General features: G+C 40.3%; 49 protein-coding genes (1 of these 49 running past the window's edge). 24 read left to right on the top strand and 25 right to left on the bottom strand.

Annotated elements, in window-relative coordinates; genetic code table 11:
* From MTN95_RS18500 to MTN95_RS18490, 3 genes are all read right to left on the bottom strand, one after another.
* Positions 1–61: the 5' portion of a BglG family transcription antiterminator gene (locus MTN95_RS18500; RefSeq protein WP_248339648.1), read on the bottom strand. The gene continues 2,024 nt to the left of window position 1, outside the view; 61 of the gene's 2,085 nt are visible here — the first part of the coding sequence; the start codon lies at positions 59–61; its stop codon lies beyond the left edge, outside the window.
* 223 nt (positions 62–284) lie between these two features.
* The gene (locus MTN95_RS18495; protein WP_248339647.1) at positions 285–905 is read right to left on the bottom strand and encodes a flavin reductase family protein; all 621 of its coding nucleotides are present in this window, start codon (positions 903–905) and stop codon (positions 285–287) included.
* 163 nt (positions 906–1,068) lie between these two features.
* Complete coding sequence (locus MTN95_RS18490; protein WP_248339646.1) at positions 1,069–1,656, bottom strand: CotG/ExsB N-terminal domain-containing protein; 588 nt, start codon at positions 1,654–1,656, stop codon at positions 1,069–1,071.
* 139 nt (positions 1,657–1,795) lie between these two features.
* On the opposite strand from MTN95_RS18490, the gene cotH reads away from it, so the two are divergent.
* From cotH to MTN95_RS18475, 3 genes are all read left to right on the top strand, one after another.
* A complete protein-coding gene (gene cotH, locus MTN95_RS18485) occupies positions 1,796–2,884 on the top strand; it encodes a spore coat protein CotH (RefSeq protein ID WP_248339644.1) in 1,089 nt (362 codons plus the stop codon).
* Between the two features lie 127 nt (positions 2,885–3,011).
* Positions 3,012–4,265 carry a spore coat protein CotH gene (locus tag MTN95_RS18480; RefSeq protein WP_248339643.1) on the top strand — a complete coding sequence of 418 codons (1,254 nt, stop codon included), beginning with the start codon at positions 3,012–3,014 and terminating at the stop codon, positions 4,263–4,265.
* A 60-nt stretch (positions 4,266–4,325) separates the two neighbouring features.
* Positions 4,326–5,003: a DUF2642 domain-containing protein gene (locus MTN95_RS18475; protein ID WP_227598643.1), complete on the top strand. Its 678-nt coding sequence runs from the start codon at positions 4,326–4,328 to the stop codon at positions 5,001–5,003.
* 65 nt (positions 5,004–5,068) lie between these two features.
* On the opposite strand, the gene MTN95_RS18470 is transcribed toward MTN95_RS18475, so the two are convergent.
* Together MTN95_RS18470 and alsR are read right to left on the bottom strand one after the other, a co-directional pair.
* The gene (locus tag MTN95_RS18470) at positions 5,069–6,397 is read right to left on the bottom strand and encodes an arsenic transporter (RefSeq protein ID WP_105954055.1); all 1,329 of its coding nucleotides are present in this window, start codon (positions 6,395–6,397) and stop codon (positions 5,069–5,071) included.
* 210 nt (positions 6,398–6,607) lie between these two features.
* Complete coding sequence (gene alsR / locus MTN95_RS18465; protein ID WP_024123080.1) at positions 6,608–7,516, bottom strand: acetoin biosynthesis transcriptional regulator AlsR; 909 nt, start codon at positions 7,514–7,516, stop codon at positions 6,608–6,610.
* Between the two features lie 158 nt (positions 7,517–7,674).
* Between alsR and alsS the strand changes: the two genes are divergently transcribed.
* The 3 genes from alsS to MTN95_RS18450 all read left to right on the top strand — a co-directional run bounded on the left by alsS (position 7,675) and on the right by MTN95_RS18450 (position 10,843).
* Positions 7,675–9,387, top strand: a complete 1,713-nt coding sequence (gene alsS, locus MTN95_RS18460) for an acetolactate synthase AlsS (protein WP_059292400.1) — start codon at positions 7,675–7,677, stop codon at positions 9,385–9,387.
* Between the two features lie 62 nt (positions 9,388–9,449).
* Positions 9,450–10,217 (top strand): acetolactate decarboxylase, encoded by a 768-nt coding sequence (gene budA, locus MTN95_RS18455; RefSeq protein WP_227598616.1) that lies wholly within the window; start codon positions 9,450–9,452, stop codon positions 10,215–10,217.
* 98 nt (positions 10,218–10,315) lie between these two features.
* Positions 10,316–10,843: an NAD(P)H-dependent oxidoreductase gene (locus MTN95_RS18450; protein WP_044159591.1), complete on the top strand. Its 528-nt coding sequence runs from the start codon at positions 10,316–10,318 to the stop codon at positions 10,841–10,843.
* A gap of 41 nt (positions 10,844–10,884) precedes the next feature.
* Here the strand turns inward: MTN95_RS18450 and MTN95_RS18445 are convergent, their stop codons facing one another.
* The 8 genes from MTN95_RS18445 to MTN95_RS18410 all read right to left on the bottom strand — a co-directional run bounded on the left by MTN95_RS18445 (position 10,885) and on the right by MTN95_RS18410 (position 17,644).
* Positions 10,885–11,181 (bottom strand): DUF3892 domain-containing protein, encoded by a 297-nt coding sequence (locus MTN95_RS18445; RefSeq protein WP_024123076.1) that lies wholly within the window; start codon positions 11,179–11,181, stop codon positions 10,885–10,887.
* 164 nt (positions 11,182–11,345) lie between these two features.
* Entirely contained in the window at positions 11,346–11,882 is a 537-nt protein-coding gene (locus tag MTN95_RS18440; protein WP_024123075.1) for an SH3 domain-containing protein, read from the bottom strand.
* 111 nt (positions 11,883–11,993) lie between these two features.
* Positions 11,994–12,908 carry a ribose ABC transporter substrate-binding protein RbsB gene (gene rbsB, locus MTN95_RS18435; protein ID WP_248339642.1) on the bottom strand — a complete coding sequence of 305 codons (915 nt, stop codon included), beginning with the start codon at positions 12,906–12,908 and terminating at the stop codon, positions 11,994–11,996.
* An 11-nt stretch (positions 12,909–12,919) separates the two neighbouring features.
* The gene (gene rbsC, locus MTN95_RS18430) at positions 12,920–13,891 is read right to left on the bottom strand and encodes a ribose ABC transporter permease RbsC (protein WP_024123073.1); all 972 of its coding nucleotides are present in this window, start codon (positions 13,889–13,891) and stop codon (positions 12,920–12,922) included.
* A gap of 1 nt (position 13,892) precedes the next feature.
* Positions 13,893–15,374, bottom strand: coding sequence for a sugar ABC transporter ATP-binding protein (locus MTN95_RS18425; protein ID WP_248339641.1), 1,482 nt, complete (start codon positions 15,372–15,374; stop codon positions 13,893–13,895).
* A 14-nt stretch (positions 15,375–15,388) separates the two neighbouring features.
* Positions 15,389–15,784, bottom strand: coding sequence for a D-ribose pyranase (gene rbsD / locus MTN95_RS18420; RefSeq protein WP_248339639.1), 396 nt, complete (start codon positions 15,782–15,784; stop codon positions 15,389–15,391).
* Entirely contained in the window at positions 15,781–16,662 is an 882-nt protein-coding gene (rbsK, locus tag MTN95_RS18415; protein ID WP_248339637.1) for a ribokinase, read from the bottom strand. Before rbsK ends, rbsD begins: the two co-directional genes overlap by 4 nt.
* Positions 16,655–17,644 (bottom strand): LacI family DNA-binding transcriptional regulator, encoded by a 990-nt coding sequence (locus MTN95_RS18410; RefSeq protein WP_105954049.1) that lies wholly within the window; start codon positions 17,642–17,644, stop codon positions 16,655–16,657. The genes rbsK and MTN95_RS18410 overlap by 8 nt, the downstream gene beginning before the upstream one ends.
* A 798-nt stretch (positions 17,645–18,442) precedes the next feature.
* On the opposite strand from MTN95_RS18410, the gene pgsB reads away from it, so the two are divergent.
* The 5 genes from pgsB to MTN95_RS18385 all read left to right on the top strand — a co-directional run bounded on the left by pgsB (position 18,443) and on the right by MTN95_RS18385 (position 22,831).
* The gene (gene pgsB, locus MTN95_RS18405) at positions 18,443–19,624 is read left to right on the top strand and encodes a poly-gamma-glutamate synthase PgsB (protein WP_248339634.1); all 1,182 of its coding nucleotides are present in this window, start codon (positions 18,443–18,445) and stop codon (positions 19,622–19,624) included.
* A gap of 14 nt (positions 19,625–19,638) precedes the next feature.
* Positions 19,639–20,088 carry a poly-gamma-glutamate biosynthesis protein PgsC gene (gene pgsC, locus MTN95_RS18400; protein WP_010332116.1) on the top strand — a complete coding sequence of 150 codons (450 nt, stop codon included), beginning with the start codon at positions 19,639–19,641 and terminating at the stop codon, positions 20,086–20,088.
* Positions 20,089–20,106: 18 nt separating this feature from the next.
* A complete protein-coding gene (gene pgsA, locus MTN95_RS18395; RefSeq protein ID WP_101865001.1) occupies positions 20,107–21,249 on the top strand; it encodes a capsular polyglutamate synthetase PgsA in 1,143 nt (380 codons plus the stop codon).
* A gap of 14 nt (positions 21,250–21,263) precedes the next feature.
* Positions 21,264–21,431 (top strand): extrachromosomal elements maintenance protein EdmS, encoded by a 168-nt coding sequence (gene edmS / locus MTN95_RS18390; protein ID WP_010332114.1) that lies wholly within the window; start codon positions 21,264–21,266, stop codon positions 21,429–21,431.
* Between the two features lie 158 nt (positions 21,432–21,589).
* On the top strand, positions 21,590–22,831 hold the full coding sequence (locus MTN95_RS18385; protein WP_227598620.1) for a C40 family peptidase: 1,242 nt from the start codon (positions 21,590–21,592) through the stop codon (positions 22,829–22,831).
* 35 nt (positions 22,832–22,866) lie between these two features.
* On the opposite strand, the gene MTN95_RS18380 is transcribed toward MTN95_RS18385, so the two are convergent.
* Together MTN95_RS18380 and MTN95_RS18375 are read right to left on the bottom strand one after the other, a co-directional pair.
* Positions 22,867–23,727 carry a Cof-type HAD-IIB family hydrolase gene (locus MTN95_RS18380; RefSeq protein WP_248339630.1) on the bottom strand — a complete coding sequence of 287 codons (861 nt, stop codon included), beginning with the start codon at positions 23,725–23,727 and terminating at the stop codon, positions 22,867–22,869.
* 155 nt (positions 23,728–23,882) lie between these two features.
* Complete coding sequence (locus MTN95_RS18375; protein ID WP_105954047.1) at positions 23,883–24,851, bottom strand: LCP family protein; 969 nt, start codon at positions 24,849–24,851, stop codon at positions 23,883–23,885.
* A gap of 330 nt (positions 24,852–25,181) precedes the next feature.
* On the opposite strand from MTN95_RS18375, the gene MTN95_RS18370 reads away from it, so the two are divergent.
* Entirely contained in the window at positions 25,182–26,555 is a 1,374-nt protein-coding gene (locus tag MTN95_RS18370; RefSeq protein ID WP_248339629.1) for a sugar porter family MFS transporter, read from the top strand.
* Positions 26,556–26,601: 46 nt separating this feature from the next.
* Here MTN95_RS18370 and MTN95_RS18365 read toward each other — a convergent pair whose 3' ends face one another.
* From MTN95_RS18365 to gerBA, 3 genes are read right to left on the bottom strand one after another with little or no spacing between them, the layout of a single operon-like run.
* Complete coding sequence (locus tag MTN95_RS18365) at positions 26,602–27,726, bottom strand: spore germination protein GerBC (RefSeq protein ID WP_248339626.1); 1,125 nt, start codon at positions 27,724–27,726, stop codon at positions 26,602–26,604.
* A complete protein-coding gene (gene gerBB, locus MTN95_RS18360; RefSeq protein WP_248339625.1) occupies positions 27,723–28,829 on the bottom strand; it encodes a spore germination protein GerBB in 1,107 nt (368 codons plus the stop codon). Before gerBB ends, MTN95_RS18365 begins: the two co-directional genes overlap by 4 nt.
* Before the next feature lie 5 nt (positions 28,830–28,834).
* On the bottom strand, positions 28,835–30,286 hold the full coding sequence (gerBA, locus tag MTN95_RS18355; RefSeq protein WP_248339624.1) for a spore germination protein GerBA: 1,452 nt from the start codon (positions 30,284–30,286) through the stop codon (positions 28,835–28,837).
* 267 nt (positions 30,287–30,553) lie between these two features.
* On the opposite strand from gerBA, the gene manA reads away from it, so the two are divergent.
* Both manA and MTN95_RS18345 read left to right on the top strand, forming a co-directional pair.
* Positions 30,554–31,504, top strand: a complete 951-nt coding sequence (gene manA, locus MTN95_RS18350; protein ID WP_248339623.1) for a mannose-6-phosphate isomerase, class I — start codon at positions 30,554–30,556, stop codon at positions 31,502–31,504.
* Between the two features lie 130 nt (positions 31,505–31,634).
* Positions 31,635–34,277, top strand: coding sequence for a glucosaminidase domain-containing protein (locus MTN95_RS18345; RefSeq protein WP_248339621.1), 2,643 nt, complete (start codon positions 31,635–31,637; stop codon positions 34,275–34,277).
* 42 nt (positions 34,278–34,319) lie between these two features.
* On the opposite strand, the gene MTN95_RS18340 is transcribed toward MTN95_RS18345, so the two are convergent.
* From MTN95_RS18340 to MTN95_RS18315, 6 genes are all read right to left on the bottom strand, one after another.
* Positions 34,320–36,179 (bottom strand): CDP-glycerol glycerophosphotransferase family protein, encoded by a 1,860-nt coding sequence (locus MTN95_RS18340; RefSeq protein WP_105954040.1) that lies wholly within the window; start codon positions 36,177–36,179, stop codon positions 34,320–34,322.
* A gap of 18 nt (positions 36,180–36,197) precedes the next feature.
* Positions 36,198–37,367 (bottom strand): CDP-glycerol glycerophosphotransferase family protein, encoded by a 1,170-nt coding sequence (locus tag MTN95_RS18335; protein WP_248339615.1) that lies wholly within the window; start codon positions 37,365–37,367, stop codon positions 36,198–36,200.
* 3 nt (positions 37,368–37,370) lie between these two features.
* Positions 37,371–38,396: a ribitol-5-phosphate dehydrogenase gene (locus MTN95_RS18330; protein WP_059353651.1), complete on the bottom strand. Its 1,026-nt coding sequence runs from the start codon at positions 38,394–38,396 to the stop codon at positions 37,371–37,373.
* Positions 38,393–39,106 carry an IspD/TarI family cytidylyltransferase gene (locus tag MTN95_RS18325; protein ID WP_059353650.1) on the bottom strand — a complete coding sequence of 238 codons (714 nt, stop codon included), beginning with the start codon at positions 39,104–39,106 and terminating at the stop codon, positions 38,393–38,395. Before MTN95_RS18325 ends, MTN95_RS18330 begins: the two co-directional genes overlap by 4 nt.
* An 88-nt stretch (positions 39,107–39,194) precedes the next feature.
* A complete protein-coding gene (locus MTN95_RS18320) occupies positions 39,195–40,352 on the bottom strand; it encodes a CDP-glycerol glycerophosphotransferase family protein (protein WP_202853595.1) in 1,158 nt (385 codons plus the stop codon).
* A gap of 95 nt (positions 40,353–40,447) precedes the next feature.
* Positions 40,448–41,221: a WecB/TagA/CpsF family glycosyltransferase gene (locus tag MTN95_RS18315; RefSeq protein WP_105990867.1), complete on the bottom strand. Its 774-nt coding sequence runs from the start codon at positions 41,219–41,221 to the stop codon at positions 40,448–40,450.
* Positions 41,222–41,739: 518 nt separating this feature from the next.
* Between MTN95_RS18315 and tagD the strand changes: the two genes are divergently transcribed.
* From tagD to tagH, 6 genes are all read left to right on the top strand, one after another.
* A complete protein-coding gene (gene tagD / locus MTN95_RS18310) occupies positions 41,740–42,129 on the top strand; it encodes a glycerol-3-phosphate cytidylyltransferase (protein ID WP_059353647.1) in 390 nt (129 codons plus the stop codon).
* A gap of 95 nt (positions 42,130–42,224) precedes the next feature.
* A complete protein-coding gene (locus MTN95_RS18305) occupies positions 42,225–43,409 on the top strand; it encodes a CDP-glycerol glycerophosphotransferase family protein (protein WP_105954036.1) in 1,185 nt (394 codons plus the stop codon).
* A gap of 25 nt (positions 43,410–43,434) precedes the next feature.
* Complete coding sequence (locus MTN95_RS18300) at positions 43,435–44,775, top strand: glycosyltransferase family 2 protein (protein WP_248339613.1); 1,341 nt, start codon at positions 43,435–43,437, stop codon at positions 44,773–44,775.
* 136 nt (positions 44,776–44,911) lie between these two features.
* Positions 44,912–47,614: a poly(glucosyl N-acetylgalactosamine 1-phosphate) glucosyltransferase gene (locus MTN95_RS18295; protein WP_248339610.1), complete on the top strand. Its 2,703-nt coding sequence runs from the start codon at positions 44,912–44,914 to the stop codon at positions 47,612–47,614.
* 175 nt (positions 47,615–47,789) lie between these two features.
* Complete coding sequence (gene tagG, locus MTN95_RS18290; protein WP_059353643.1) at positions 47,790–48,617, top strand: teichoic acids export ABC transporter permease subunit TagG; 828 nt, start codon at positions 47,790–47,792, stop codon at positions 48,615–48,617.
* Positions 48,618–48,636: 19 nt separating this feature from the next.
* On the top strand, positions 48,637–50,220 hold the full coding sequence (gene tagH, locus MTN95_RS18285) for a teichoic acids export ABC transporter ATP-binding subunit TagH (protein WP_248339608.1): 1,584 nt from the start codon (positions 48,637–48,639) through the stop codon (positions 50,218–50,220).
* Positions 50,221–50,259: 39 nt separating this feature from the next.
* On the opposite strand, the gene galU is transcribed toward tagH, so the two are convergent.
* Positions 50,260–51,138, bottom strand: coding sequence for a UTP--glucose-1-phosphate uridylyltransferase GalU (galU, locus tag MTN95_RS18280; RefSeq protein WP_044159515.1), 879 nt, complete (start codon positions 51,136–51,138; stop codon positions 50,260–50,262).
* 361 nt (positions 51,139–51,499) lie between these two features.
* Between galU and MTN95_RS18275 the strand changes: the two genes are divergently transcribed.
* From MTN95_RS18275 to wecB, 4 genes are all read left to right on the top strand, one after another.
* Entirely contained in the window at positions 51,500–52,873 is a 1,374-nt protein-coding gene (locus MTN95_RS18275) for an alpha-glucosyltransferase N-terminal domain-containing protein (protein WP_312842979.1), read from the top strand.
* A gap of 35 nt (positions 52,874–52,908) precedes the next feature.
* On the top strand, positions 52,909–54,429 hold the full coding sequence (locus MTN95_RS18270) for a glycosyltransferase (protein ID WP_248339579.1): 1,521 nt from the start codon (positions 52,909–52,911) through the stop codon (positions 54,427–54,429).
* A gap of 72 nt (positions 54,430–54,501) precedes the next feature.
* Complete coding sequence (locus MTN95_RS18265; RefSeq protein ID WP_248339576.1) at positions 54,502–56,412, top strand: glycosyltransferase; 1,911 nt, start codon at positions 54,502–54,504, stop codon at positions 56,410–56,412.
* Positions 56,413–56,434: 22 nt separating this feature from the next.
* Positions 56,435–57,577: a non-hydrolyzing UDP-N-acetylglucosamine 2-epimerase gene (gene wecB, locus MTN95_RS18260; protein WP_248339574.1), complete on the top strand. Its 1,143-nt coding sequence runs from the start codon at positions 56,435–56,437 to the stop codon at positions 57,575–57,577.
* Positions 57,578–57,671: the final 94 nt, after the last annotated feature.

Raw genomic sequence — 57,671 nt, 5'->3', positions numbered from 1 at the left:
CATAGCTGGTTGTGTTGAGAACCTGATGAAGAATGGCTGATCTTCTTTGGTCTAAAGGCATGCCCATCAGCTCCTTATGTGCAGGTGATATCAGTCTGCCGTCCTTCTCTTCGTGCGGGCTTATTTCAATTGTAATGGGGGGCATCTGAATTTATAAGACCAAATCAGTGCAAACGATTTGTGCAAATATGATTCCTGCAAACAAAAAAAGCCAGGCACATGCTGCGCCGGCTTTTAAAAAAACAGTGTCTTTTTGACTAGTTTCTTCTATATAAATAGTCCTTTTATGAACTCGGACGAATCAATGTAAATTCTTCACCGAGCTTTGCATAATGGTTTCCGGCTAATCTGGAAGCCGGCTTTAATTCGTCCGTCAAAATATACCCTTTTTCTGCGTCATACACCTTCTCATCGAGGTGAAAACAGACAACTCTGCCAATAAGCAGATCAGCCGTGGTCACACCATGATCATTGTCGAAGGTGATCTGCCGTTCGAGCTTGCATTCAAAACGAATGCGGGCTTCTTGGATGCCGGGCACTGAAACAGCCGTGCTCTCTACAGAATGGAGAGAGGTGCGTGTCATTTCACTTTCGTCCGGCCCTAAACTTGCCGCCGTTTCATTGATGTCTTCAATGATGGCTTCATCACTGACATGGACGACAAATTCACCGTTTTTTATCGCGTTTCTGGCTGTGTCTTTTTGCCGGCCTTCTGATCGGTTAACAGAAATACTGAGTAGCGGAGGATCTGAGCTGACCACGTTATAGAAACTGAAAGGTGCCGCATTAATTGCCCCGCCTGAAGAAAGTGTTGTAACGAATGCGATCGGTCGCGGAATGACGGCTCCTGACAGCAGCTTATACGTCTCTTTGGCACTAAGCTCTTCTGCTTGAAATATATACACAACAACACCGCCTTTATTGTAAGAGTACCATGATTATAACGAAATCCATTCAAGGAAACCAAATGATGCGGGTTGCATATGCTATGTCATGACATATAACTGATATAGGGGAATTAGAAAATAGGCTTCCGTACGTATGCCGGAGCCTATGATGACAGTTTCATTATTTATATTTCTTTTTGACTACCCAGCAATTGCCGTCTTTCCAGAACTCTTTTTTGCTGTCGTAATCATCTTTTTTGCGATGATGATCATTTTTCCAGCGTTTTTTGTGAGAGCGGTACGACTTTTTGTAGCTGCGAGATTTTCTGTGTGAACAGAATGATTTTTTGTAGCTGCGAGATTTTCTGTGCGAACAGAATGATTTTTTGTAGCTGCGAGATTTCTTGTGTGAGCAGTAAGATTTTTTGTAGCTGCGAGATTTCTTGTGTGAGCAGTAGGATTTTTTGTAGCTGCGAGATTTCTTGTGTGAGCAGTAAGATTTTTTATGGCTGCGAGATTTCTTGTGTGAGCAGTAAGATTTTTTATGGCTGCGAGATTTATTGTGTGAACAGTAAGATTTTTTATGGCTGCGAGATTTTTTGTGTGAGCAGTAAGATTTTTTATGGCTGCGAGATTTCTTGTGTGAGCGGTGCGACTTTTTATGACTGCGTTTTTTTCCACGAGGCTCTTGGTATAAATAAGTTTTTAAACCTTCTTTTTTTGCGGATTTCACCGCTTCTTTGATATCAGAATGGGAATAGTGGCCCAATTGAAATCCTCCTTTTTTTAATTGTTTTTAAGGATGAAGATCCTTACTACACACATAGTACGCACGATTGTAAAAAGTGTATAAGTGTTCCGCTGAGATCTCACAAAAATAAAAGCCTAATTTTGAAGGGGGACTACGGATGAAGAATCAATCAAATTTGCCTCTTTATCAGCTGTTTATTCATCCAAAAGACTTACGGGAATTAAAAAAGGATATATGGGACGATGAACCGGTTCCGGCTGTGTTGAAAGTGAATCAGAAAAGATTTGATATCGACATTGCTTATCGCGGATCTCATATTAGGGATTTCAAAAAGAAGTCGTACCATATTTCCTACTATCAGCCGAAAACATTTCGCGGCGCCCGCGAGGTTCACTTGAATGCGGAATATAAAGATCCTTCCATGATAAGAAACAAATTGTCTCTCGATTTTTTCTCAGAGCTGGGGACGCTGTCTCCAAGGGCAGAATTTGTGTTTTTAAAGGTAAATGGAAAGAATGAAGGAGTGTATCTTGAGCTTGAATCCGTGGATGAATATTATTTAAGGAAAAGGAAGCTGGCGGACGGAGCGATTTTTTACGCGGTTGATGATGATGCTAATTTTTCTCTCGTGAGTGATTTGGAGAGGGAAACGAAGAAGTCGCTTGAGCATGGGTATGAAAAGAAGACAGGGACTGAGGAAGATGATTTTTATTTACAGGATATGATCTTTAAAATTAATACTGTCCCTAAAGCCCAATTTAAAACAGAAGTGACAAAGCACGTGAATATCGATAAGTATTTGCGCTGGCTGGCCGGCATTGTGTTCACCTCAAACTATGACGGGTTTGTCCATAATTACGCTTTGTACAGAAGCGGGGAAACCGGATTATTTGAAGTGATTCCTTGGGACTATGATGCCACCTGGGGCAGGGATATCCATGGGGGGCGGATGGCTGCAGATTACGTAAGAATTCAAGGATTTAATACATTGACCGCCCGCATTTTGGATGAACCCGAATTTCGCAAATCCTATAAGCATCTCCTAGAAAAAACGCTCCAATCTCTCTTTACAATTGAATATATGAAACCAAAAATATTGGCGCTTTATGATCAAATCAGGCCGTTTGTCCTGATGGACCCATATAAAAAGAGTGATATTGAACGTTTTGACCGTGAGCCGGAAGTGATTTTTGAGTATATTAAAAATCGTTCACAATACATCAAAAGCAATTTAAGTATTTTGTGAATCCATGATTATAGGTATTCGCTGAAAATCAGACAATTAGGCTATTGAATTAGTTCAAGAAATAACTGTGACACGTATAAATGCAATATATTTATCATCTATGTATAAATGACTAGGAGGGTAATGAATGAGCAAGAGGAGAACAAAAAATTATTCAAATCATGATATATCTTACTATCATTTTTTGCATTCAATGCAAGATAAAATTGTCACTGTATATCGAGGAGGTCCCGAATCTAAAAAAGGAAAATTGGTAGCTGTAAAATCAGATTATATCGCTTTACAAACTGAAAAAAAAACCATTTATTATCAATTGGATCATGTAAAAAGTATTACAGAGGATACCAATAATAGCACAACAACAATTGAGACGGCAGAAATGGCTGATGCTGATGATTTTCACAGCTTAATCGGACAATTAATGAACCAATCCGTTCAATTAAATCAAGGCGGTCCCGAATCTAAAAAAGGAAGTTTGGTGTGGCTAGGAGACGATTACGCTGCGTTAAACACAAGTGAGGATGGAGTAGTTTATTTTAATATTCATCACATCAAAAGCATAAGTAAACATGAGTCCGCTTTAAATAAAGAAGGACATACGCCAAGTGTCTTGGAAGCTGATAACCTAAACGAAGTTTTTAAGAGTTTAACTCATAAATGGGTTTCGATTAATCGAGGAGGACCAGAAGCAATTGAAGGTATCCTCGTAGATAATGCGGATGGTCATTATACTTTAGTGAAAAATCAAGAAGTGCTTCGCATATATCCTTTTCATATCAAGAGCATCAGCTTAGGCCCAAAAGGCTCTTACAAAAAAGGTGATCAAAAGAAAGAACATGATGATAAAGAAGAAAGCAAAAATGATATAGACCAAAAACAAAAACAAGAAAAAGAGGGGGACAGTAATTCGTTAACATCTTCAAAATCACATAGCTCATCAAGTTCGTCCAAATCAAATAAACTGTCACCGAAATCTTCAGATTATCAATCGTCAAAATATGATCGTTCGTCAGATACCAGCAGTTCGTCCAAATCATATCGGTCACCAAGATCTTCAGATTATCAATCGTCAAAATATGATCGTTCATCAGACACCAAAAGTTCGTCCAAATCATATCGGTCACCAAGATCTTCAGATTATCAATCGTCAAAATATGATCATTCATCAGACACCAAAAGTTCGTCCAAATCATATCGGTCATCAAGATCTTCAGATTATCAATCATCAAAATATGATCACTCATCAGACACCAAAAGTTCGTCCAAATCATATCGGTCACCAAGATCTTCAGATTATCATAGCACCGGAAGCCAAAAGGAAGATTATAGCTATGAAACGATTGTCAAAACGATAGACTATCATTGGAAGCGCAAATTTTAATAGATAATGAAGGTGCATCAATAAAGTGATGCCCTTTTTCTCAATTAAAGGGGGAGAATGGTGAAAGGTTTGAATCAATTTCTTGACACAGATGTTGATGTTGTCATTTCAGGAGATACAAGATTTGTTGGCACACTTATAGATATTGGACAGGATATTTTTGTTATATTTAATGGCTGCAATTATCTTTATATTCCCTTGCTGCATCTCCATCAAATGAACAAAGCAATAATAAATACGAATACTGGGAAACCAATTTTAAGAGATCCGGAAGATACAATAATGCAGACGGAACATAATAGTTTTTCTTACAGAAACACATTAAACAATGTGAAAGGCAAATTTATTGAAGTTTATGTAACTGGGGATCGGTCGATACATGGATATGTTACCAGTGTTTTAAATGATTATATTGTATTTTTTTCACCTGTATTTAAAACACTTTTCATATCTATGCATCACTTAAAATGGTTTACCCCTTATTCAACAGAGCAAACGCCGTACACTCTTGACAACTCTCAATTGCCTGTCGTACCTTCCAGTGTTTCACTTGTACGTAATTTTGAGGAGCAGATCAAAAAATATGTTGGCCAATTGGTTATATTTGATATGGGGGAAGTGCCAGAAAAAGTCGGTCTATTAAAAGATGTATCTAATAATATCATTGAGCTTATTAACGCAAGTGGAAAGTCAATCATTTGGAAGTTAAATCATCTAAAGACAATGCATCTCCCCTAGCGTAGCCTCTACTGAAAATAAACTGCCCTCGAATAGCAGAAGGCAGTTTTTTATTTCATACACTGCTAAAGAAATAACCAACTGATCCAAAAATATAAACATGTTAATGTAAAAAGAACAGTCAGCGGAATGATTAAAATGGTTGTTTTTAAATATTCACCCCAAGAAATACTTTCATCATGCTGTTTTAATATATGCATCCAAATAAGTGTTGCTAATGTTCCTATAGGTAATAATAAGGAACCAATATCACTGCCAATAATATTTGCCAAGTAGATGATTTTTGCTGTAGAAGGATTCAGGCTCATTTCTGTTAAAGTAAAAGTACTGATCATTAAAGCCGGATGATTGTTGAATAGATTCGAAAAAACAGAGGTAGAGATACCCGATACAAAAGTAGCATAGGAGAGGCTTCCAGAAACCATTGGTTTGAAATGATTTACAATTAATTCAGTGAATCCTATATTGTGCAGCCCATAAATGAGGACATACATAGTAAAAGCAAAAATAAAAATGTGCCAAGGTGCCTTGAAGAACAAGTCTCTGGGAGAGGTTTTGAAATAAACCCATCTCCAGGCCAAAAGGATAATTGATCCGATGACAGCGACAAGAGGAACGGAGATACCGGTATATGACGCGGCAAATAAGCTGATTCTGACGAGAAAAACAAATGCGAGTACAAATAACATTATCTTTGTTTGATTTCGTTCCGGTATCGGAGCTGATGGCGAAAGAAGGGGATGGTACCTTCTGTGTCGCAGAGACTGAAAATGGTTCGGTATATCTGGCAGGCTTTTTGGAAGACGTTTATAAAAGAAAATAAACAGTAGGCAAGCCATAAAAATGAGTCCCATCATACTAGGGACAAACATCATGGCAGTGTGCAAATATAAATCCATTCCAATCATTTTGAGAGAAATTAAATTTACAATATTACTTACGCCGATCGGTGCGCTGGAGGCTGTAGCTATTAAAACGCCGCTTATGAGATAAGGGGTTTTTTGATGTTTTTTCAAACCTAAATATTTTAAAACCAGCAAAAGGATGGGGGTTGTGATCAAAACGCTCCCATCATTATTTAGGAAAATGGTCATTAAAAAGCAAAGTGAATTGGTTAACCAAAAAAGCTTGATGCCTGATCCCCTGGATTGTTGGAGCAGCTTTGCAGCCACCCAATAAAAGAACCCAAAACTTTCTAATGCAATGGCCATGATCATAGTGGCAAGAATTGTGACCGATGCACCCGTGACTTTTGATCCTATTTCTCCTAAGTCGGTCAATGACACACTTCCGCATAATAACACCATTAAAGCGCCTATTGTCGCGGGGATAGCTTCATTTAATCCTTTCGGTCTCCAGAAAATAAAAATCATTGTTATGAAAAAAGCGAGCAATGTTAATATACTCGTGAACTGTGTAATATATTTCACCTCTCTATCTATCATTCTAAAATCAAACGATTGTCATACGCTTACTAGTATCCTTGCCAACTATTTGTACTGTATGTATACGTATACTGATATGAAGTTGTACTAAGCGATTATATTATATTAATTAAAATTCCATGAGAATCCCAAAAGAAAAAAGAGTTTGCAAGTATCATTTCAGGTACTTGCATCACTCTCTTTAGTTCTTAACTGCTGACAATTTGAAATATTAATAAATTGCTTCAAAAGCGGATTTTGATTGTCTTTGCGATAGGCGATAACCCATTCGGCATTCAGCTGTATTTTATCTATTGTTCGATAAGTCACATCCAAGTTAAATAATTTTTTAGCTGAGGAGGGTACAAATGTAATCCCGATGCCGGCGCTGACCAATCCAATGACCATTTGATATTCAGTCGCTTCTTGTACAATGTTTGGCTTAAAGCCAGCCTGCTCACAAAATTGGATGAAATCAATGTATAAAGTAGGCCATGCTTCCTTGGCTACAGTAATAATCGGTTCATCTCTCAAATCTTCAATTGTAATGGCTTCCTTAGATGTTAACGGGTGTTGTTTAGGCAAAGCTAAAACACAAGGGCTGCTTTGGGCGATTTCAGTATGCAATGCTGTGTGCTGTAAAGGAGGATGAAGTATACCAATATCAATGTTGCCCTTTAGCAGCTCCTCTTGCTGCCTAAACGAGGATATTTCACGTAATTCTATTTTTACTGATGGGAATTTTTTACGATATTCCCGGACAATCGGCGGCAGAAATTCATATGTAGCTGATCCGACAAAACCGATAACGAGATGGCCGTGCTCGCCGCGAGCCGTCCGCTGTGCCAATTCAATCGCTTGATCAATTTGCATCAAAGCCGTGCGGCAGTGATTTAAAAATATTTCTCCGGCTGCGGTTAGTTCCACAAATCGTTTTGTCCTCTTCAGAAGCGTCACCCCGACTTCTTTTTCCAGCTGTTTGATCTGCTGGCTGAGAGGAGGCTGTGTCATGTTCAGCCGAAGCGCAGCTTTCCCGAAATGAAGCTCTTCGGCAACTGCGATAAAGTATTGAAGGTGGCGAAGCTCCATCAATCATGCATTCCTTTCTTAGGTTAATAATTCGTAATACATATTAATCATAAGTCGAATTGATATTGGAGGTCAATTTCCAAAGAGTGTATAGTGAAACGTATCACAAGATTTATTTAAATTTTTATGTTTAAAATGCATAATAAGGAGTGAGGGTGTTGACAAAAGCAACAAAAGAACAAAAATCCCTTGTGAAAAACAGAGGGGCGGAGCTTGTTGTTGATTGCTTAGTGGAGCAAGGTGTCACACATGTATTTGGCATTCCAGGTGCAAAAATTGATGCGGTATTTGACGCTTTACAAGATAAAGGGCCTGAGATCATTGTTGCACGGCATGAACAAAATGCGGCATTTATGGCGCAGGCTGTAGGCCGTTTAACTGGAAAACCGGGAGTCGTTTTAGTCACATCAGGACCGGGTGCTTCTAACCTGGCAACGGGACTGCTGACTGCAAACACTGAAGGTGACCCTGTCGTTGCGCTTGCTGGAAACGTTATCCGTGCCGATCGTTTAAAACGGACTCATCAATCATTGGATAATGCGGCGTTATTTCAGTCGATTACAAAATACAGTGTAGAGGTTCAAGACGTAAAAAACATACCGGAAGCTGTTACAAATGCATTTAGAGCAGCGTCAGCAGGTCAGGCTGGGGCCGCTTTTGTGAGCTTTCCGCAAGATGTTGTGAATGAAGTCACAAACACCAAAAACGTGCGTGCAGTGGCATCGCCAAAACTTGGCCCTGCACCAGATGATGCAATCAGTGCGGCTATCGCAAAAATCCAAACAGCAAAACTTCCTGTTGTTTTAGTCGGAATGAAAGGCGGAAGACCTGAAGCGATTAAAGCGGTTCGCAAGCTTTTGAAAAAGGTTCAGCTTCCATTCGTAGAAACATATCAGGCTGCCGGGACTCTTACAAGAGAGTTAGAGGATCAATATTTCGGCCGTATCGGTTTATTCCGCAACCAGCCAGGCGATCTGCTGCTTGAGCAGGCTGATGTTGTTCTGACAATCGGCTATGACCCAATTGAATACGACCCGAAATTCTGGAATGTCAATGGAGACCGGACGATTATCCATCTGGATGAGATTCTGGCTGACATTGATCATGCTTACCAGCCTGAGCTTGAATTGATCGGGGATATCCCATCTACTTTGGATCATATCGAACATGATGCTGTAAAAGTGGATTTTGCGGAACGTGAGCAAAAAATCCTTTCTGATCTAAAAGAATATATGCATGAGGGAGAGCAGGTGCCTGCAGATTGGAAATCAGACAGACTGCATCCTCTTGAAATCGTTAAAGCATTACGAAATGCAGTCGATGATAACGTCACAGTGACATGCGATATCGGTTCACACGCGATTTGGATGTCCCGTTATTTCCGCAGCTATGAGCCGTTAACATTAATGATCAGTAACGGTATGCAAACACTTGGTGTTGCGCTTCCGTGGGCAATCGGTGCTTCATTGGTGAAACCGGGAGAAAAAGTCGTTTCTGTCTCTGGTGACGGCGGTTTCTTATTCTCGGCAATGGAGTTAGAGACAGCGGTGCGCTTAAAAGCTCCAATTGTACACCTTGTATGGAACGACAGCACATATGACATGGTTGCATTCCAGCAATTGAAAAAATACAATCGTACATCTGCAGTCGAGTTCGGAAACATCGATATCGTGAAATATGCGGAAAGCTTCGGGGCAACCGGTTTGCGTGTCGAATCACCAGACCAGCTGGAAGATGTTCTGCGTCAAGCCATGAATGCTGAAGGCCCTGTTATCATTGATGTCCCAGTTGACTACAGTGATAACGTTAATTTAGCGAGTGACAAGCTCCCAAAAGAATTTGGAGAACTGATGAAAACAAAAGCTCTCTAGCACTCTGCGCACCAAGACACTGTTTTCGAAGAACAGCACATTACTAAAGGAGTGAAGGGAATATGAAACAAGAAAGCAACATTCAAATGCTGAGCCGCGGCAAAAAAGAACAGCCCGTTAGCCAAGTTTATCAAGTATCAACAATGACTTCTCTTTTAGACGGGGTATATGACGGCGATTTTGAACTGTCAGATATTCCGAAATACGGAGACTTCGGTATCGGGACTTTTAACAAGCTTGATGGAGAGCTGATTGGATTTGACGGCGAATTTTACCGTCTTCGTTCCGATGGCACTGCGACGCCTGTGCAAAGCGGAGACCGCTCTCCGTTTTGCTCATTTACGTTCTTTACACCGGATATGACGCACAAAATTGATGCGAAAATGACACGTGAAGAATTTGAAAAAGAAATCAACAGCATTCTGCCAAGTAAAAACCTATTTTATGCCATCCGGATTGACGGATTGTTTAAAAAAGTGCAGACAAGAACGGTGGAACTGCAAGAAAAACCATATGTGCCAATGATTGAAGCGGTTAAAACACAGCCGATTTTCAACTTCGACAACATCAGAGGCACAATCGTTGGTTTCTTGACTCCTGCTTATGCGAACGGAATCGCCGTTTCTGGCTATCACCTGCACTTTATTGACGAAGGACGAAATTCAGGCGGACACGTCTTTGATTATGTGCTTGAGGATTGCACGGTTACGATTTCTCAAAAAATGAACATGAATCTCAGACTTCCAAATACAGCAGATTTCTTTAATGCCAATCTGGATAACCCGGATTTCGCCAAAGATATCGAAACGACTGAAGGAAGCCCAGAATAAAAAAAGCAAGCCCGCACATGTGCAGGGCTTGCTTTTTATTTGGCACTTTACCTGATTTTAGTTAAAATAACATTAAAATGATAAAGGTGTGGGTCTCATTGAAAATACTGGTTTTGGCTGTTCATCCTCAAATGGAAACCTCAGTCGTCAATAAGGCGTGGGCAGAGGAATTAAGTAAACATGACAATATCACTGTACGGGAGCTTTATAAGGAATATCCGGATGAAGCCATTGATGTTGCCAAAGAGCAGCAGCTGTGCGAGCAATACGATCGCATTGTGTTCCAATTCCCGCTTTATTGGTACAGCTCTCCGCCGCTTCTTAAAAAATGGCAGGATCTTGTGCTGACATACGGCTGGGCCTTCGGGTCAGAAGGGAAAGCTCTGCATGGCAAAGAGCTGATGCTGGCTGTTTCCACAGGAAGCGAAGCGGAAAAGTATCAGGCGGGCGGAGGGAATCATTATTCAATCAGTGAGCTCCTGAAGCCGTTTCAGGCGACAAGCAATCTGATTGGCATGACATATCTCCCGCCATATGTGTTTTATGGCGTGAAATACGCAAATGCTGAGGATATTGCGATCAGTGCAAAACGGTTAGCTGATTATATCCAGCAGCCTTTTTCTTAAAAAAGAAACGCCCTGTCCGGATTGGGACAGGGCTTTCTCTATTAAAAATCGGGTAATTCAGATAGGTTATTATCCTTTATGCCGTCTGGTTCACTTCGTAAAATGTCACGTCCGTATTTATGAAATACATCAACGTGAGCGATCTTTCCCGCTTTTGCTTCCGATAGCGCAGTGGGATAGTCCAGTTCTCTTCCTGTGTTCGTTTTCACCGCGATAATATTGTCTTCCTCATTTCTTCTGACCGCGATAATTTCTTCTTTTCCGGACGTATCAACTGGCTGATCGATATTTGTTTGCTTGGATTTATACGATTCATATGCCGCTTCAAATTGATCCATTTTTCCACCTCCATCCTTTAACGTAAACAAAAATGCTGTTGATCATGTATAGGTTTCGACACGGCATACGACAATATTTCCTGAGAAATATTGTCGTATGCGACAATTCAATCCATAAAGCGAAGAAAAAAGAGATTCCGTTCTGTAAACGGAATCCCTTTCGGTTATTTTGTCATCTGCAGGTCCTTTGTTTTGATATAACCTGTCTTACCGCCGTAATCTGCATAGACCCAATCAAAGTCAAAGCCGCCTTTTTTTGTTTTACTCCAGCCTAAAAAAGATACGCTTGTGTTAGCCGGGAGTGTCTTGATGCTTTTTCCTTCAGCGGATGTATATGCTTTCGTCTTTGTTTTGGTTTTTACCGTTGTTGCTGCCTTTACAATGTAATGAGTGGAGACAAAGCCTGTCTTTCCGTTTTTGTAATGAACCTTTGCCCAATCAGCGTTTGAAAACGAAATGAGCTTTAAGCTGTCGCCCAGATGGAGTGTGTCGGCTTTAGCGCTTGAAGCGGAGGCCTTTGTTCTGACATTCAGAGCCTCTGCTGAAACCAAGTATGAATCAATCGGATAGCTGTATAAATCATCAATGCTTACGTTTGTTTCTGGCTGTTGTGCATGAATTGTGTTTGCGCCGCCGGCAGAAGCCGCAGTTATTCCGGCTGCAAGTGCAAGTGTAGACAGTATTTTCGTGGGTTTGTTCATTGCGTTCCTCTCCTCACATAAGAGAAATAATCATTTCTATTATTCCTTTCACGTTTTGGCCGGTTGCTAAACATAAAAAAGGATCAGATAAAGATCTGATCCTTGGCATTATTATTTCGTTTCCAGTTTCAGAGGCGCTGATATTGTTTTCTTAACTTTCTTTCCATGTAAAATCTGATCCGCTGCTTCCGTTGCCAGTTTACCGATCAATTCAGGCTGCTGAGCGACAGTGGCTGAGAGCTTACCGTCTTTAATCGAAGAAATGGCATCCTTATTTCCGTCAAAACCGACGACTAAAATATCTTTGCCGGAGCTGTTAATCGCTTCGAGAGCTCCAAGCGCCATTTCATCATTATGAGCGAAAACCGCTTGGATATCCGGGTGTCCTTGGAGCAGGTTTTCCATGACAGTCAGGCCTTTAGTGCGGTCAAAGTCAGCTGATTGTTTTGTGACAACGTCCAGCTTTTGATCTGCGATTTTGTGAAAGCCTGAACCGCGTTCCCGTGTAGCGGAGGCACCCGGAACACCTTCAAGCTCCGCTACCTTAGCACCTTTTCCAAGCTTGTCTGCGATGAACTCTGCGGCCATTTCTCCGCCTTTTACATTGTCTGAAGCCACGAGGGTTTCTATTTTGCCTTGTTCAGCGGACCGATCGATGGAGACGACAGGCACACCGATCGAATTTGCAGACTCTACTGCCGTTGAAATAGCCGAAGAATCAGTTGGATTAATTAACAGGGCATCAACGCCTTGCTGAATTAAGTCCTCCACATCACTTGTCTGCTTGGAGGAATCATTTTGTGCATCGACGATGATGACCTTCATTCCGCGCTTTTCCGCTTCTTTTTCAATTCCCTTTTTTAAAGAAACAAAAAAGGGATTGTTAAGCGTTGAGATCGACAAGCCGATGGTAAATTCCTTTTTCTTATCTGAGTTTGATGACTTCGCCCATTGGGGAGGCTGGAGCGAACAGGCGCTCAATACAAACAGTGACAGCGTCAAAATGACGGATACAGCCTTTTTCATGTAAAACCCTCCTATGCTGACTTTTTGCGGTCTAATAATACCGCGATTAAAATGACAATCCCTTTAACAACCAGCTGATAAAATGATGAGACGCCAAGCAGGTTGAGTCCGTTATTGAGTGTGCCGATAATCAGCACCCCGATTAACGTTCCGACAATGCGCCCGCGGCCCCCGGAAAGACTCGTTCCGCCTAAGACAACCGCCGCGATGGCATCCAGTTCATATGATTCTCCAGCTGTCGGCTGTGCTGAGTGGAGACGGGAAGTCAAAATCGCGCCGGCAAGGGCGGATAATAGACCGGCTAAAGCATAAATCATGACTTTTACACGTGTGACTTTTATGCCTGAGATGAGTGCCGCTTTTTCATTGCCGCCAATTGCGTATGTCCGGCGCCCGAACGGCGTTTTGTGTAGCAGCACCCAAAGGATAACAAAGGCGAGAACCATTGTAATTGCAGGTACTGGAATTCCTAAGAAATAACCGCGGCCGAACAGCTGAAAGGCATAGTTAGTGCCAAGCCCTGTGATCGGGTTTCCGTCTGTATACACAAGGGTAAGTCCGCGGAAGACAGTCATGGTCGCAAGCGTCGCGATAAAAGGGGCCATTTTCCCTTTTGTGATTAACAGTCCGTTGATCATCCCGAGAAGAGCGCCAATCAGACAGCCTATGATGACGGCGAGAATCGGGTCGACACCAGATACAATCATACCCGCGACTAAGGCGCTGGACAGGGCGAGAATAGCCCCGACAGAAAGATCAATGCCGCCAGTTAAAATAACGAAGGTCATGCCGAATGCGATCAATCCGTTAATCGCTACCTGCCGAAGCAGGTTTAAAATATTCAGAGGCTCCAGGAAGCTCGGGTTTAAAATCGATACGATCATAACGAGAATAAATAAACCGAGAAACGGGCCGAGCTTCTGCATGACGCCATCGAAGTGAATCTGTTTTTGTTTTGTTTGCTTCAGTTGTTCCGTTTTCATGTTACCGCCCTCCCGTGGCAAGTGTCATAATTCGTTCTTGCGTCGCTTCACGCGCTTCGATGTCTCCGCTGATTCTGCCTTCATGGACGACGATGATTCTGTCACTCATCCCGAGTATTTCCGGCAGCTCTGATGACACCATAATGATGCCGACACCGCGTTCAGTGAGCTCGTTCATCAGCGTATAGATTTCCCGTTTCGCACCCACATCCACGCCTCTTGTCGGCTCATCCAATATGAGCACTTTTGGGCCGATACCGATCCATTTGGCAATCACGACCTTTTGCTGGTTGCCGCCGGACAAATGGCGCGCGTGCGTTTCTGGTGAAGCCGTTTTGATGGTCAGGCGTTTTATGAGAAGGTCTACAAACTCTGCTTCCCGCTTGTGATCAATGATGCCCTTTGGAGAAAAACTGGCCAAATTGGGCAGCGCAATATTTTCCCGAATCGATGTGTCGAGCAGCAGTCCTTCATCCTTACGGTTTTCCGTAATAAAACCGAGCCCTTTTTTCACAGCATCATACGGATTTTTAATAGCAGTCTTTTTTCCTGCAATCCAAATCTCACCCGAATCGAGCCGGTCAATGCCAAACAGTCCTCTCATTATTTCTGTTCGTCCGGCTCCCATTAAACCGGAAACGCCGACAATTTCACCGGAACGGACATAAAAGCTGATATCTTCAAAGCTTCCTTTTGAGGAGGCGTTTTTCACCTCAAATATTTTGTCTCCGAGTGAAGGGACGCGTTTAGGATACCGTTCCGTCAGCTCACGTCCGACCATTTTTTTCACGACCTCGTCAAAATTGGTTTCTGAAATGTTTGTTGTATCAACGGTTTTTCCGTCACGCATAATGGTGATTCTGTCGCAAATCGTAAAAATTTCTTCCATTCGATGTGAAATGTATACAATGGAAACACCGTTCTTTTTTAAAGCTGTAATGACGTCAAACAGCTTGCTGATTTCCCGTTCAGTCAAAGCCGCGGTAGGTTCATCCATAATGATCACCTTGGCATTTGTCATGAGCGCTTTTGCGATTTCAATCATCTGCTGCTGTCCGACGGAGCATTCACCCGCTTCTTGATCAAGTGAAAGAGAGACGGATAGTTTATCAAATTGTTCTTTTGCTAGCGCTTTCATTTTTCTGGTTTGTAAAATACCAAATTTCGTTGACATTTCTTTTCCGATAAATAGATTCTCAAGTACGGACATGTCCGGCCAGATATTCAGTTCCTGATGGATGAAGGCGATTCCGTGCTGCTCAGCTTCCTTCGGATTGGAGAAATACGTCTCGTTACCATTTATGGTGATCCGTCCTTTGTCCAGTTTGTGCAGACCAGTCAGGATGTTCATCAGGGTGGACTTGCCGGCGCCGTTTTCTCCCATCAGTGCGTGAACTTCGCCAGGCTTGAGCTGAAAAGACACACCTGAAAGCACCTGGTTTTTTCCGAATGCTTTATGAATGTCATTCATTTCGATTTGCATATCGGTCCTCCTTTCTAGAAAAGCACACCCGCCTGCAGGATGCAGTTGGCGTATGGTGTGAATTCTCCTGTTCGTATGACAGCTTTAGCTTCTTTAGTCAGCTCCTTAAATTCCTCGTGGGGAAGGCAGTCAACTGCCTCTTCAGAAAAAAGGGTTTCTATAAAACTCGCATTCTCTGGATTGGATACCTTTATTTCGGATGCGACAATTACTTTTTCAACCGCCATTTCATCTGCCAGCACTGCGGCTACATCCCGGAAAGCCGGGAAACCCGGCTTCAGTGAGAGATCAATTTTCAGGACGCCTTCAGGAACGGGCAACCCTGCATCAGCGATAACAATTTTGTCAGTATGGCCTAGGTCAGCCAATAGCTTAGCAAGATGACTGTTCAGTATACCGTGTTTTTTCATGACAGCAGCTCCTCTACTTCTTTTCTGGATGGCATCCCGCCTTGAGCGCCGAAAGAACATACAGATAGGGAAGCGGCGCGGTTTGCGAACCGTAATGCAGCTTCAATATCTTTTCCCTCCGCCAGGGCCACTGCAAGAGCCGCGTTAAACGTATCACCCGCCCCGGTTGTATCGACAGGCTCAACAGGGAAGGAAGGGATGATCCGCTCTTTGCTGCCGGATGAATAGCGCACGCCTTGTTTGCCTTCAGTGGTAAAGAGCTTCGCCGGATAAAGCGCCAATGCTTCAGAAACCGTCAGCTCCGGAAATAAGATCGCCGTCTCATGTTCATTCGGCGTAAGATAGGTGGCATGGTCAATGGTTTCCTGCTTCAGCGGGCGGGCCGGTGCCGGGTTAAGCATGATCGGGATGTCGTGAGAATGGCAGTATCTGCACACTTCATCAACCGTTTCTTCCGGGATTTCCTGCTGAATCAGAACCATATCGATATTTTCAAGTTTTTCAAGAGCGTCTATCGCATAAGATGGGGTGATCTCATCATTTGCGCCTTTAACGACGACAATACTGTTATCACCTTCGGCAAGCACGATGTGGGCGGTGCCGCTTTCTTTATGTGTAACCGGTTTCATATGGTCGGTGCGTACACCGTTTGCTTTTAAATTATTCATGATGGCTGTTCCATAATGATCGTCACCAACCTTGCCAATCATAAAAACATTGGCGCCGAGTCTGGCGGCGGCAACAGCCTGATTCGCGCCTTTACCGCCCGGCACAGTTTGAAATGAAGTACCCAGTACGGTTTCGCCCGCGTTTGGGCGTTTGTCTGAGGTGACCACCAAATCCATAGAACAGCTTCCAATCACACAAATATTACGCATCGTTTTCTTCCTTTCTTGTCGTGTTTCTTCTTATATACATGACGGGCATTTGAATCGCCGTTTCTGCGAGAGGCTGTTTTTTTATGAGGCTCAAAAGAAGTTTAGCCGCTTCTTTACCCATGTCATATGCCGGCTGTTTAATCGTTGACAGCGGCGGAAACAGCAGCTCGCTTTGGGGAATATCATCGTAGCCGATAATTTGAATATCCTCGGGCACTTTTTTCCCGCGCCGCAAAGCTTCATGCAAAACAGCCGCTGCTTGAATGTCATTACTGGCAATTACCCCGTCTGTCTCAGGATATAAGACAAACAGCTCCTTTGCCAGTGCCTGTGCATCCTTAAAAGAAAAGGACGCCGTCTCGATGATCTGAAAATCAACACCCGCCTGCTGTAATACCTCTAGAGCGCCGTGAAAGCGGTCTTGGGCAGTCGGCAGGTGAGCAGGGCCCTTCAGGAGCGTAATGTGTTTGCTTTTTCCATGAACAATTGCTTCCGCTGCTAATTTTCCTCCGGTATGTCCGTCACTGGATACAGAAGGAGCGCCTTCAGGTGTTCTGTCCAGGAAAACGACTGGCTGATCAATGCCGCTGTATTCCTCAAGATGCGGATAATTTGTTGCAGCAATAATACCTGCGACATGATTTTGTTTAAAGGTTTGAAGGTATTCAAGTTCTTTATTTAATTCCTCGTCACTGTTGCCGAAAATAAGCCGATAGCCTTCCCGGTTCAATTCATCCTCCGCGCCGCGGGCAAGCTGGGGGAAGAAAGGGTTTGTAATGTCCGGAAGCAAAAGCCCGATCAGCCTGGATTCTCTTTTATAAAGAGATCTGGCGACTTCGTTCGGATAATAGTTCAGCTTCTCCATGGCGGCCATCACACGTGTTCTCGTTTCTTCATGTACATAGCCGTTGTCATTCAGGACGCGGGAGACCGTTGCAACTGAGACACCCGCGGCTCCCGCGACATCTTTAATTGTAGCCAACACAGCTCCTCCTCATTTGTGTAACCGTTTACATAGATAGATTATCATGAACATTCCGTTATTGGCAATAAGAAAAAAATAAAACATGGCGATATAGCAAACCGAACTGTAAATGGTGTATAAATATGAGAATTTAAAGATATTCACGCTTTTTTTGACAAAGTCTTCACAAATCTGGATGAACATTTCATGAACGAATATTAAGTTTTATTAAAATTGTTTCAAAGTCATGCGATTAGACCTGTAAATAGGATGAAACAGATTAGACTATCCGCCCAGAAAATGTTTAATTATGTTAGAGAACCTGGACCTGTTTGTTTGCCGTTTTTATTGCAGGGGCCATTAGTCAATTTGGAATGGGCCTAATATTGTCTATTCCGTGCAGAAAGGATGACATTATGACCTTATCCTTAAGAAACAGGCAGAAATAATTTTATGTTCATAAGAACCGGAAACACGCATTGTATCAGCAAAAGCCTGATATACCGGGCCGGAAAAAAGATTGATTTGAAATGCATATTAAACTGAACATCCAAGGTGTGACTAAACGTCCAGAAGGAAATCATTTGGTAAATGAAAGCGCATTCGTTTTCGGTATTGAAAAAATCGATAAGATGTAAGTCCTGTCGATTTCCAAAAATAGAAAACACTTTGTAGGTACAAAATCTCTTTCAAAAGAGAAGTTTGGCTCAGTAGATTAGGGGAGATTATGTTACATAATGCCGATTGAGAATTCATAGTGATTCTATATACTGATGAATGAATTTACAACAATATAGAAGGAGATGTCGATAAGCAATGTGGTTACTCATTATAGCCTGTGCTGTCATACTGGTCATCGGAATATTAGAAAAACGGCGACATCAGAAAAACATTGATGCCCTCCCTGTTCGAGTGAATATTAACGGCATCCGAGGAAAGTCCACTGTGACAAGGCTGACAACCGGAATATTAATAGAAGCCGGTTACAAAACTGTCGGAAAAACGACAGGAACGGATGCAAGAATGATCTATTGGGATACACCGGAGGAAAAGCCGATTAAACGGAAACCTCAGGGACCGAATATCGGCGAACAAAAAGAAGTCATGAGAGAAACGGTAGAAAGAGGAGCCAACGCCCTCGTCAGTGAATGTATGGCCGTTAATCCGGACTATCAAATTATCTTTCAGGAAGAACTTCTTCAAGCTAATATCGGTGTCATCGTAAACGTGCTGGAAGATCATATGGATGTCATGGGGCCGACGCTTGATGAAATTGCAGAAGCGTTTACCGCTACTATTCCTTATAATGGCCACCTTGTCATTACAGATAGTGAATATACCGAGTTCTTTAAACAAAAAGCCAAAGAGCGAAACACAAAAGTCATCATTGCTGATAACTCGAAAATTACTGATGAATATCTTCGTAAATTTGAATATATGGTATTCCCTGATAACGCTTCTCTCGCATTGGGTGTGGCTCAAGCACTCGGCATTGATGAAGAAACAGCGTTTAAAGGAATGCTGAATGCGCCGCCAGATCCGGGAGCAATGAGAATTCTTCCGCTGATCAGTCCGAGCGAGCCTGGGCACTTTGTTAATGGGTTTGCCGCAAACGACGCTTCTTCTACTTTGAATATATGGAAACGCGTAAAAGAAATCGGTTATCCGACCGATGATCCGATCATCATTATGAACTGCCGCGCAGACCGTGTGGATCGGACACAGCAATTCGCAAATGACGTATTGCCTTATATTGAAGCAAGTGAACTGATCTTAATCGGTGAAACAACAGAACCAATCGTAAAAGCTTATGAAGAAGGTAAAATTCCTGCAGACAAACTGCATGATCTAGAGTACAAATCAACGGAAGAAATTATGGAATTGTTAAAGAAAAGAATGCACAACCGTGTCATATATGGCATCGGCAACATTCATGGTGCCGCAGAGCCGTTAATTGAAAAAATCCACGAATATAAGGTTAAGCAGCTCGTAAGCTAGGAGGAAATGCAGACATGTTCGGATCAGATTTATACATTGCACTAATTTTAGGTGTACTACTCAGTTTAATTTTTGCGGAAAAAACAGGGATTGTGCCGGCAGGGCTTGTTGTACCGGGGTATTTAGGACTTGTGTTTAATCAGCCGGTCTTTATTTTACTCGTATTATTAGTCAGCTTGCTCACCTATGTCATTGTGAAATTCGGTTTATCCAAGTTTATGATTTTGTATGGACGCAGAAAATTCGCTGCCATGCTGATCACAGGGATCGTCCTGAAAATTGCCTTTGATTTTCTATACCCGATTGTACCATTTGAAATCGCAGAATTTCGAGGAATCGGCATTATCGTGCCAGGTTTAATTGCCAATACCATTCAGAAACAAGGATTAACAATTACGTTCGGAAGCACGCTGCTATTAAGCGGAGCGACCTTTGCTATCATGTTTGTTTACTACTTAATTTAATGTAAGGTGTGTCAAACGATGAAAAAAGAACTGAGCTTTCACGAAAAGCTGCTGAAGCTGACAAAACAGCAAAAAAAGAAAACCAATAAGCACGTATTTATCGCGATTCCGATCGTTTTTGTCCTCATGTTTGCTTTTATGTGGGCAGGCAAAGCAGAGACGCCAAAGGTTAAAACCTATTCAGATGACGTTCTTTCAGCCTCATTTGTAGGCGATATTATGATGGGGCGCTATGTTGAGAGAGTAACGGAACAAAAAGGGGTAAGCAGTATTTTTCAATACGTTGAGCCTATCTTTAAAGCATCAGACTACGTAGCCGGAAACTTTGAAAACCCGGTAACTTATAAAAAGAACTATAAGGAAGCAGAAAAAGAAATTCATCTGCAGACAAACAAGGAATCCGTAAAAGTCCTGAAGGATATGAATTTCACGGTCCTTAACGGCGCGAATAACCATGCCATGGATTACGGCGCACAGGGTATGAAAGATACACTTGAAGAATTTTCGAACCATAACCTCGATATCGTTGGGGCTGGATACAGCTTGAGCGATGCGAAAAAGAATATCTCATATCAAGAAGTAAATGGGGTAACAATCGCAACCCTTGGATTCACGGATGTATCCGGCAAAGGTTTCGCGGCTAAAAAGAATACACCGGGCGTGCTTCCCGCAGATCCGGAAGTCTTTATCCCTATGATTTCAGAAGCGAAAAAACATGCTGATGTCGTAGTTGTACAGTCACACTGGGGACAAGAGTATGATAATGATCCGAATGACCGTCAGCGCCAATTGGCAAGAGCTATGTCTGATGCAGGTGCCGATATTATCGTCGGCCATCACCCGCACGTCCTTGAACCGATCGAAGTCTATAACGGGACCGTCATTTTCTACAGTCTGGGGAACTTTGTGTTTGACCAAGGCTGGACAAGAACCAGAGACAGTGCGCTGGTGCAGTATCATTTGAAGAAAAACGGAACGGGACACTTTGAGGTAACGCCGATTGATATCCATGAAGCGACACCTGCCCCGGTTAAAAAAGGCAGTCTGAAACAGAAAACAATTATTCGCGAACTGACGAAAGACTCTAATTTCGCATGGGAAGTAGAAGACGGAAAACTGACTTTTGATGTCGATCACAGTGACAAACTAAAATCTAAATAATGGAGTGATATAAGATGAAATTTGTCAAAGCCATCTGGCCGTTTGTTGCCGTTGCAGTCGTGTTTATGTTTATGTCAGCTTTCAAATTCAACGATCAGCTGACTGATCAGGAAAAGCAAAAAATCGATACAGAAATTCATAAAATTCAACAGCAGGAAGAAACGGCAAACGCCGCTAAATAACACAATAAAAAAAGAGAATGTCTTACGAGACATTCTCTTTTTTTTATTTGCCATTTCGAAAGCCAGCATATTCATTCTGTAAAAATATCAAAAAGTCTCTTAACATATCTAGAAAAATACCGATGTTAAAACTGCAAATAGAGGAGGAGATAATAAAAGTGAACACACTGGCAAACTGGAAGAAGTTTTTGCTTGTGGCCGTTATGATTTGTTTTTTGGTTCCTATTATGACAAAAGCGGATATTGCGGAGGCTGATGCAAAATCTGACCTGATCATCAGTGAAGCAAAGAAACTGCTTGGGTATAAGTATAGATACGGCGGTGAAACACCGAAAGAAGGCTTCGATTCATCTGGATTGATTCAATATGTTTTCGGTCAGGCTGATATTCATCTGCCGAGATCTGTGAACGACCAGTCAAAAGTCGGAACGGCAGTAAAGCCGGCAGATCTAAAACCAGGTGATATTTTATTTTTCAAAAAAGAGGGAAGCAGCGGGACTGCACCGACACACGCCGCTCTTTACATTGGAGACGGGCAAATGATTCACAGCACCCTATCAAAAGGGGTTATCGTCACAAACTACAAAAAAAGCAGCTATTGGAGCGGCTCTTACATTGGAGCGAAACGAGTCGCTGCCGATCCGGAGACTGCTGATGTGGCTGTTGTGCAGGAGGCCGAAAAATACCTCGGCATTCCGTACGTTTTTGGCGGAAGCACACCGTCAGAGGGCTTCGATTGCTCAGGGCTTGTGCAATATGTCTTTAAACAGGCGCTTGACATCTATCTGCCGAGATCAGCAGAGCAGCAGTGGGCAGTAGGCGAGAAGGTGGCGCTTCAGAACATTAAACCCGGTGATGTCATCTATTTCAGCAATACGTATAAAACAGGAATTTCGCATGCCGGCATTTATGCAGGAGGCGGAAGGTTCATTCAGGCGAGCCGATCTGAAAAAGTAACCATTTCTTACTTATCAGAGGATTATTGGAAATCTAAGATGACAGGCATCCGCCGGTTTAACAACCTGACGATTCCGAAAGAAAATCCGATTGTGTCGGAGGCGACGCTCTATATCGGGGAAGTTCCTTACAAAAAGGGCGGGGTTTCTCCAGAAACAGGATTTGATACTTCTGGCTTTATCCAATATGTTTACCAGAAAGCGGCAGGCATTTCACTGCCCCGATACGCGACGAGCCAGTATAAAGCGGGAACAAAGGTTGATAAGGCTGACCTGAAACCGGGAGACATTGTCTTTTTCCAATCAACAAGCTTAAACCCGGCCATCTATATCGGAAATGGCCAAGTCGTTCATGTCACATTAACAAACGGTGTAACCATTACCAATATGAATACGAGCAAGTATTGGAAAGATAAATACGCGGGAAGTATTCGGGTGCAATAAAAAACAAAGACTCCAGAATCTCTGGAGTCTTTTCTTTATGCATATTGGCCGGATAGAAGCTGATCTATAAAGTGGGCCACACCATTTTCATCATTGCTTTTCGTCACGTAAGTGCTTTTTTCTTTCAGTTCATCAATCGCATTTTCCATGGCGATTCGGTGTCCTGCCACTTCGAACATGGATAAATCATTCGGACTGTCACCAATCGCATAGATATCTTGCGCCTCAATTCCGTATTTGCCGGCAAGCTCAGTCAGCGCGCGCCCTTTGCCGGAAGAGGCTGGGAGAATTTCGATAATGTGCTTTCCTGAAGAGGTTTGCGCCAGTTTTTTATGATGCTTCAGTTCTTCCTTCGCATGTCTCAGTTTTTCCATATCAAAGGAGAAGCAAAGGAGCTTGTAAATGTTTTCGCTGCCGTCGAAAATCGATTCGATATGCGGGATCGGTTTGATGCCGAACTGCTTGAACTGGGTCATGGCCCCTTTCCACAATTCATCCATGTTTTCATCTGGATTGGCGCTCCTTAAAATGTCAAGCTCTGCTTGAAGCTTAGATTCGCCGTCAAAAGGAGAAAGCAGATGGTCATCTGTATAGACCTCGAAGTAAATATTTTTTGAGAGCAGGTAATCAGCGATCGCTTTGCCGGCCTCTTGATCCATTAATGTCCGGCTGATCAGGCGGTAGCCTTTGTCATGAACCGTTCCGCCATTTGCCGCGATGATAGGGATATCCAAGCCTTCCAGCAGCGCTTTAACATCAAACGTTGCTCTTCCTGTGCAAATGGTAACGAGGATACCCGCATCAAGCGCCCGCTTGATAGCCGCTCTGTTTTCATTAGAAATGCTGCTTTCCTTATTCAGCAATGTTCCGTCTAAATCAATCGCTATTAATTTCATATGTAGGGGAAACCTCCTTAATAATGAAGCTGCTTCGTGTAGTATGTTCAGCTTTCATACGAAACATAAACCATATAGGACAAGGCTAAACCTTACGAACCTATTTTTCAACAATGAAATATGTAAAACGGGATGGCTGCACGCCATCCCGTTCATTATACACCTAAATCGTTTTGCAGCTCTTCTTTCACTTCCTGCAGTTTTTCCTGATTCAATCTGAAATAGTAGACGCCGCCAGGCTCATAGTCATAGCCTGTCAGCTGGATGGATTCAACCGACTTCAGTGAAGTGATAAACGGGAACAAGCCAATGGCATCTTTAAGAGATAGATTCATTTTTAAGTTTTCTCCCATTGTATCCACAATATCATCATAAGCCGGAATGGAGCTAAGTGATTTTGATTTATCGATAATGGCTTTCAGCACTTCCATTTGTCTTTGTCCGCGTAAAAGGTCACTGTCAGCTTTACGTGTTCTTACGTAAGCCAGCGCTTCCTCTCCATCAAGCGTGTGTGTGCCTTGTTGAAGGACAACTTTTCCTTTTGTATCCTTTTTAATTTGCTGGATGACTTTATCGCTTTTTACGTTGACTGTAACGCCATTCAGCTCATTTACCACGTCTTCAAACGCAGTGAAGTTGCTTTCGACTACATAATCAACGGGAATATCAAACATTTCTTCAACTGTTTTCACACTTAGATCTACGCCGCCATAGGCGTGGGCATGCGTAAACTTATCATAGCCATGGCCTGGAATATTCACATAGGCATCGCGCGGAATGCTCAGCATTTTGGCTGTTTTTTCTTTGCGGTTAAAGGTAATCAGTACATTCGCATCACTTCTGGCCTGGTCTACCGTCTCACCGTTTTTCTCCCTGGCATCAATACCTAAGAGCAATACAGAGAAAGAATCCTTTCCAGGATCAAACTCTTTAATCCGTTTTACAGATTGTTCTCCGCGGGCAAGACTGACGTGAGCTTCTTTAGAAGCGTTGTTCAGTTTGACATAAGCGTATGTGCCGACAGAACCTGCGGCAATGATGAGAAAAGCCATTACACCGGCTAATAATTTCACCCATTTTCTTAGGCGTCTCTTTTTCTTCTTATGTTGTGATCGTTCTTCCATATCAATACCTCACGTTTCATTAATATTTGAAGCGTACCATTCATTTTGCCATAGGGCAACTGCCGATAAGACAATATTCGATAAAAATTCCTATATTTATATGTTTTTGTTTTTAGAGATTGATGATGATGTGCTGAATCACCTTCTATTGGACGCCGCTGGGGAAAAAAATGTTTCGGTGCAGTTGAAAAAAACGCCAGTAAATTAATGGATATTAGATGTCTGTACGTCTGCATAGGTTTATTTGCCGGAAAAATAGGCTAAAAGATTTCTAAAAAACTCCGTGGACAGTACCATTGGATCACTGATTGGAGAAAGGGAGTCATTTCTATGAAGAAGCAGTCAAATATATGGCTTTATTTTTTCGGCGCTCTTGGTGGCGCTTTGTACGGCTATGATACCGGCGTCATTTCGGGAGCCATTTTATTTATGAAAAAGGATTTAGGCCTCAACGCCTTTACAGAGGGACTTGTTGTCAGCTCTTTATTAATCGGAGCGATACTCGGTTCCGGAGCGGCTGGCAAGCTGACGGACCGTTTTGGCAGGAAAAAAGCGATTATGGCTGCCGCGCTGCTGTTTTGTATAGGAGGATTGGGAGTTGCGCTTGCGCCAAATACAGGAGTGATGGTGCTCTTTAGAATCATTCTGGGACTGGCAGTCGGAACATCGACAACGATCGTGCCGCTGTATTTGTCTGAGCTGGCGCCAAAAGAGAAACGGGGTGCGCTGTCGTCCCTCAACCAGCTGATGATTACGGTCGGTATCCTGCTTTCCTATATCGTCAATTACATATTTGCCGATGCGGAAGCGTGGCGCTGGATGCTTGGATTGGCTGCCGTACCCTCATTGCTCCTGCTCATTGGTATTTTGTTTATGCCTGAGAGCCCGCGCTGGCTGTTTACAAATGGTGAAGAGGACAAAGCGAAGAAAGTTCTTCAAAGGTTGCGGGGAACAAAGGATATTGATCAGGAAATCCATGATATTAAAGAAGCGGAAAAAGAGGACGAAGGCGGTCTGAAGGAGCTGTTCGATCCGTGGGTGCGCCCGGCGCTGATTGCCGGATTGGGACTGGCGTTTCTGCAGCAATTTATCGGTACGAACACAATCATTTATTATGCGCCGAAGACCTTTACAAACGTCGGGTTCGGAAACTCCGCCTCTATTTTAGGAACGGTCGGTATCGGAACAGTGAATGTTCTTATGACTCTTCTCGCCATTAAAATCATTGATAAAGTTGGAAGAAAGCCGCTGCTGTTATTCGGGAATGCCGGCATGGTGATCAGCTTGATCGTCCTGGCTATGGTGAATCTCTTTTTCGATAACACCCCGGCCGCATCATGGACGACAGTCATTTGCTTAGGCGTGTTTATCGTTGTGTTTGCCGTCAGCTGGGGCCCGGTTGTCTGGGTGATGCTTCCTGAACTATTTCCGCTTCATGTGAGAGGCATCGGGACTGGAGTCTCCACCTTGATGCTGCACGCTGGAACTTTGATTGTTTCACTAACCTATCCAATTTTAATGGAAGCCATCGGCATCAGCTATTTATTTCTGATTTATGCTGCGATCGGCATTATGGCGTTTCTATTTGTCCGGTTTAAAGTAACAGAGACGAAAGGAAAAAGCCTTGAAGAAATCGAGCAGGATTTGCGCGATAAAAACGGCCAGGGAGGATCGCCAGGTAAACAGCAGACAGCGGGAACGTAAATCATATTCAAAAGGGTGCTGCCAACAGGCGCACCCTTTTTGCTGCTTACCTCCCAACTGTTCCAAAATTAATGATTTTGAACGAAATATCGTATGTGAACTCTGCCTCAGTGAACGTTTCATCCCAATGCCCTTTTACTTTATTCCAGTAATCCGGGTATTGAATCCGAACGTAGTCAGATAAAAAGATAGGGTCTGCTTTATACGTATGCTGCAGCTGATCCATAATCTGCTTGATATCGTGTTTCAGCTTTTTCTCAAAAATGTTTTCCAGCTTACGCAAATAGCTCTCGCTAAAAGAATTTTCTCTTGGACTTTGATCTTCTGTCAGAATGCCTGTTGTTTTGACAGAAATATGAAAGACAGGCTTTCCATTCTGAATGGCAGGTTTGATTTTTGATTTGGACTTCTTAATCTCAAATGTAATCGGAGATCCTTTTTCTTCCGCCGGCATGACGCCGCCTTGGATCGTCCCCATTACCCATGTCAGCGCTTGTGTTTCATCCGCTGAAAGAAATCCGACGAGTTTATTGCTGCCGCTTTTAATAATGCCAGCCCCGTCATACTTTGCTTTTCCCTTTTGGTTTTTCACGGCTTGAATGAGAAAACTGTAGCCGTTTTGGCAATAGATAGAAGCTCTTCCGATCCGAAGCGGCATCATAATTTTCCCGTTATATCCGCTGTTATTTGTCAGATCAATCAGCTTTTCGGAAGGCATCGGCAGCTGCTGATTTGGACTTCCTTCCGTGAAAATTTCTCCAGCTTCTCCTTTGGCTGCCATCAAATAGCTGCTTCTCCTCAGCTCATCATCCCGGATAAAATGGTTGAACAATTGATCCATATTTTGATTTTTCATTAGCTTTTCTCCCAAAAGAATCACTTTCAAATGATCGCTATAGATAGGAGGGTCCTTGATGGATACATCACTGACCGCTTCGAGAATGGTTTTCCCGCGGGAGGTCACATTGACAAATTCCGGTTTTCCTGATGCTTGGCTGTCTTCACTTTGGGGAAGAAGGTTTTGATAGGTTAATTTATACTGATGGTCATCAGTTTCATCGATTGCAAGTCCCCTGGCGAAAGACAGTTTTTCAATATTTTTGACATCCCAGCATCCGCAAAGCAGCTGCAGCATCAGAACCATTGCTGCGAGCTTTATTATTGTCTTCATTGCAGCTGCCCCCTCCCCAGCTTCTTCTGTACCCAGCTCAAAAACCAGATGAGAAATGGTATGATAATGACACCTAAAAATGCATATCCGAGAAGTGAACCGTAATAAAACACGGCATTAAGATCGTCAGGAAGCATTGTGAAGAAAAATGTAACAGCCAGCAGTGCAGCAAGCAGCCACGGATTGTTTTTATTTTTTAGGTGAAAGACATCTGTTAATCCGATATGCGCGCCTTTAAAGGAGCCGAGCATACATGCAAATTGCTGAGCTGTCCAAGTCAATTGTAAAAACAGGTCAAATCGTTCAATAAAAATCCCTGGGATTTCTAATGCGTGGATGAGTGAAATGGTCGGCCACGTCACTGTTTTAGCTTCAGCCACACTCATACAGCCAATGACAATAAACAAAGTAATGCTGTAGAAAACAGTTGAGGTTGCAATGCCCAAAGCGACAGCTTTTTTAACCTTCTTCGGATCTTTCATAAAGGGAATGAGATAAAAAATGACTTCAAATCCTGAAAAATATAAAAGAGTTTTAGGAAATAAAGAGAAAAAACTTTGATAGCCGCCTTCAAATACGGGTCGGATAAAATCTAACTGAAACAAACGAAAGCTAAACATCAGAAGCATCAGAAAAATAATAATAGTAACAGGAAAGATATACGCATATACCTTCGCAATGGGGTAAACGCCTCCGGCCACATGATAGATGGCAACTGCCAGAAAAATAATGACGACAACCGCCATCGGCGTGTTTTTTAATAGAAAGAATGCGACAACCTCTCCCAAGACCCGGGCTTGAAAGCATACGATACCGATAAAATAAAGGGTAATAAATAAATTCAAAAAGAAACCGATCAATTTTCCGGCTGCAATGCTGTTGAGCTCAAAAATTGTTTTCCCGCTGTTTCGTTGAAGAAAAGGCAAAAATAACAGAGCAAAAATAATAAAAATAACGCCCTGAAGCAGGATCATAATCCATCCGCTCGGACTTTCGGTTTCAGCGGCTGAGCGGGGAAGGGTTAAGACACCGGCACCGATCATTGTACTGCTTACCATAATAAGCGTCTGCATAAATGTAAGCTTGTCCTCTGATTGCATCATAGCCATCACCTTTGTCTGATTTTATCTTTTGTGTCTTTACGGGTAGGTCTCCTTTTTAAAAATAGGGTAGGCATGCGAATCACAGTGTCCTTTAAATCTTGTCCGGGCTGTGCCATTATGGGAATAATGTAATCTTGGCCAAAGCTTTTCAGTCGCATCAAGTGGCCGATCACAAACAGAAAGACCATGATGACGCCATACATGCCAAGCATCGCGGCACTTATCATGCCCGCAATGCGAATGATCCGCAGCGGAAAGTTAAAGGCGTATGAAGGAACGGTAAAGGATGCCAATGCGGTAATTGATACAACTATGACCATCAGTGCGCTGACGATTTGCGCTTGTACGGCTGCCTGTCCAATGACAACGCCTCCAATAAGCCCAATCGTCTGCCCGATCGGTTTTGGCAATCTTAAACCGGCTTCCCTGATCAGTTCTATCGTAAATATCATAATAAAGGCTTCGACAAAAGGCGGAAAGGGCACATTCAGCCTGCTGCCCGCAATCGAAATGGCCATTCTCGTCGGCAAAAGACCGGTGTGGAAGGAAACGAGAGAAATATATAAGCCGGGCAAATAAATGGTAATCAGGATGCTTGAATAACGAAGCAAACGAATAAGAGACATTGTAATCCAGCGCTGGCTGTAATCATCTGGTGAATGAATAAATTCATCCACCGTTGCCGGTACAATCAATGCAAATGGTGTACCATCTACTAATATGGAGACCCGTCCTTCTAACAATGAGCTTTCTACACGATCAGGACGTTCTGTGCTTAAAATCGTGGGAAAGATTGAAAAGGGTTCATCTTCAATGAGCTGTTCAAGTGTGCCTGATTCCGGCAAATCATCTGTCGTGATGGATTTCAGCCGTTTAAACACTTCTTTTATGACATAATCAGGTGCAATATCCTGAATATAAGCGACAGCTATCTTTTTTTTCGTCCTTTTGCCTATTGTCATTTCTTTTATGACGAGATTAGGGTCACTCGTCCGCTCTCGCAAAAGCGCCGTGTTTGTCCGCAGTTTTTCAATAAAGCCTATCTTCGGCCCGCGTTCCACGATTTCTGAGGAAGGCTCTTCAAGGTTGCGCGTCATTAACGTTTTCGTATCAAATGCCAGCCCCGCGCTGTAACCATCGGCCAGCAAAATGGTATGTCCGGTAAAAATGAGCTGCTGTATTTCTTTTATTGTAGAAACAACGCTGTGATGATAGCCGAAAAAGAATGCTGATAAATCTTCAATCAAGCCTTCTTTTTGAGCTAACGCTTCTTTTTGTAAAGGAGAAATGACGTATTGCGCCAGAAGCTTATTTTCTGTCAAACCGTCAATATACAGCAGGCAAGCCTTCTGTCTGCTGTCTCCGAAAGAAAACGTATAAAACATGATATCGTCATTTTGCCCCAATTTTTTTTTCAATGTTTCTACATTGCGCTGGAGATCAGAGTCGATTTGCATAGTTTCTCTCCTTTATAAAAACATATTGACGGTTTTTCTTAATTTGTATCAAAAAAGGAGAATTATTCTTCATAAGGAAAAGGCTGAAACAAACCTTCTTGTGAAAGTGATATAATAAAAAGGAAGCGTTTTCTCAAAAAGGGGTCATTGATACATAATGCTTTGTACATATGTTGTCATTGAAAAGCAGACAGACATAGGGGCGTTTGTAAGGGGCACGCATCGGGAAAATAATGATCAGCCATTTAAAGGGGAGGGGTACGGATCATGACGCAATCACCGATTTTTTTCAAGCCAGTGTTTAAAGAAAGAATCTGGGGCGGCACCGCTTTACGCGATGTCTTCGGGTATGACATTCCATCAGAAACAACAGGAGAGTGCTGGGCCATTTCCGCTCATCCAAAAGGACCGAGCACTGTTGCGAATGGCCCGTATAAAGGAAAGACATTGACCGAGCTTTGGGATGAGCACCGGGAATTGTTCGGAGGCGTGGAGGGAGACCGGTTCCCGTTACTGACGAAGCTGCTGGACGTAAAAGAAGATATGTCGATTAAAGTCCATCCCGATGATTATTACGCTGGAGAGAACGAACAGGGAGAACTCGGCAAGACGGAGTGCTGGTATATTATTGACTGCAAAGAAAACGCAGAAATCATTTACGGACATACGGCCCGTTCAAAAACTGAGCTTGTCACAATGATTAACAGCGGTGACTGGGAAGGCCTGCTGCGAAGAATCAAGATTAAGCCGGGTGATTTCTATTATGTGCCGAGCGGTACGATACACGCTTTATGTAAAGGGACGATTGTGTTAGAGACCCAGCAAAATTCAGATGCCACATATCGGGTCTACGACTATGACCGTATCGAAACAAGCGGCAAGCCAAGGGAGCTTCATTTTGCAAAAGCCATTAACGCGGCGACCGTTCCCCATGTGGACGGATATATAGACGAATCAACCGAATCAAGAAAAGGAATAACAATTAAAACGTTTGTCCAAGGGGAATACTTTTCCGTCTATAAATGGGACATTAATGGAGAGGCTGAGCTTTCGCAGGATGAGAGCTTCTTGATATGCAGTGTAATAGAAGGAAGCGGTTCGCTTACGTATAGAAAAGAAACATGCCCGCTTAAAAAGGGCGATCACTTTATTTTGCCTTACAATATGTCCGACTTCATAATTAAAGGCACATGCACACTGATTGTGTCACACATGTAAACTTAATCTCACTTAGAGATTAAGTTTTTTATTTTTCAAAAATGGAATGGATTGACCTATAAATAGAGCATACGCGTGCCGATAAATAAACTAGTTTTATATACTCATTGAATAAGAAAGAGGAGAAGGAATGAAAAAGAGATTAATCGCACCGATGCTTCTGTCCGCCGCGTCCCTTGCCTTTTTTACCATAACCGGCTCTGCACAGGCTGCAGCGTATACGGACTACTCGATTTATAAGGTGGAGCCGGCAAAAACATTCAGTACAGAAAGCCAAGCCTCTCAGGCCGCCGCCAAATTGGAAAAAGACACAGGCTGGGATGCCTCCTATCAGGCTTCAGGCACAACAGCAACCTACCAAATTACCGCTACAGGCATACATAGCGAAGCACAAGCTAAAACCGTGCTGAGCGGACTGACAAAACAGACAGCCATTACAGGCACATCCAGTCCAGTCGGCAGCAAACAGCCGTATATGACCATCACGTCCGGCGCAATACCAAGTGAAAAACAGGCCAACACCCTGCTGGCCAAACTTAAGCAGGAAACAGGGGTATCCGGCGCTGTGAAGATGTCCGGCACAGCCCAGTTTTACATGAACGTGGTTACCTCGGAAATAGCAGATGAGATGAAGGTCAAGGAGCTTATCCAAGGCCTGACAAAGAAAACGGGGATAAAAAGCACGTATCAGCCCGTTACTCATGAAGTGTCTGTAACAAGCATTCAATCAGGCGCTATTATCGGAGACAGCAAGGCTGCGCAAGTCAAAAACGCATTCCAAAAAGAATCGGGACTGAAGGCATCATTAAAAGAAACAGCGAAAGGACAAGCCTATTACACGTTTACAACAGCCTCTATATCAGGTGAAGCCAATGCCAAGACTTTGTTACAGCAGCTGAAACAAAGTACCGGAATTACGGGAAGCTACAAGTCAATCAATCAAAAAACAACAGCAGACGTATACAATGTCCAATCGGCTTATTTCAGAGGGCTAAATACAGTGAAGGACGCCATCAGCCAAATCAAGAAAAACACTGGGGTGTCCGGGTATTATCAAAAGGTTGGCAAAAGCACATCATATACGGTAAACATGAAGAATTTGACAAAACAGCAGCTTCAAAAGGTCGACGCATTTTTCAAAAAGAAAAAATGGCATTACACGTCATCTGCCGTGAAAAAAACGGCAACGTCATCTGCCTATCAAATTACGACTGCACAGATTTTAGGTGAGCAGCAGGCCAACAAAGCTGCGGCCTTCTTCACACAGAAAAAAGTAAAGGCAACGAAAAAAGCGACTGGAAAAAAAGCCGAAAACCAATATCAGCTCATTTCTGAAGAAACAACAGACCAAGCAAAAGTTACAAAAGGTTTGAACGTTTTAAAGAAGAATAAGCTAAGTGCTGCAGCAAAAACAGTAAAAAAACAAACTGCCAACACGTTTAAAATTACAACTGAATCTCTGCTGGATGCGGCAAAAGTCAATGAAGCCATCACGTTCTTTAAATCGAATCAGATTTCAGCCGCAAGCAAAAAAACGGGTCAGACAGCAGGAAGTAAATATCAAATCACCACTGAGGCGATCATCAGCCAAGAGGACATCGATCGTGTACTTGCTTTTTTCAAAAAAAATAACGCCTCTGGCACAGCCGCGAAAACAGGCGCGACAGCATATACACAATACAAAATCCTGACATCTCAGCTCAGCAGCAAAACAGCATTGAACAATGGACTGAACTATTTTAAAGCTCAGCAGTTAAGCGCGAACTACACGACCAAAAGCAACACGCTTTATAAAATTAGCCTTAACGAGCAATTCACAGGCAATAGCGCAGCTTCAGCGGCATCAGCGAAGCTGAAACAATTATATGGATGGACATCATCCACTGTAAAAATAAAAAACGGTCCGCAAATCATGAAAACGAATTATAATCTCTCGCTTCGTGATATGGTTCAAAAACAAATGAAAGTCAGCCCGCAAACTGACGGTGCAGCTTACGTATCCCTCGCGTATATCAATACAGCAATCTCAACGGTTACAGCTGATGTACTCAACATCCGGTCAACGCCGGCAGTCAGTCCGACGAACGTCATCGGCCAATTAAAAAAAGGTGATAAAGTGAAAATCATCGGCCAGACAAACGGCTGGGCTAAAATCAATATGGGGTGGAGAAACGCTAGCAGCGATGAAGTAGGACAATACGTTGACCCGAACAACTTTTCCAAGGACAGCAAATACTACTTCCAATTTCTTAAGCTGTCACAGACAGCCGGCCTCAGCGTTGCCGAGGTCAATCAGAAAGTGCTTGCGGGCAAAGGCATCCTGACAGGGAAAGCAAAGGCATTTATCGATGCCGCAACTAAGTACAGCATCAACGAGCTATACTTAATCTCACATGCTCTCCTTGAAACAGGCAACGGGACATCCGATTTGGCCAATGGTTTAACCTATAACGGAAGGACCGTTTATAACATGTACGGAATCGGCGCATACGATAGCAATCCGAACTATTACGGCGCCAAATACGCATACGAGCAAGGCTGGTTCACACCAGAAGCCGCCATTATCGGGGGCGCCAAGTTCATAGGCTCATCCTACATTCATAACACAGCCTACAATCAAGACACGTTATACAAGATGAGATGGTCAGCCACAGCTGCACACCAATACGCAACAGACATCGGCTGGGCGTACAAACAAGTAAACCGCATGTACAGCCTGTATTCATTACTGGATGGATACACACTGTATTATGATGTTCCGGAGTATCAATAAATAAAAAAACACCTTTTGCCGCGGCAAAAGGTGTTTTTATTATTATCTTTTAAGAACTTTATCCTCTAACGGTTCCTCTTCCTGAGGGAAGACAATTTGATCAATGACACGTTCACTTGCTTTCCCATCCAGATCATCAAAGAAATAATGTACAAATGAATCAATTTGATCGAAGTTATATTTCTCTTCTTTAATAATAGAAATCATTTGCTCAGACGTTTTCGCAAGCGGGCCTGGGATAAAGTCAAAGTAATCGTAATAGAAATCACGTTTCCGAATATAATCATCAACATCATAGCTGAAGAAGATCATCGGTTTATTTAATAAAGCATACTCAAAGCATACTGAAGAATAATCCGTAATCAGAACATCCGTCACAAGCAATAGCTCATTGATTTCTCTGAAAGAAGAGAAATCATAAAAGAAATCGCTGTACTGATAAGGGATATTGGCGTCGTTCCGAACGAACGGATGTATTTTAAATAAGAAAATATATTCATCCTTTAATTCATGATACAGACGGTCAAAATCAAGTACCTCAAAAGGATAATGGGCTGATTGCTGTCCATTTCCGCGGAAAGTAGGCGCAAAGAGGATAACCTTCTTATCTTTAAGGAATGGATATTCCGTATAAAGACGTTCCTTCACAAATGCTTTTTTCGCTTCATCAAAGAAGAAGTCTGTTCGCGGAACACCGGTAGCAATCACATTCTCAATGTCCACGCCAAAGCCCTCTGCATAGTGCTTCCGTATATTTTCAGAGCTGACAATAACCTTGGTGTAGTTTCTGTGGTTTTTCGAATGCGGTGACGGTCCTCCCGGCAGTCCGATTCGGCTGTAGCCGAATGTCTTAAAGGCGCCGACAGCATGCCACAGCTGGACAAGATCAGCATTTTTACGGATTTTTAACGGATAAATAATCGGATAAAAATCATCTATAAAAATGATCTTGCTAGTCGCAAAATGATAAGCCATTGACATTAGTTCAGACAGGCTTTTTCTGTCACGTATGCTGCTCTTTAAGAAAAATTTAAAATCAAAGTTTTCTTCCCGTTTCAGCAGTTCCTCGTAAACAAATTCAAAGTTGCCTGTTAAATCAAGACGGCTGTCAGAAGCAAAGACGATCTTGTTCGACTTAATTGGAAGCAGGCGGAACACATCATAAGCAAAATGGAACAAGCTCGTATTCAGCTTACGCAAAAAGCGGTTTGCTTCTTTTCCGGTATCAAGCTCCAAAAGGCTCGGATCAATTTCCTGCAGTTTGTTGCAAGACAAATTAATCGTCTTTTCACTCTCATCATAGTTCACGATCAAATTAAACTTCATGAGCTTTTTAGCTGAATGAAATTCCATCTTTGTCGCATATACATCATTAGAGAGGAAACTGCTGACATTTCCGACCGTGTGCACTTCCTGGTGTTTGATATTTTGGTCATCGACTGCCTCGATTTCGAGAAACAGCTTATACTCGCCTTGTGGAAGAGGCTTGTCATTCATCAATTTAGAAAAGTTAATCTGTTGTGAAAATCCTGCCCATTTATAGGCTTCAGGCACATTTGAAGTATTGATCGATAACTGCTCTACAGGACAATCGCGCAACGAAACAGCTGTAAATAAAACACCATTGTTCACCAATAATAAACGTTTGCGGACCTGATCCTCTTTTTGCAGAGGCAAACCCTTAATATACATATAACCCGCAATCTTAAGGATCGACCCATTCCAAGAAAACTCAGAAATTTTTCTGACAGGCACTTGCTGATTTTCTTCGATACGCTTCGTTTTATCAAAAAGAGAAAAGACTCTGTTGTCTGTTGGATGAACGACCAGAGCTGTATTTTCTTTTTTCACTTTCTTTTTTGATCTGAAAAGTCTGTTCTTAATCTTTCTGGCAAGCTTCACTTTGTACCTCACTTTCTCCTAATCGGCACCAGATGTTAAAAATGATGAAATAAAATCGGCTACCCGCTCTGAAGATTTGCCGTCTTGATGGGTAATAAACTTCTGCGAAAAAGCTTCAATCCGCTTCGTATCAGCTTCATGCACATTCTCGATGTCTCGTACAAGCGATGTAACGTCTTTAGAAATCGGCCCGGGCACAAATGATTCAAATGGATAGTAGAAATCTCGTTCTTCTAAATAGTCTTCTAAATCCGGGCAGTAAAAATACATCGGACGCTTCAGCAGGCTGTATTCGAAAATGACTGAAGAATAATCGGTTATCAGTCCATCAGAGATTGCCATCAAATCATACAAAGAGTACGAATCGGATAAATCCAGCACAAAATCATCCTCTTCCGTACGCGCGTGCTGGCGCATATACGGATGAAGATGGAGCATGACGACATAATCTTTATGGTTTAGCGCTGATTTTAATTGTAGCAGATCAAGCGGGGTAGCGTAACCCTCTTGATGATGTCCGCTGCCTCGAAAGGTAGGAGCATACAAAAGCTTTTTCTTATGCTTAAGTTCAGGATAAGCCCGATCAAACTGATCTTGAACAGTGCGAATATGTTCCTGATCATAAAAATAATCTGTTCTCGGTATACCAAGAGGCAAAATCTGCTCTTGCTCCATTTGAAAAGCTTCAGCAAAATGCGGAACGGCAGCGGGTGCGCTGACAATCGCATAGTCATAGTTAGAATGCACAGGAACGATCTTCAGGTAATCGGAAGAAGGTCCAAACGGCTTGTTCACAATGCTGTAGCCAAATTTTTTAAACGCACCGCAAGCATGCCAAAGCTGGATGGCTACTGTTTCCTTTCGTTTGGGAACAACGTACAAAGGAAAATAATAATCATCCAACAACAGCACACGGCATGTGGCAAGATGATATAAAGAGCTGAAAAGATGAAGCAAATACGAAGCTCGTCCGCTCAACCCCTTATCCATCTTGCGAAATAGCAGGGTAATACGAAGAGACGGATCTTGCTCCAGCTTTTCATAGACTGCTTTGAAATTATCACTTAAATGATCCTCACGATAGGAAGCTATGACAACTTTGTTATGCTGTACTGGTAATAAAGCGCTCAATAGTTTATAAGCAGTGCCGAATACTCCTTTTATAATTCGTGTAAGGAATGTTTTCACTGTTTAAATGTCCCATTCAATAACAGTTTTTCCCCAAGATGAAGTCAAATCTGCTTCAAATGCATGTGTAATTTCCTCAATACTGCGTACCGGGAAGCGTCCGCCGACTAATGTTTCTAAATAATCAACGACTTCTGGGTATTGAGCTAAAAAGTCTACAGTACGGGCAAAATCCTCGCGTCCGCTGCGGCTGCTGCCGATCAGCGTAATCCCTTTTTCAAGCACCATTCTTGTTTCAATTTCAACTGGGTATTCCGATACGCCTAAGAGCGCTACACATGCTTCAGGATGAACATGGGCGATGATTTGTTCAATCGCGCTTTCACTGCCGCGTCCGCCTACACATTCAAAGGCATGATCGATTCTCACATCCTCAGGAATGTCGTTGATTTGATAAGCTGCATCAACAAAAGAGAAATGATCAAGTTTATAAGGCGTTTTTCCGAAAATAAACACTTTGCTGTCCGGGTATTTCTTCTTCAAAAGAAGCGTCATGATAAATCCGAGGTTTCCGTCTCCCCAGACACCAAATGTGTCACGCTTCTTATGCGCCATCCGTTCAAATCGGGAAAGCGCATGGACTGCAATGGTGATTAGCTCGGTAAAAGCTGCTACATGCGGGTTAATGCTGTCCGGAAGTTCAACGAGCCGATCCGCGGCCATAAACATGTAATCCTGCATGAAACCGTCATAACCGCTGGAACGGAATCTGCTGGACCGCAGATAATTTTCCGCAATCACTTCATGCTCTTCAACCGGTGTATTCGGCACCATGACAACCCGTGTTCCGACTTTAAAAGTGCCGGTCGGATCAAACATCACTTTTCCGATTCCTTCATGGATCAGGGCCATCGGCAGTTTTTTATCCATGGCTTCTTTGCCGCGGGAACCAGTGTAATAACGCTGGTCGGCAGCACAGATGGATAAATGGGTAGGCCGGACGACGACCTTATCTGAATGGACAACTTTATCTTTATACGTCACTTCAAATTGTCGGGCAGAAACTAAACGATACGTTTGATTAATCATTGTGAAATTCGCTCCTGTAAAATGGCATTTGCCACTTTTAAGTCATATGGTGTCGTTACTTTAATATTAAAGACTTCACCGCGAACCAGCTTCACTTTTTCACCAGCTAGTGAACAGATTTTACAAGCGTCAGTCAGTACGGCTTTTTGATCATCTGAGAGCTGATTATAAAGTTCGACCAATTTGCTGATGCGGAAGCTTTGCGGTGTTTGTCCCTGATACATATTATCGCGTACAGGAATATCAGAGATAAACTCTTGGTCTTCTGAAGCGATAATTGTGTCAATGGCTGATATGACTGTGTCGACAGCGCCATATTGAAGAACAGCATCAATGTTTTCCTCGATAATACGATGAGTCAAAAATGGGCGCACAGAATCATGGGTAATAATCACGTCATCATCCTGAATGCCAAATTCTTTTTCGATGTAACGGATACCGCTCATAATTGATTCATTGCGGTCGCTTCCGCCTTCCACCACGACCAGGCGATCATCGTTTCCAATGAATTTCTTTAAAATATCTTTTGTATGGTTAATCCACTCTTTAGGTGAAACGATTAAAATCTTATCGAAACGGTCATTTAATAAAAATTTTTCAACCGTATGAATAATAATAGGACGTTTATTTAACGGCAAAAACTGTTTTGGCATATTGACATTTCCCATGCGGGAACCTTTTCCACCGGCTAGAATCTCAGCATAAATCATAAAATGACTCCTTCCTTACCACAACTCATAATGTTTTATAAAGGGTTTTCATATTATTTGCAATACCGATCTTTATTATATATAAAGATCAGTATGATTTCTCGTTTATATAGCGTAAAAGCTGCTTGCTGGCATTTCCTTTAGAGTACAGATTCCATTCATGGGAAAAACGCTCCACTTCAGATTGAAGCTTGTTTATATCTTGCATCTGTTCTAGGAGCATTTCTGAATCAATGCAAGGCACCCCAGGTATCATCTCTGTATAATTTCTAATCAAACCGCGTGTTTTGTCGTAAGCAACCATATCATACGCATAAAACAGAATGGGTTTGTCCAACAGAGCAAATTCAAAAGGAACTGAAGAGTAATCCGATATTAACAGATCGCTCATTTTTAAAAGGTCTGCAAGAGGGAGATCTGATACATCTTTTATCCACTCATTATTGACAGGTAAATCTGCAGATTGTTTCATAACAGGATGCAATTTTACCGCAAGCAAAAATTCTCCTTTTAAATCATATGCCAGCTGTTTTTCTGAAAATGGCAGCGAAAAGCTTTCAAACTGATGATCCCTGAAAGTCGGGGCATACAGAATGATTTTTTTCCCTGCCGGCAGATGGTGTTTGCATTTTAGTTCATGACCGTTTTTGCCGGCCTCATAGTAAGCATCAGTTAATGGCACGCCAAATCGAAGAAATTTATCCTCTGTGATATCGAAAAATTCCTTGAATATGTCGGCCATGTGTTCAGAACCGACGACAATCCGGTCAAATGAAGCATATACCTTACGAAAGCGTCTCACGTCAGACCGGGAACGATTCTGAGTATTGATATCCTTTAAACCAAAGCGCTTAAACGCTCCGTTCGCATGCCAGACTTGTATGCACTCAATATCCGGCCGGCTGGCCAAAACAGTTGTTAAAACAAAATAGTTATCAACAACCACGGCTTTACTGCTCAGCATAGAAAAGACCGCTTTACATATATGAAGCGGGTGTTTTTCATTAATAACTGAGACGGAGAGTGCCGGAAATTCATCTGCCAGTGATTTGGCGTGCTGGGTAAGCAGCACATTAATGTTAAAGGAATATTGTCCCTCCTGATATTCCTTTAACAGAGCACGGGCATTATCAGGAAAAGAGACAAGCAGGGTCAGTTGATTCCCCGGTTTTACCCAAAAGAGTAAAGCGCCAATGACTTTTATGAACAAAGAATAAAAAAATGCAAACAAAGATTGAGGGTTCATCCTGTCATCAGCTCTAATGGGCTGTCAAAGATTATCCGCAGATACAGCGAATGATTCATATATATCATTTAAACCATAGCTCCTTTAAAGACCGTTTACAAATGGCGTGATTGATCTTTAACCTGCCCTGTATATTGCGGCTTGGCTGAAGCTCGTTCATGCTTTAGCACGGCTGTAACATATTTAGGAATGCTCAGCATTCTTCTCCAGCGCGAAGGGTTGGTGATCAGCCTGTACATCCATTCAAGGTGAAAACGGATAAAAAACGACGGCGCTCTTTTTACATTGCCGCTAAACACATCAAAACTGCCGCCAAGCCCTACAGCTACAGCTTGAGGGAATAAATGCCTGTATTTATGGATAAAGAACTCTTGAACAGGGTAACCTAACGCGACAAACACCATATCCGGCTTTGCAGCAGCAATCTTGTCTGCCACTTTACTTTGATCCTTGACATAGCCGTCAGAGTATCCGGCAATTTCAACTCCAGGATAATCACGGCGGACTCGTTCAATTGTTTGCTCAATAACATGTTTTGCTGCACCGTAAAAGAAAACACGCTTTTTCTTTTGGTGAGCCTTATCCAACAGGGACGTAAACAAATCATATCCGGCTATTCTGGATTGAAGAGGCCTTCCGATTAACTTGGAGACCATAACAACCCCAATACCATCCGGCAAAATAAAATCAGCAGATGAAAGAACTGTTTCATATCGCGGATTCTGCATCGCTTCAAACCCGATTTCTGGATTTGCCGTAACAATAAACGCTCCTTTGGCCTGATCCAAATATGAAGTTTCCAAATGGGATATAAATGAAGACAGTTCACCGTCTACAAAATCTAATTGATTAATGGGTTTCGTTTGCATTATGTCAACCCTCCTTTTCATCTATATGTCTATAAAAAACATGTGTCATTCGTATAGTTTGTGTAAAGACCATAATTCATCACTTTACCTGAAAACATCTTACCCTATCATACCACAAAAATCTTTAGGAACTTTTAACATTCACATTACAATTCCTTCACGTTTTGACGATGAATTAATATGAGGAGGGTGTACAAAATAAATGACGTAACACAAAGCAAATCGTTTCACTCAAATTGATAACAAAAGAATCGATGTTTCCATAAACGAAAGCTTGGTATAATGAAATGAGAATAAGGCATTAGACCTGTAAATTTTATACATCAACATAGATTTATCCCAAATATTATTAGCAATTGACATTTTTAAAGAGCCTTAACTTTTATAGGAACTTATGCTATTATTGTTCATTATTAATGGTACGTAAAATTTATGTCGAAATTATAAACAGTTTGTTAAGTTTTTTGGTTTTTATCTGGCACTCTCAGTTGAAAACGGTTGGAAGGTGATGTTATCTAATGAAGAAAGTGATAACGTACGGAACATTTGATTTATTTCACTATGGACATATGAAGCTGCTTGAACGAGCAAAAGACCTTGGAGATTACTTAATCGTAGGCTTGTCTACAGATGAGTTTAATTTGCAAAAACAAAAAAAATCGCATCATTCTTATGAACATAGAAAACTCATTTTAGAAACAATCGATTTTGTGAATGAAGTCATTCCAGAAAAAAACTGGGAACAAAAAATCTCAGATATCAAAAAGTACGGAATTGATACGTTTGTCATCGGTGATGACTGGAAAGGGAAGTTTGACTTCTTAAAGGAATATTGCGAGGTCATATACCTTCCAAGAACAGAGGGCATTTCAACTACTCAAATCAAAAAAGACATGGCTAGTCTATAGAAGTACTAATTAAAAGAGGCTTGAAGTAATGTTCAGTTGCTTCTTTTTTTCTTGTGTGCGTGAATTATAAATTTTTGCTCTTTAAGGAGTTTATGATGAAATCGTTTATTTTAAATAAATGCAGAAGTTTATTAATTAAGGTATATTCGGTGCTGTTTCAACTTTTTGCTCTTCTGCCAAGAAATAACAAATTAATTTTATTTGAAAGCTATTCTGGCAAACAGTTTAGCTGCAATCCCAGAGCAATCTACGAATATCTTCAGGAAAATAAAGATAGATATGATTATAAGTTAATATGGAGTATTGATAAGCGTTACATGTCGGCATTAGAAGGTGTGGATGCAGCATATATTAAAAGGTTTTCTTTCAAGTGGCTTTGGTACATGGCTACTGCGAAATATTGGATAACAAACAGCCGCCTCCCTTTATGGATTCCAAAACCCAAAAAAACATTGTATGTGCAAACGTGGCATGGCACTCCGTTAAAAAAGCTTGCTAATGATATGGATGAAGTGCATATGCCGGGGACTACAACTGAAAAATACAAACAAAATTTTCTGCTGGAAGCTAGCAAATGGGATTATTTAATTTCTCCTAATGCTTACTCTACGGAGATTTTTAGAAGTGCGTTTCAATTTAACAAAGAAATCATAGAGGCTGGTTATCCGAGAAATGACATTTTGTATTCTTCAAATAAGGAATCATTAATTAAAAAGGTAAAGCAAGAGTTAGGAATTAATGAGGATAAAAAAGTTATTTTATATGCACCAACATGGAGAGATAATGAGTTTAAGAAGGTTGGCCAATATAAATTTAAACTCCAATTTGATTTAGAAGAAATGAAAAGAGAACTTGGAGAGTCTGTAGTAATTCTTCTAAGAATGCATTATCTAGTTTCAGAACAGTTTAATTTAGGCAAATATAATGATTTTGTTAAGGATGTTTCTTTATATAAAGATATAAGGGATCTGTATTTAATTAGTGATTTGTTAATAACAGATTATTCTTCTGTTTTTTTTGATTATATAAACTTAAAAAAACCCATTGTATTTTTTGTGTATGATCTCCCGATTTATCGAGACTCTATTAGAGGTTTTTATTTTGATTTTCAACAAAAAACCCCAGGAAGCTTTGTGCAAACAAGTGAAGAACTTATTAAGACAGTTAAAGATTTGCTGCATAACCCTTATATAGATCATAATTACGAGCTTTTTTACAATGAATTTTGCAACTTAGAAGATGGACAGGCTTCTAAAAGAGTTATTGAGACGATTCTTTAAAACTTCTATACAAAGAGGTACTAACATGTTTTCTATAATTATGCCAATATATAACTCCGAGAATTACTTGAAGGCTTCAATAGAGAGTGTTATCAAACAATCAATCGGTTTTAAAGAAAATATAGAACTTATATTAATAGACGATGGTAGTGTGGACCACAGCTCTCAAATTTGTGAATTATATAAAAAAACATATCCGAATAATATCAAATTTTTTAAGATTGAAAATTCGGGGCCTTCTGCCGCTAGAAATTGTGGATTGTTGAATGTAAGTGAAAAATCTAAATTCATTGGTTTTCTAGATTCAGATGATGTACTCTCTAAAAATGCTATACAAAGTGTTTATAATTTTTTTTGCAATTGCGGAAAAGATACAAATATAGCTGTTTTGCCAGTTTATTTTACAGGTGAAAAAAAAGGTGATCATAAGTTAAATAATAGATTTGAAAAAGGGACCAGGATTATAAACATTCTTAAAGAGTATAAATCTGTCCATTTTTATATTGGAGGAACTTTTTATAGAAGGCAAATTATTAATCATAAGGTTCTGTTTGATGAATCCATGGATTTCTGGGAAGACGCCATATTTATCAATCAGTTATTGCTAAATGAAAAAAGTTACGGGGTAGTTGCAGAAGGGAAATATTTCTATAGAAAGCGGAAAGAAAAGAATTCATTAGTGGATGGTTCATGGTTAAACAAAAATAGGTATTCTTATTTGCTGGATGTAAGCTACATGACTTTGTTTATGAAGTCAATCGAAAAATACAATGCTATTCTTCCTTATATACAATATTTGATTATTTACCATATAAAATTGTTTTTGTATCCTAGTTATCGAGAGATTTATAAGACGGTTTTAAATAAAAATGAGCAAAGAGATTTTATTCATTCTTATATTAATATTCTCAAACATATCGATACGCAATATATAAACGAACAAGATATGCCTATATATTATAAAGAATTTATGTTTTTTCTAAAAGAAGAAAATACAGAAGGTCTTGAAAGAATAAAAAAAGAAAAAATATTTCAAAGTTCCTGCACTGTTACTAAAACAAAGATTAAAGGGTGGAAACTCGAATTAACTGGACACTTTATTAACCAGTATTATGAAATGCAAGAAAGTGATTTCATATATGTAAAGTACTTTAAAATGTTAAAAATATGCAAGCGCAAAGAATTGAAAAAATCTATTGAAGTATGGGGATATAAGTTAAGAGATTTTAAATATGCTGGCTTTGTTGTTGAAATACCAATTTGGGCCTTTGCTTTCGAATTTATTTTAAAAACATCAGATAGTGCTATAAAGCTTAATCATGTAAACATATTTAGAAGTTTACTCGTGAAAATTTTCAAAAGATAGTTAAAGAAGATAATTATATTCATATTACCAAAATATTGATTTTTATTCAAAGGATTAAACAATTTATTTACAATGTTTTTTCTATCTATTACCCGGATTCTTTTTAATATAAACATTTTGTTAGGAGTAAATTTGTATGGAAGATAAGAATTATAAATTTGATTTTAGTGTAATATTGCCAATTTACAATGTGGAAATGTATTTAACTGACGCTATAGAAAGCGTGATTAATCAGACTTTAGGCTTCAATAACATTCAATTAATACTTGTTAATGATGACAGCCCTGACAAAAGTGAGATCATATGCAGAGAATATGAACAAAGGTATCCAAACAACGTAGTTTATGTAAAGAAACAGAACGGCGGAGTTAGCAGTGCGCGAAATTTCGGATTAAAGTATGCTGAGGGGAGATATGTTCAATTCCTTGATCCGGATGATTTAGTTTCAAAAGAAACATTTGAAAATGTTTTAAACTTTTTTAACCAACACAAAGAAGATATTGATATTGTAGCAATACCAATATTTTTCGAAGAAGGAAGAACTGGAGAACATAACCTTAATAATAAATTTACTTCGACAAGAATTTTGGATGTGGAAAAAGAGCCACAACATATATTAACCCATTGCTGTTCTACTTTTATAAAAAAAGATGCTTTAACAAATATTTGTTTTGATGAGAACTGTAGAATCGGGGAAGACGCCAAGCTGGTTAATTTAATTATATCAGGTAAAAAAAAGTACGGTTTAGTTAAGGAAGCTAAATATCACTATAGAGTAAGAGAAGACGGTTCGTCTGCAATGCAGAATGCTAAAGCAAATAAAGATTGGTTTAACCATTCACTTATTACATTTTCTAAGAGTTTAATTAATATGACAAAGAATCATGAAGAAAAAATACCTCTGTTTCTTCAATATATGATTATGCATGATCTGAAGTGGAAATTATTAATTAGGGATATTAGTGAAACACCTTTAAATCAAAATGAATATCAAGAATTTTTAAAATTAATTCGAGAAGTACTTTCATATATCGATGATAGTGTCATTATTGAAGCAAAAAGTATAAGTCATTTTTATCTTTATCATGCTTTAAAAATAAAACATGGTGAAAATTATAATAAGTATGTATATGAAATAGAAACTGACCAAGATTTTTATTTGTACAGAGAAGATGAAATTGTATCTAAATTATCAAATCAAACTCTAACTATTGAAATCTTAGAAGAAAATAAGGATTCTATTCATATAGAAGGTTTTTGGAGCTCGCTATTTAAAGCAAAAGGTTTTGATTTTTATGCTAAAATTGGTGAAAAAAGAGTAAAAGCAAAGATTATAAAAAGACAGCATAATGATTATGTTAGTTTAGGAGAAGTAATCAAAAAATATCCTGGTTTTTCTATAGATATCCCAAAAAAATATCTTACTGGCAATCACCATATAGAATTTTTTATCACTAAGGGCAATAAGAGAAAAATGACAAAGCTTCGTTTCTTTAAGTATTCAGGTTTATCAAATGAATTATTTAATTCCTATGCCACTAAACGAGATTATATTTTTTATTATAATTATAAAAAATTACTGTTCGAACAAAACAACTTTAAAAATAGATTTATAAAAGAATTTCGTTTCTTGAAAACTCTTAATAAAATAAGCGGTAAGTCAAAGAAACGAAAATCAGCAATTAAAAAGGCTATGTTGGCACGAGTGGCACATCATGTGTTCAGTTTTTTTAACAAAAAACCAGTATGGTTATTCGTAGATAGACAAGACAAAGCTGATGATAATGCCGAACATCTTTATAAGTATGCTATCAATCAGAACGATGGTGTAAAAAAGTACTTTATTATAAAAAAGGACAGCAAAGATTATGACCGAATTAAAAAATATGGAAAGGTAATTCCTTATCGATCTCTCAGACATAAAATTTTGACTTTGGCTTCCTCCAAAGTAATATCTACACATGCAGATATATGGGTTGTGAATCCATTTTTCAATATGGAGATATATTTTAGAGATTTATTTAAATTTGAGTTTGTCTTTTTGCAGCATGGAATAACAATGGCTGATCATTCAGAGTGGTTAAATAAATATAGTAAGAATATTAAATTGTTAATAACATCAGCAAAACCTGAATATCGTTCTATTATTAAAGGGAATTACAATTATAAAAAAGAAAATATCTTTTTAGGCGGATTTCCGAGATACGATAATTTAAAGAAGAGTGAAGGGGAAAAGCAGCTTTTAATAATGCCTACATGGAGAAAGGATATTGTATTACCAAAAGATCAGGCAAAGGGAGTTAGACCTTACAATCCAAAATTTAAAGAGAGTGAATACTTTGCAAGGTATAATGCATTAATTAATGATGATAGACTAATTGAATTTGCTAAAAAAAACAACTATAAAATAACCTTTTTTCCACATCCAGACATCCAACAACAAATTGAGGATTTTAAAAAGCATGAGTACGTAGAGTTTGCTGATTATAACAGCAGCTATCAAATGTTATTTAATTCATCAAATATAATGATTACTGATTTTTCATCTGTAGCTTTCGATTTTGCATACGAGAAAAAGCCTGTAATCTATTATCAATATGAAAATTCATATCATTTTAAACTTGATTATTATGATTATAAGAAAATGGGCTTTGGAGATGTAATAAATAATCATGATAGCTTAATTGATAAAGTTATCTATTATATGAAGAATAATAGTCGTATGGAAGATAAGTATAGAAAAAGAGTAGACAACTTTTTTGCATATACTGATAAAAATAACAGAAACCGCATTTATAATGCTATTCTGCAATTAGACAATAATAAAGTTGCTAAATAAGTTTTGTTTTATATAGGCACTAAAAAACTAATGAAAGGAGAAGTTCAACGGGAACTTCTCCTTACTATTTAAAAAGTGAAAAAAAACTCAACATCTGTTACAATAATCTGCGGTGCTTTCAAATTTCTTTAACCGAAAGATCCCAAAAATCATTTAAGTCTAAGGAAGATAAACAATGAATGCATTAGTAAGAATCGTAAAAGAGCAAGTGACATCGTTTCCTTTAATTTTGCGCTTGGCTTCGTATGAGACAAAGTCTCAGTATCAGATGAATTATCTTGGTGTATTATGGCAGTTTTTAAATCCCCTCATTCAAATGCTGGCATACTGGTTTGTATTTGGTATGGGAATTCGTAACAGTAAGCCGATCATAACGGGTATCGGAGAAGTGCCTTTTATTGTTTGGATGCTGGCTGGTTTGATTCCATGGTTTTTTATTAGTCCGACGATTCTTGATGGATCAAACAGTGTGTTTAAGCGGATCAATATGGTCGCGAAAATGAATTTTCCGATCAGTTCGCTGCCATCTGTCGTGATTGCTTCAAATTTATTTAGTTATTTTGTGATGATGGGTGTTTATGTCATAGTTCTGTTAGCAAGTGGTATTTACCCAAGCTTGCATTGGATACAATATATTTACTATTTAATCTGCATGATTGTATTTATGTTTTCGTTTAGTTTGTTTAACTCTACAATCAGTGTGCTTGTCAGAGATTATCAATTTTTGCTGCAGGCCGTTACCAGATTGTTGTTCTTCTTGCTTCCGATTTTTTGGAATATATCAGAGCAGCTTGGAAAAAATCATCCGAACCTTCTGCCTGTGCTGAAACTGAATCCGATTTATTATTTGATAGAAGGATTCCGGAACAGCTTCTTAGACGGGAAATGGTTTTTCCAAGATATGAAATACACGCTGTATTTCTGGCTGTTCACTTTTCTTTTATTAACAGTAGGTTCTATCCTGCACATGAAATTCAGAGACAAGTTTGTTGACTTTCTTTAATACGTAAGGAGATTGTACGATGAAACTAAAAGTTTCGTTTCGAAATGTTTCAAAGCAGTATCATTTGTATAAAAAACAATCGGACAAGATTAAAGGATTGTTTTTTCCGGCTAAGGATAATGGTTTTTTTGCTGTGCGGAATGTCTCCTTTGACGTGTATGAGGGAGAAACAATCGGCTTTGTAGGGATAAACGGGTCGGGGAAATCGACCATGTCTAACCTGCTGGCTAAAATTATTCCGCCGACCAGCGGTGAAATTGAAATGAACGGCCAGCCGTCGCTGATTGCGATTGCGGCCGGTTTAAATAATCAATTAACGGGCCGGGACAATGTCCGGCTCAAGTGTTTGATGATGGGTCTAACAAATAAAGAAATTGATGACATGTATGACAGTATCGTTGAATTTGCGGAGATTGGCGATTTTATTAATCAGCCGGTCAAAAACTATTCCAGCGGGATGAAATCGCGTCTCGGTTTCGCGATTTCCGTTCATATTGATCCGGATATTTTAATTATTGATGAAGCGCTCTCCGTAGGAGACCAAACGTTTTATCAGAAATGTGTAGACAGAATTAATGAGTTTAAAAAACAAGGAAAAACCATTTTCTTTGTCAGCCATTCCATCGGCCAGATTGAGAAAATGTGTGACCGCGTTGCTTGGATGCATTACGGCGAACTTCGGATGTTTGATGATACAAAAACCGTTGTGAAAGAGTACAAAGCATTTATTGACTGGTTTAATAAGCTCTCGAAAAAAGAAAAAGAAACATATAAAAAAGAGCAGACGGAAGAGCGCAAGAAAGAAGATCCTGAAGCTTTTGCCCGTTTCCGCAAAAAGAAGAAAAAGCCAAAATCACTGGCCAACGCAGCACAAATTGCGATTTTATCTATCTTGTTAGTTTTTGTTGCGGGCACGATGTTCTTTGATGCCCCGCTTCGAACGATTGCTTCGTTTGGCGCAATTCCGCAGAATAAAGTCAAGAATCACCATAGCGATGCAAAGGGCAAGATGGAGGAAAGCCTAACTGCAATGAATAAAAAAGGCTTTATAGCTGATGAAGAAGTGACAGTCTATAAAGACCAAGATCTGAAAAAGAAGGCCGGTTTTACACTGCCTTTCGGTACTGCAGTGACGGTAAGCGCAAAAGGCAAACAAGCAGCAAAAGTTAAGTTTGACGGACATTCTTATTTTGTGAAGCAGAATGCTGTTGCGACTGATGTGAAGAAGGCGGAATTGCCGGCTTCTGCTTTTACACCTCATGTCCAGCAAAACGCAGCAGCTTCCTATGAATACTTCCTGAAGTTCCTCGGAGACAGCAGTGACAGTATTCAATCGAAACTGAACGGCTTTACAGAAGGAGAAACAGCTGACGGCAGAAAGACTTTGGATTTTGATTATGAAAAGATCAGCTATGTATTGGAAGATAATAAAGCTTCACAGCTTATCTTTCACAACATTTCTCCCGTTACTCCAGCGTCATTATCATTAAGTGATGGTGATGTATTGTATGACAGCAGCAAGAATCGTTTTCTTGTGAATACAGCAAATCAGATCTTTGCAGTTGATAATGAAGAGCATACGCTGACCTTGATGTCAAAATAATAAAAGGCTATTGGATGAATGTCCAATAGCCTTTTATGTTTAGATTTCTTCTTTGTTTAATAAGTTTTCCATGAACGGAACGAGCTGTCCGCGGAGTTCTTTATCCTGCATCGCAAATTCAAGAGTTGTTGTGATAAAGCCAAGCTTTTCACCAACATCATAGCGTTTGCCTTCAAAATCGTAAGCAAACACTCTTTGAATTTCATTCAGCTTTTGAATGGCGTCTGTCAGCTGAATTTCTCCTCCTGCGCCAACCTGCTGCTCCTCTAAGTACATAAAGATCTCAGGCGTAAATACGTAACGTCCTAAGATGGCAAGGTTAGAAGGTGCTGTGCCTTTAGACGGCTTCTCAACAAAGTTTTTCACCTGGTAACGGCGACCTTCACTTGTCAGCGGATCGATAATACCGTAGCGATGAGTTTCTTCTTCAGGCACTTGCTGAACACCTATAATAGAAGAAAGTGTTCTTTCATACTCATCCATTAACTGGCGCAATCCTGGTTTTTCCGCCTGAACAATATCGTCTCCAAGCAGAACCGCAAAAGGTTCATCGCCGATAAAGTTACGCGCACACCACACAGCGTGTCCAAGTCCTTTAGGTTCTTTTTGGCGGATGTAGTGGATGTCAGCCAGATTGGAAGATTTTTTCACTTTTTCAAGGAGTTCAATCTTTCCTTTTTCTTCAAGGTTTCTTTCAAGCTCAGGAGAGTAATCAAAATGATCCTCAATCGCACGCTTGCTTTTACCTGTTACAATAATAATGTCCTCAATACCGGACTCAACAGCTTCTTCAATTATGTATTGAATGGTTGGCTTATCTACGATAGGAAGCATTTCTTTCGGCATTGCTTTCGTAGCCGGCAAAAATCTCGTTCCGAGACCGGCTGCAGGGATTATGGCCTTACGTACTTTTTTCACTTTCAAAGCACCTTCCTTAAGAACAGATTTAGGTTCAGCTTTATGAAATGCTGAGTATTTAAAATTTTGGAGTTTCTTTTTTCTCAGTACCCTATTTTCAATCTGTTAAACACATTTAATCATATAAGAAAAACCAATATTAAACAAGGGTCAATTCAGTAGGATTTAGATCTGGAAAATATAGAAAATACAAAAAATATCATTAGTTAATTTTCAGTAACAGATAGAGGTTATCGGCTTAAAATGTTCCAAAAAGTTCTTAAGATTTAACTGTTTCTTCATTCTAGAGCCAGCTGATTAAACATGATATAATGTACTTCTGAAATATGACTGTACGATTTTTAGCGAAAGGTAATTATAAATTATGACGATTAAGGTTTCTCATCCTAAATTAGCATATGTTTGTTCAGGGCTTCACTCTGCAAAAAAAAACAACATTAATTCAATTGATTGGAATTATCCAATGGACATTGTCACTTTAAACCATGAGCCTAATGAACCTTCCTTTTTTAAAGATGCTGCTGTTATCAATTTGTACAGCTTTTTTAAAGGGCCTGAACCTCAGAAAGATAAAATAGAGCATCAGGTTGAAGAAGAAGGTTTAACGTATGTTCAAGAACAAGACAAACCAATATTTCGATATTACCGTGACGGGCGTTATATAAAATATCAAAGATTTACAGCAGGGGGAACACTTGCTGTCGCGGATTATTTTAATGATAATAGGCAAAGGTTTAAACGAGAGGAATATGATGCAAACGGCTATGTACACAGCTTGATGTACATGGACTTGGAGACCAACAAACCAAAGCAGCATCTCTTTTTGAGGGCTGACGGCACCTGTTATATGACTAAGTGGTATAAGCATGATGGATCGACTGAAAAAATTATTATTTTTGACGAAAAAGACAGTATAGAGGGTGTATTATATTCAGAAAATGAACTTTCCCAGTATTTTCTGAGCCGCTTGATACATGAAACGGACTATCTGCTGTTAACTTCAGAAATGAAAATTTATTCAATGCTGAAGCTTCTTTCAGCGAAATATTCGACAGCGTACTTAGGTTTTATAGAGACGAATGATATTTTGAACAACCCTGAAGAAGAAATAAACTATCTTGATGCTTACGTAGTCCCTTCTTTGACGAGATATAATGACACGATTGAAAGAACGGGACCCCGTTCGAACATTTACTATGTTTCTGAAGAACCGTTTGCCCGCAAACGTTTTGTGGACAAACTTATTGATCAAGTGCATTTTAACAATAAATTGAGAGATATGAATGTTGAACTGTTAACAGCAGAATGGCGATCAAAATCTGACTTGTACTTGTCAGCAAAGGCAGCATTTAAAGGTGAAGTTCCGGCCCATTCCGTTGGTCGTAATAAAATGTACTGGAAACTAAAAAATAAGAAGAGCGGCACCGAATGTACGTTTAGCGCTCAGGTAAACAGAGAGGTAGATTTAATTTTTACTGTAAGCGGGACACTTTGTATTCACTCAGCATTAGATGACCTCTCTACGATTGAATTGTATCTCTGTTCTGAGTGGGATAATAGCTTCTTTGCTATGAATGTAAAAGTGAATGACAAAAAGGAAATTCCGTTAACGGAACAAAATATCTCAGGCTGGCGAATCACTTTGGATGAAGAAAATAATCATTTGCTAATTCACACAGCTGAAGGATTTAGGAGAAAACTAATCAATCGTCTGTTTGTTAAAAAGAATCAATAGCAGCGAAAGGTTTTACAAGAAGAAGGAGCTTGAAGATGAGAAGGATCTTTTCACTAATTTATGAAATAGACATTGAAAAAGGCGGCATTACAAGCTCTATGATGTCAAGGTCGTATACTTTTGCAGAGCATGGCCATAAAATTGACTTGGTTACACTTGATTATAAAGACAACTATGATCAGATTGAGCAAGAGCTGAAAAAGGCTGGAAGGCTGCATCCTGATGTGAATCTTATCAATATCTATGATTACTATAAAAATCAGCACACCGATATCAAAATAGGTGTTGAGCAGCGAAATGGCTATGAACAAATTCTTGAACGCTTCGAAGAATCTTATGCTGTTTTTCATAACAAGGCAAAATTAGAAACTGAATACTTCAAAAATGGTTTATATATAAAAAAGAAAAAGTGGGATGAGTCGGATCATCTTTTATATGTGGACTATTTCAATGAAAATATGCAAATCACAAAGCGGGAATATTTTAATGGTGAGTATATAAATAAAACTGTCTTCTTCGATACGAGAACAGCAAAAATAAATCAAGTTTGTTACACAGCACCTGATGGCTTTTGTTATTTAACGGAATGGTATCATTTTCAAACAGGAGCCAGCCAGGGAGTTGTACTGTTTGAACGAAATGAGAAAGAAGCTGCGTTTTTTAAAAACAAGCATTCATTTCATACACATTGGCTTGAAGAACTGTGTGAAAAAGAAACAGACCCTATTATCATCTGTGATGGAGTCGGGAGTGCTTCAAAAGTAAATGAAATGCGTGAAGGATTGGCAAAACGCTTTTACTGTGTTCACTCAAATCATTTAGATTATCCTTACACATTGGGCAGCAAAGTTCGGAAAAATCATCAATACGCTATGGAGCATATTAAAGATTACGACGGGCTGATCGTATTAACGAATGAACAAAAAGATGATATCATGAAGGATTTTGAATCAAGCAATAATATTTTTGTGATTCCTCATGCTCCAAGAAGGCTTGAAAAATTACAAACCTATGAAAAAAAGAAAAACGAATTTGTGATGGTAGCAAGATATCATGAGGAAAAAGGGATAGATAAGGTTATAAAAGCAATGGAAATCGTGAAAAAATCCCGGCCTGATGTTGTTCTTAATATATATGGAAGCGGTCCTGGCCACGAGCAGTATCAACATTTAATTGAGGAGCTTCGGCTTGATAATGTGCATCTAAAAGGCTATGTAGCCAATCCTGCTCCCTTTTACCAGCAAGCGCTTGCCACATTATTAACATCAAAATTTGAGGGGTTCAGCCTTGCCATTTGTGAATCGTTCTCTTGTGCAACCCCAGTGATTAGTTTTGATGTGAAATACAGCCCAAGAGAGCTTATAAAACAACATAAAACAGGAATGCTTGTAGAACCTGATCATATTGAAATGCTTGCTGAAAGTATTATTTATCTCTATGACAATCCTGAGCAAGCGATTCAATACGGAAAGAATGCAAAGCAATTAATGGATACAGAATACAGTGAGGAACGATTGTTTGAAAGATGGGAAGAAGTATTTGAAGTGACGAAATAATACATTTCTATACCATTTTTGTTCACTATATGAGCTTTCTATAAAAAAAGAGCGGATAAGGATAGAGGTGTAATGTTGAAAATTACTGCAGCAGTACCCACATACAACTCAGAACATTTTATATCCCGCTGCCTGGATAGTCTTGTTCAACAAACCATGCCGAATGATGAATACGAAATTATTTGTATAGATGATTGTTCTCAAGATGGCACGGTTTCGATACTAAAAAAATACGGTGAACAGTATCCTAATATAAAGGTTATTGAGAGAGAAAAAAACTCGGGTGGCCCGGGAGAACCAAGAAATCAGGCAATTCGTGCGGCCAGCGGTGAATATATATTTTTTATCGATTCTGATGATTATCTCGGAATTCAAGCCTTTGAAAGAATGTATCAGTTTGCAAAGGTTCATGATTCGGACATCGTGCTTGGGAAAATGGTTGGTGTAAACGGCAGACCAGTGCCGCAAGCAATTTTTAAGGAATCGAAAGCTGAAGCTGATCTGATAAAATCACCGCTTGTCTACTCAATTGGCCCGACGAAGCTTTTTAAAGTTTCACTGCTCAGAAAATATGACATAATGTTTCCCTCTAATATACAGGCAACAGAGGATCAGGTTTTTGTCATGAAAGCTTATTTAAAAGCAGACAAGATTTCTGTTCTTGGCGATTATGATTATTACTATGCTGTACAGCATGACGGCGAGCATATGACATTTGCATATGTTGCACCTCAAGACTATTACGGTGCTATGAAAGTCATCATTGATATGATTTATGAGAGCCGTCTTTCTCGTACCGATAAAATGAAATTTATGGCGAAGTTTTTAAATCGCCATTTTGACTTTTCCAGAACTACGGACTTTACCATAACAATTGAGGATGAACAGGAACAACTAGAGTGGATGACGGAGCTGCATCATTTTGTTGAGCGAAATATTCCGCGGGAAATTGATAAGCTTGTTCATTCGCATACACGTTTAAAATTATATTTCGTACGTAATAATGACCTAAAGGGTTTAAAGCAATTCGAATCTGATAAAGAGAATATGATTCAATTTACGTCTGTTAAAAACGGGCATATCATCGCAAACTATCCTAGTATAGTGCCGTATCACTTATCTGAGAATGAGCTTGTCATTGATGACAGAAACAAGATCAGTCATTACGTGAGCAAATTTCAAATCAAGAACAATTCTTTTTCAATAAAAGGATCAGTTACTCATACAGCTTTAAAACCAGAGTATCAATCTCTGCAAAAACTATCAGGTATTTGGGTTCATCGTGAAAGAAAAATTGAAAAAATCATGTCTCCGGTGTATTCAAAGGATGGCGAGTTTGAATTCCTCACGAAGTTTACTGATCTAGCTGTTAACGAAGATGATATTGGTGTATGGGATTTCTTTATCGAGTCGGATATTGATGGGTACAAAAAACGTGCCAGAATTGGCAACAGCAGAGAAAAGTACCCCTATTCCAAACATGCTAAATATATTGGAAATAACGGAAAATATGCATACAGCGCAAGGCCGTACTTTACAAAGACATTTGATAATTTGTCAGTAGAGATAAAAAAACAAGAGATGCTGAAAGTCGAATTTCGAAATCATGATTCTGACCAGTATTTAACATTCATTTTCCCTGGGAGCCAGTTGTTTTTCCCAAAGCAATCTTTATTATTGCTTGAATGTAATAAACAAGAGTTCTTAATTCCTATAAAAAAACAAATAAGTTCGGCTGAAGGGACGGTTATACAAGTTGACCGAAACTTAGTTGAACAAAAATTTGTCCCATCTTATTTACAAAGCACAGATATCGTTTTATCAATAAATTCATACCAAACTGTACTGGTTCCTAAAAAGGATGTCAGCGTGTATTTTTGCAGTAAAAATATTGAAAAAAAACTATGGTGTTTTAAAATAAGAAAGAAAGTAGATCTATTTATACAATCAGACCAATCCAAATTCTATCTAACAGCCCGTTAAACAAAGAAACCAGGTGACAATTATGAAAAAACTAAAAGTCATGACCGTCTTCGGAACCAGGCCGGAAGCGATAAAGATGGCGCCGCTCGTGCTTGAATTAAAAAAATATCCTGAAATAGAGTCCTATGTAACGGTGACTGCCCAGCACAGACAAATGCTGGATCAGGTGCTTGAAGCGTTTTCGATAAAACCTGATTTCGATTTGAACATTATGAAGGAGCGGCAGACGCTGGCAGAAATTACGTCAAATGCGCTTGTGAAATTGGACGAGCTGTTTAAAGACATCAAGCCTGATATAGTGCTTGTCCACGGTGATACGACGACGACATTTGCCGGAAGCCTTGCCGCGTTTTATCATCAAATTGCTGTCGGGCATGTGGAGGCCGGTCTTCGCACAGGTAATAAATATTCTCCGTTTCCTGAAGAGCTCAACCGCCAAATGACCGGTGCTATTGCTGATTTGCATTTTGCACCGACAAGACAGGCAAGAGACAACTTATTAAAAGAAAACAAAAAAGCCGATTCTATTTTTGTAACGGGCAATACAGCGATTGACGCGCTTCGCACAACAGTTAGGGAAGGTTATTCACACCCTGTCCTTGACCAGGTTGGTGAGGATAAGATGATTTTGCTGACGGCTCATCGCCGTGAAAACTTGGGCGAGCCGATGGAAAACATGTTTAAGGCCATCCGCAGAATTGTAGAGGAATATAATGATGTACAGGTCGTTTACCCTGTGCACCTTAACCCTGTTGTCCGGGAAGCGGCTCAGAAGCATTTTGGCGACTCTGACAGAGTGCATCTGATTGAGCCTTTAGAAGTGATTGACTTCCATAACTTTGCGGCAAAATCCCATTTCATTTTGACTGATTCCGGCGGAGTGCAGGAAGAAGCGCCATCGCTCGGGAAACCGGTTCTTGTGCTTCGTGATACGACTGAGCGCCCTGAAGGAGTGGAAGCAGGGACGCTTAAACTTGCGGGGACAAATGAGGAGAACATTTATCAGCTTGCAAAAGAGCTCTTAACTGACGCCGATGAGTATCAGAAAATGTCCTTTGCTTCAAATCCGTATGGTGATGGACAGGCCTCCCGCCGGATTGTAGAGGAATTGCTGTTTCACTACGGATATCGGAATGAACATCCGGACTCTTTTACGGGTAAATAAAAAAGAAGCTTTGCACATAGGGACTGACCCCCGTTTTTGAGACAGGGATCAAAACACCTTTTATACAGCCAATTGCCGATAGCTTATCGGTGAT

This window comes from Bacillus sp. 2CMS4F (assembly GCF_023161785.1).
In the GTDB taxonomy this organism is placed as follows: domain Bacteria; phylum Bacillota; class Bacilli; order Bacillales; family Bacillaceae; genus Bacillus; species Bacillus halotolerans.
This window is presented reverse-complemented; position numbering and strand designations above follow the sequence as displayed.

Excerpts from the sequence above, each read along its gene's own strand:
- cotH (WP_248339644.1), top strand. The coding sequence starts at position 1,796 with ATGAAGAATCAATCAAATTTGCCTCTTTATCAGCTGTTTATTCATCCA.
- MTN95_RS18480 (WP_248339643.1), top strand. The coding sequence starts at position 3,012 with ATGAGCAAGAGGAGAACAAAAAATTATTCAAATCATGATATATCTTAC.
- alsR (WP_024123080.1), bottom strand. The coding sequence starts at position 7,516 with ATGGAGCTTCGCCACCTTCAATACTTTATCGCAGTTGCCGAAGAGCTT.
- budA (WP_227598616.1), top strand. The coding sequence starts at position 9,450 with ATGAAACAAGAAAGCAACATTCAAATGCTGAGCCGCGGCAAAAAAGAA.
- MTN95_RS18445 (WP_024123076.1), bottom strand. The coding sequence starts at position 11,181 with ATGGATCAATTTGAAGCGGCATATGAATCGTATAAATCCAAGCAAACA.
- MTN95_RS18440 (WP_024123075.1), bottom strand. The coding sequence starts at position 11,882 with ATGAACAAACCCACGAAAATACTGTCTACACTTGCACTTGCAGCCGGA.
- rbsB (WP_248339642.1), bottom strand. The coding sequence starts at position 12,908 with ATGAAAAAGGCTGTATCCGTCATTTTGACGCTGTCACTGTTTGTATTG.
- rbsC (WP_024123073.1), bottom strand. The coding sequence starts at position 13,891 with ATGAAAACGGAACAACTGAAGCAAACAAAACAAAAACAGATTCACTTC.
- MTN95_RS18425 (WP_248339641.1), bottom strand. The coding sequence starts at position 15,374 with ATGCAAATCGAAATGAATGACATTCATAAAGCATTCGGAAAAAACCAG.
- rbsD (WP_248339639.1), bottom strand. The coding sequence starts at position 15,784 with ATGAAAAAACACGGTATACTGAACAGTCATCTTGCTAAGCTATTGGCT.
- rbsK (WP_248339637.1), bottom strand. The coding sequence starts at position 16,662 with ATGCGTAATATTTGTGTGATTGGAAGCTGTTCTATGGATTTGGTGGTC.
- pgsB (WP_248339634.1), top strand. The coding sequence starts at position 18,443 with ATGTGGTTACTCATTATAGCCTGTGCTGTCATACTGGTCATCGGAATA.
- pgsC (WP_010332116.1), top strand. The coding sequence starts at position 19,639 with ATGTTCGGATCAGATTTATACATTGCACTAATTTTAGGTGTACTACTC.
- pgsA (WP_101865001.1), top strand. The coding sequence starts at position 20,107 with ATGAAAAAAGAACTGAGCTTTCACGAAAAGCTGCTGAAGCTGACAAAA.
- edmS (WP_010332114.1), top strand. The coding sequence starts at position 21,264 with ATGAAATTTGTCAAAGCCATCTGGCCGTTTGTTGCCGTTGCAGTCGTG.
- MTN95_RS18380 (WP_248339630.1), bottom strand. The coding sequence starts at position 23,727 with ATGAAATTAATAGCGATTGATTTAGACGGAACATTGCTGAATAAGGAA.
- MTN95_RS18375 (WP_105954047.1), bottom strand. The coding sequence starts at position 24,851 with ATGGAAGAACGATCACAACATAAGAAGAAAAAGAGACGCCTAAGAAAA.
- MTN95_RS18370 (WP_248339629.1), top strand. The coding sequence starts at position 25,182 with ATGAAGAAGCAGTCAAATATATGGCTTTATTTTTTCGGCGCTCTTGGT.
- MTN95_RS18365 (WP_248339626.1), bottom strand. The coding sequence starts at position 27,726 with ATGAAGACAATAATAAAGCTCGCAGCAATGGTTCTGATGCTGCAGCTG.
- gerBB (WP_248339625.1), bottom strand. The coding sequence starts at position 28,829 with ATGATGCAATCAGAGGACAAGCTTACATTTATGCAGACGCTTATTATG.
- gerBA (WP_248339624.1), bottom strand. The coding sequence starts at position 30,286 with ATGCAAATCGACTCTGATCTCCAGCGCAATGTAGAAACATTGAAAAAA.
- manA (WP_248339623.1), top strand. The coding sequence starts at position 30,554 with ATGACGCAATCACCGATTTTTTTCAAGCCAGTGTTTAAAGAAAGAATC.
- MTN95_RS18345 (WP_248339621.1), top strand. The coding sequence starts at position 31,635 with ATGAAAAAGAGATTAATCGCACCGATGCTTCTGTCCGCCGCGTCCCTT.
- MTN95_RS18330 (WP_059353651.1), bottom strand. The coding sequence starts at position 38,396 with ATGATTAATCAAACGTATCGTTTAGTTTCTGCCCGACAATTTGAAGTG.
- MTN95_RS18325 (WP_059353650.1), bottom strand. The coding sequence starts at position 39,106 with ATGATTTATGCTGAGATTCTAGCCGGTGGAAAAGGTTCCCGCATGGGA.
- MTN95_RS18320 (WP_202853595.1), bottom strand. The coding sequence starts at position 40,352 with ATGAACCCTCAATCTTTGTTTGCATTTTTTTATTCTTTGTTCATAAAA.
- MTN95_RS18315 (WP_105990867.1), bottom strand. The coding sequence starts at position 41,221 with ATGCAAACGAAACCCATTAATCAATTAGATTTTGTAGACGGTGAACTG.
- tagD (WP_059353647.1), top strand. The coding sequence starts at position 41,740 with ATGAAGAAAGTGATAACGTACGGAACATTTGATTTATTTCACTATGGA.
- MTN95_RS18305 (WP_105954036.1), top strand. The coding sequence starts at position 42,225 with ATGAAATCGTTTATTTTAAATAAATGCAGAAGTTTATTAATTAAGGTA.
- MTN95_RS18300 (WP_248339613.1), top strand. The coding sequence starts at position 43,435 with ATGTTTTCTATAATTATGCCAATATATAACTCCGAGAATTACTTGAAG.
- MTN95_RS18295 (WP_248339610.1), top strand. The coding sequence starts at position 44,912 with ATGGAAGATAAGAATTATAAATTTGATTTTAGTGTAATATTGCCAATT.
- tagG (WP_059353643.1), top strand. The coding sequence starts at position 47,790 with ATGAATGCATTAGTAAGAATCGTAAAAGAGCAAGTGACATCGTTTCCT.
- tagH (WP_248339608.1), top strand. The coding sequence starts at position 48,637 with ATGAAACTAAAAGTTTCGTTTCGAAATGTTTCAAAGCAGTATCATTTG.
- MTN95_RS18270 (WP_248339579.1), top strand. The coding sequence starts at position 52,909 with ATGAGAAGGATCTTTTCACTAATTTATGAAATAGACATTGAAAAAGGC.
- MTN95_RS18265 (WP_248339576.1), top strand. The coding sequence starts at position 54,502 with ATGTTGAAAATTACTGCAGCAGTACCCACATACAACTCAGAACATTTT.
- wecB (WP_248339574.1), top strand. The coding sequence starts at position 56,435 with ATGAAAAAACTAAAAGTCATGACCGTCTTCGGAACCAGGCCGGAAGCG.